Origin of the sequence: Allosphingosinicella sp., assembly GCF_046295735.1 — a bacterium.
Lineage (GTDB): Bacteria > Pseudomonadota > Alphaproteobacteria > Sphingomonadales > Sphingomonadaceae > Allosphingosinicella.
On record NZ_JBKBMQ010000009.1, the window covers coordinates 1 to 51,976 of the forward strand.

The 51,976-nt window shown below is 70.6% G+C and carries 64 protein-coding genes and 1 pseudogene (1 of these 65 cut by a window edge); 54 read left to right on the forward strand and 11 right to left on the reverse strand.

Going from position 1 to position 51,976, the window contains the following annotated elements:
• Positions 1-314 precede the first annotated feature (314 nt).
• On the reverse strand, positions 315-875 hold the full coding sequence (locus ACK4K7_RS09600) for a hypothetical protein (protein WP_431865538.1): 561 nt from the start codon (positions 873-875) through the stop codon (positions 315-317).
• A 187-nt stretch (positions 876-1,062) separates the two neighbouring features.
• Here ACK4K7_RS09600 and ACK4K7_RS09605 point away from each other — a divergent pair, with 187 nt between their 5' ends.
• Positions 1,063-1,632: a hypothetical protein gene (locus ACK4K7_RS09605; RefSeq protein ID WP_431865540.1), complete on the forward strand. Its 570-nt coding sequence runs from the start codon at positions 1,063-1,065 to the stop codon at positions 1,630-1,632.
• The gene (locus tag ACK4K7_RS09610; protein ID WP_431865541.1) at positions 1,629-2,951 is read left to right on the forward strand and encodes a DNA-packaging protein; all 1,323 of its coding nucleotides are present in this window, start codon (positions 1,629-1,631) and stop codon (positions 2,949-2,951) included. The genes ACK4K7_RS09605 and ACK4K7_RS09610 overlap by 4 nt, the downstream gene beginning before the upstream one ends.
• 431 nt (positions 2,952-3,382) lie before the next feature.
• Here the strand turns inward: ACK4K7_RS09610 and ACK4K7_RS09615 are convergent, their stop codons facing one another.
• On the reverse strand, positions 3,383-3,733 hold the full coding sequence (locus ACK4K7_RS09615; protein WP_431865543.1) for an endonuclease domain-containing protein: 351 nt from the start codon (positions 3,731-3,733) through the stop codon (positions 3,383-3,385).
• 380 nt (positions 3,734-4,113) lie between these two features.
• On the opposite strand from ACK4K7_RS09615, the gene ACK4K7_RS09620 reads away from it, so the two are divergent.
• The 4 genes from ACK4K7_RS09620 to ACK4K7_RS09635 all read left to right on the forward strand — a co-directional run bounded on the left by ACK4K7_RS09620 (position 4,114) and on the right by ACK4K7_RS09635 (position 6,976).
• The gene (locus ACK4K7_RS09620; protein ID WP_431865544.1) at positions 4,114-4,923 is read left to right on the forward strand and encodes a hypothetical protein; all 810 of its coding nucleotides are present in this window, start codon (positions 4,114-4,116) and stop codon (positions 4,921-4,923) included.
• Between the two features lie 202 nt (positions 4,924-5,125).
• Positions 5,126-6,244, forward strand: a complete 1,119-nt coding sequence (locus ACK4K7_RS09625) for a phage portal protein (protein WP_431865546.1) — start codon at positions 5,126-5,128, stop codon at positions 6,242-6,244.
• Positions 6,241-6,558, forward strand: a complete 318-nt coding sequence (locus ACK4K7_RS09630; RefSeq protein WP_431865548.1) for a DUF6127 family protein — start codon at positions 6,241-6,243, stop codon at positions 6,556-6,558. Before ACK4K7_RS09625 ends, ACK4K7_RS09630 begins: the two co-directional genes overlap by 4 nt.
• Complete coding sequence (locus tag ACK4K7_RS09635) at positions 6,551-6,976, forward strand: HK97 family phage prohead protease (RefSeq protein WP_431865549.1); 426 nt, start codon at positions 6,551-6,553, stop codon at positions 6,974-6,976. The genes ACK4K7_RS09630 and ACK4K7_RS09635 overlap by 8 nt, the downstream gene beginning before the upstream one ends.
• A gap of 213 nt (positions 6,977-7,189) precedes the next feature.
• On the opposite strand, the gene ACK4K7_RS09640 is transcribed toward ACK4K7_RS09635, so the two are convergent.
• Both ACK4K7_RS09640 and ACK4K7_RS09645 read right to left on the reverse strand, forming a co-directional pair.
• Positions 7,190-7,795: a hypothetical protein gene (locus ACK4K7_RS09640; RefSeq protein WP_431865551.1), complete on the reverse strand. Its 606-nt coding sequence runs from the start codon at positions 7,793-7,795 to the stop codon at positions 7,190-7,192.
• Positions 7,796-7,972: 177 nt separating this feature from the next.
• Positions 7,973-8,635 (reverse strand): phytanoyl-CoA dioxygenase family protein, encoded by a 663-nt coding sequence (locus ACK4K7_RS09645; protein WP_431865553.1) that lies wholly within the window; start codon positions 8,633-8,635, stop codon positions 7,973-7,975.
• Between the two features lie 339 nt (positions 8,636-8,974).
• On the opposite strand from ACK4K7_RS09645, the gene ACK4K7_RS09650 reads away from it, so the two are divergent.
• The 6 genes from ACK4K7_RS09650 to gp17 all read left to right on the forward strand — a co-directional run bounded on the left by ACK4K7_RS09650 (position 8,975) and on the right by gp17 (position 12,351).
• Positions 8,975-10,090, forward strand: coding sequence for a phage major capsid protein (locus ACK4K7_RS09650; RefSeq protein ID WP_431865555.1), 1,116 nt, complete (start codon positions 8,975-8,977; stop codon positions 10,088-10,090).
• Between the two features lie 76 nt (positions 10,091-10,166).
• Positions 10,167-10,433: a spike base protein, RCAP_Rcc01079 family gene (locus tag ACK4K7_RS09655; protein ID WP_431865557.1), complete on the forward strand. Its 267-nt coding sequence runs from the start codon at positions 10,167-10,169 to the stop codon at positions 10,431-10,433.
• Positions 10,433-11,176, forward strand: a complete 744-nt coding sequence (locus ACK4K7_RS09660; RefSeq protein WP_431865558.1) for a hypothetical protein — start codon at positions 10,433-10,435, stop codon at positions 11,174-11,176. Before ACK4K7_RS09655 ends, ACK4K7_RS09660 begins: the two co-directional genes overlap by 1 nt.
• 46 nt (positions 11,177-11,222) lie before the next feature.
• Positions 11,223-11,759 (forward strand): head-tail connector protein, encoded by a 537-nt coding sequence (locus ACK4K7_RS09665; protein ID WP_431865560.1) that lies wholly within the window; start codon positions 11,223-11,225, stop codon positions 11,757-11,759.
• A complete protein-coding gene (locus tag ACK4K7_RS09670) occupies positions 11,735-11,971 on the forward strand; it encodes a hypothetical protein (protein ID WP_431865561.1) in 237 nt (78 codons plus the stop codon). Before ACK4K7_RS09665 ends, ACK4K7_RS09670 begins: the two co-directional genes overlap by 25 nt.
• Positions 11,968-12,351, forward strand: coding sequence for a tail completion protein gp17 (gp17, locus tag ACK4K7_RS09675; protein WP_431865563.1), 384 nt, complete (start codon positions 11,968-11,970; stop codon positions 12,349-12,351). The genes ACK4K7_RS09670 and gp17 overlap by 4 nt, the downstream gene beginning before the upstream one ends.
• A 149-nt stretch (positions 12,352-12,500) precedes the next feature.
• On the opposite strand, the gene ACK4K7_RS09680 is transcribed toward gp17, so the two are convergent.
• On the reverse strand, positions 12,501-12,878 hold the full coding sequence (locus tag ACK4K7_RS09680) for a hypothetical protein (RefSeq protein WP_431865565.1): 378 nt from the start codon (positions 12,876-12,878) through the stop codon (positions 12,501-12,503).
• Here ACK4K7_RS09680 and ACK4K7_RS09685 point away from each other — a divergent pair, their 5' ends adjacent.
• The 13 genes and pseudogenes from ACK4K7_RS09685 to ACK4K7_RS09745 all read left to right on the forward strand — a co-directional run bounded on the left by ACK4K7_RS09685 (position 12,879) and on the right by ACK4K7_RS09745 (position 24,185).
• Positions 12,879-13,286 (forward strand): phage major tail protein, TP901-1 family, encoded by a 408-nt coding sequence (locus ACK4K7_RS09685; RefSeq protein WP_431865566.1) that lies wholly within the window; start codon positions 12,879-12,881, stop codon positions 13,284-13,286. It abuts the gene before it with no gap.
• The gene (locus ACK4K7_RS09690; protein ID WP_431865567.1) at positions 13,283-13,606 is read left to right on the forward strand and encodes a gene transfer agent family protein; all 324 of its coding nucleotides are present in this window, start codon (positions 13,283-13,285) and stop codon (positions 13,604-13,606) included. Before ACK4K7_RS09685 ends, ACK4K7_RS09690 begins: the two co-directional genes overlap by 4 nt.
• Positions 13,599-13,784, forward strand: coding sequence for a phage tail assembly chaperone (locus tag ACK4K7_RS09695; RefSeq protein ID WP_431865568.1), 186 nt, complete (start codon positions 13,599-13,601; stop codon positions 13,782-13,784). The genes ACK4K7_RS09690 and ACK4K7_RS09695 overlap by 8 nt, the downstream gene beginning before the upstream one ends.
• Before the next feature lie 12 nt (positions 13,785-13,796).
• Positions 13,797-14,366, forward strand: a complete 570-nt coding sequence (locus ACK4K7_RS09700; RefSeq protein WP_431865570.1) for a tail tape measure protein — start codon at positions 13,797-13,799, stop codon at positions 14,364-14,366.
• Between the two features lie 6 nt (positions 14,367-14,372).
• A pseudogene (locus ACK4K7_RS09705) lies at positions 14,373-16,660 on the forward strand (DUF2460 domain-containing protein).
• Entirely contained in the window at positions 16,657-17,481 is an 825-nt protein-coding gene (locus ACK4K7_RS09710; protein ID WP_431865572.1) for a DUF2163 domain-containing protein, read from the forward strand. Before ACK4K7_RS09705 ends, ACK4K7_RS09710 begins: the two are co-directional and overlap by 4 nt.
• Before the next feature lie 35 nt (positions 17,482-17,516).
• Entirely contained in the window at positions 17,517-17,666 is a 150-nt protein-coding gene (locus ACK4K7_RS09715) for a hypothetical protein (protein ID WP_431865574.1), read from the forward strand.
• Positions 17,653-18,048, forward strand: coding sequence for a peptidoglycan endopeptidase (locus ACK4K7_RS09720; protein ID WP_431865576.1), 396 nt, complete (start codon positions 17,653-17,655; stop codon positions 18,046-18,048). Before ACK4K7_RS09715 ends, ACK4K7_RS09720 begins: the two co-directional genes overlap by 14 nt.
• Positions 18,049-18,061: 13 nt before the next feature.
• Positions 18,062-20,206, forward strand: a complete 2,145-nt coding sequence (locus ACK4K7_RS09725; protein WP_431865577.1) for a phage tail protein — start codon at positions 18,062-18,064, stop codon at positions 20,204-20,206.
• 20 nt (positions 20,207-20,226) lie between these two features.
• Positions 20,227-20,724, forward strand: a complete 498-nt coding sequence (locus ACK4K7_RS09730; RefSeq protein ID WP_431865578.1) for a DUF2793 domain-containing protein — start codon at positions 20,227-20,229, stop codon at positions 20,722-20,724.
• 200 nt (positions 20,725-20,924) lie between these two features.
• Positions 20,925-22,046, forward strand: a complete 1,122-nt coding sequence (locus ACK4K7_RS09735) for an OmpA family protein (protein WP_431865580.1) — start codon at positions 20,925-20,927, stop codon at positions 22,044-22,046.
• A gap of 194 nt (positions 22,047-22,240) precedes the next feature.
• Positions 22,241-23,587 carry a UDP-glucose dehydrogenase family protein gene (locus ACK4K7_RS09740; RefSeq protein ID WP_431865582.1) on the forward strand — a complete coding sequence of 449 codons (1,347 nt, stop codon included), beginning with the start codon at positions 22,241-22,243 and terminating at the stop codon, positions 23,585-23,587.
• Positions 23,588-23,645: 58 nt separating this feature from the next.
• Positions 23,646-24,185, forward strand: coding sequence for a superoxide dismutase family protein (locus ACK4K7_RS09745; protein ID WP_431865584.1), 540 nt, complete (start codon positions 23,646-23,648; stop codon positions 24,183-24,185).
• A gap of 61 nt (positions 24,186-24,246) precedes the next feature.
• On the opposite strand, the gene ACK4K7_RS09750 is transcribed toward ACK4K7_RS09745, so the two are convergent.
• Positions 24,247-25,830, reverse strand: coding sequence for a spinster family MFS transporter (locus ACK4K7_RS09750; RefSeq protein WP_431865586.1), 1,584 nt, complete (start codon positions 25,828-25,830; stop codon positions 24,247-24,249).
• A 79-nt stretch (positions 25,831-25,909) separates the two neighbouring features.
• On the opposite strand from ACK4K7_RS09750, the gene ACK4K7_RS09755 reads away from it, so the two are divergent.
• From ACK4K7_RS09755 to ACK4K7_RS09770, 4 genes are read left to right on the forward strand one after another with little or no spacing between them, the layout of a single operon-like run.
• Positions 25,910-26,377 (forward strand): low molecular weight protein-tyrosine-phosphatase, encoded by a 468-nt coding sequence (locus ACK4K7_RS09755; protein WP_431865588.1) that lies wholly within the window; start codon positions 25,910-25,912, stop codon positions 26,375-26,377.
• Positions 26,374-27,183, forward strand: coding sequence for a fructosamine kinase family protein (locus tag ACK4K7_RS09760; protein WP_431865590.1), 810 nt, complete (start codon positions 26,374-26,376; stop codon positions 27,181-27,183). Before ACK4K7_RS09755 ends, ACK4K7_RS09760 begins: the two co-directional genes overlap by 4 nt.
• 56 nt (positions 27,184-27,239) lie before the next feature.
• A complete protein-coding gene (locus tag ACK4K7_RS09765; protein WP_431865592.1) occupies positions 27,240-27,524 on the forward strand; it encodes an autorepressor SdpR family transcription factor in 285 nt (94 codons plus the stop codon).
• Complete coding sequence (locus ACK4K7_RS09770; protein WP_431865593.1) at positions 27,521-28,192, forward strand: SdpI family protein; 672 nt, start codon at positions 27,521-27,523, stop codon at positions 28,190-28,192. The genes ACK4K7_RS09765 and ACK4K7_RS09770 overlap by 4 nt, the downstream gene beginning before the upstream one ends.
• Here the strand turns inward: ACK4K7_RS09770 and thpR are convergent.
• Positions 28,177-28,710, reverse strand: a complete 534-nt coding sequence (thpR, locus tag ACK4K7_RS09775; RefSeq protein ID WP_431865595.1) for an RNA 2',3'-cyclic phosphodiesterase — start codon at positions 28,708-28,710, stop codon at positions 28,177-28,179. The two genes, ACK4K7_RS09770 and thpR, sit on opposite strands and share 16 nt — an antisense overlap.
• Positions 28,711-28,832: 122 nt before the next feature.
• Between thpR and ACK4K7_RS09780 the strand changes: the two genes are divergently transcribed.
• Positions 28,833-29,564, forward strand: a complete 732-nt coding sequence (locus ACK4K7_RS09780) for a Bax inhibitor-1/YccA family protein (protein WP_431865597.1) — start codon at positions 28,833-28,835, stop codon at positions 29,562-29,564.
• A gap of 189 nt (positions 29,565-29,753) precedes the next feature.
• Entirely contained in the window at positions 29,754-31,169 is a 1,416-nt protein-coding gene (locus ACK4K7_RS09785) for an MBL fold metallo-hydrolase (RefSeq protein ID WP_431865599.1), read from the forward strand.
• Between the two features lie 282 nt (positions 31,170-31,451).
• Here ACK4K7_RS09785 and ctrA read toward each other — a convergent pair whose 3' ends face one another.
• Positions 31,452-32,153: a response regulator transcription factor CtrA gene (ctrA, locus tag ACK4K7_RS09790; RefSeq protein ID WP_431865601.1), complete on the reverse strand. Its 702-nt coding sequence runs from the start codon at positions 32,151-32,153 to the stop codon at positions 31,452-31,454.
• A gap of 169 nt (positions 32,154-32,322) precedes the next feature.
• On the opposite strand from ctrA, the gene ACK4K7_RS09795 reads away from it, so the two are divergent.
• The 4 genes from ACK4K7_RS09795 to ACK4K7_RS09810 all read left to right on the forward strand — a co-directional run bounded on the left by ACK4K7_RS09795 (position 32,323) and on the right by ACK4K7_RS09810 (position 35,041).
• The gene (locus ACK4K7_RS09795) at positions 32,323-32,979 is read left to right on the forward strand and encodes an RluA family pseudouridine synthase (RefSeq protein WP_431865603.1); all 657 of its coding nucleotides are present in this window, start codon (positions 32,323-32,325) and stop codon (positions 32,977-32,979) included.
• Positions 32,966-33,370 (forward strand): alternative ribosome rescue aminoacyl-tRNA hydrolase ArfB, encoded by a 405-nt coding sequence (gene arfB, locus ACK4K7_RS09800; protein ID WP_431865605.1) that lies wholly within the window; start codon positions 32,966-32,968, stop codon positions 33,368-33,370. The genes ACK4K7_RS09795 and arfB overlap by 14 nt, the downstream gene beginning before the upstream one ends.
• 245 nt (positions 33,371-33,615) lie before the next feature.
• Positions 33,616-34,125, forward strand: coding sequence for a GAF domain-containing protein (locus ACK4K7_RS09805; protein ID WP_431865607.1), 510 nt, complete (start codon positions 33,616-33,618; stop codon positions 34,123-34,125).
• 61 nt (positions 34,126-34,186) lie between these two features.
• A complete protein-coding gene (locus tag ACK4K7_RS09810; protein ID WP_431865608.1) occupies positions 34,187-35,041 on the forward strand; it encodes an RcnB family protein in 855 nt (284 codons plus the stop codon).
• A 24-nt stretch (positions 35,042-35,065) separates the two neighbouring features.
• Here the strand turns inward: ACK4K7_RS09810 and ACK4K7_RS09815 are convergent, their stop codons facing one another.
• On the reverse strand, positions 35,066-35,521 hold the full coding sequence (locus ACK4K7_RS09815; protein ID WP_431865611.1) for a universal stress protein: 456 nt from the start codon (positions 35,519-35,521) through the stop codon (positions 35,066-35,068).
• A 123-nt stretch (positions 35,522-35,644) separates the two neighbouring features.
• On the opposite strand from ACK4K7_RS09815, the gene ACK4K7_RS09820 reads away from it, so the two are divergent.
• The 16 genes from ACK4K7_RS09820 to lepA all read left to right on the forward strand — a co-directional run bounded on the left by ACK4K7_RS09820 (position 35,645) and on the right by lepA (position 50,130).
• Complete coding sequence (locus ACK4K7_RS09820) at positions 35,645-36,991, forward strand: pyruvate dehydrogenase complex dihydrolipoamide acetyltransferase (protein ID WP_431865612.1); 1,347 nt, start codon at positions 35,645-35,647, stop codon at positions 36,989-36,991.
• Between the two features lie 175 nt (positions 36,992-37,166).
• The gene (locus tag ACK4K7_RS09825; protein WP_431865614.1) at positions 37,167-37,535 is read left to right on the forward strand and encodes an endonuclease domain-containing protein; all 369 of its coding nucleotides are present in this window, start codon (positions 37,167-37,169) and stop codon (positions 37,533-37,535) included.
• 1 nt (position 37,536) lies between these two features.
• Entirely contained in the window at positions 37,537-38,907 is a 1,371-nt protein-coding gene (lpdA, locus tag ACK4K7_RS09830) for a dihydrolipoyl dehydrogenase (protein WP_431865616.1), read from the forward strand.
• Positions 38,908-38,929: 22 nt separating this feature from the next.
• Positions 38,930-39,583, forward strand: a complete 654-nt coding sequence (locus ACK4K7_RS09835; RefSeq protein WP_431865617.1) for a D-Ala-D-Ala carboxypeptidase family metallohydrolase — start codon at positions 38,930-38,932, stop codon at positions 39,581-39,583.
• 142 nt (positions 39,584-39,725) lie between these two features.
• A complete protein-coding gene (locus ACK4K7_RS09840) occupies positions 39,726-40,355 on the forward strand; it encodes a D-Ala-D-Ala carboxypeptidase family metallohydrolase (RefSeq protein WP_431865619.1) in 630 nt (209 codons plus the stop codon).
• A gap of 289 nt (positions 40,356-40,644) precedes the next feature.
• Positions 40,645-41,205 (forward strand): fasciclin domain-containing protein, encoded by a 561-nt coding sequence (locus ACK4K7_RS09845; RefSeq protein WP_431865804.1) that lies wholly within the window; start codon positions 40,645-40,647, stop codon positions 41,203-41,205.
• A gap of 155 nt (positions 41,206-41,360) precedes the next feature.
• A complete protein-coding gene (locus ACK4K7_RS09850; RefSeq protein WP_431865621.1) occupies positions 41,361-42,194 on the forward strand; it encodes an outer membrane protein in 834 nt (277 codons plus the stop codon).
• A gap of 12 nt (positions 42,195-42,206) precedes the next feature.
• Positions 42,207-42,695, forward strand: a complete 489-nt coding sequence (gene msrB, locus ACK4K7_RS09855; protein ID WP_431865623.1) for a peptide-methionine (R)-S-oxide reductase MsrB — start codon at positions 42,207-42,209, stop codon at positions 42,693-42,695.
• A 58-nt stretch (positions 42,696-42,753) separates the two neighbouring features.
• Positions 42,754-43,329 carry a sigma-70 family RNA polymerase sigma factor gene (locus ACK4K7_RS09860; protein ID WP_431865625.1) on the forward strand — a complete coding sequence of 192 codons (576 nt, stop codon included), beginning with the start codon at positions 42,754-42,756 and terminating at the stop codon, positions 43,327-43,329.
• Complete coding sequence (locus ACK4K7_RS09865; RefSeq protein WP_431865626.1) at positions 43,326-44,072, forward strand: anti-sigma factor; 747 nt, start codon at positions 43,326-43,328, stop codon at positions 44,070-44,072. The genes ACK4K7_RS09860 and ACK4K7_RS09865 overlap by 4 nt, the downstream gene beginning before the upstream one ends.
• A gap of 224 nt (positions 44,073-44,296) precedes the next feature.
• A complete protein-coding gene (locus tag ACK4K7_RS09870; protein WP_431865628.1) occupies positions 44,297-44,587 on the forward strand; it encodes a zf-TFIIB domain-containing protein in 291 nt (96 codons plus the stop codon).
• A 109-nt stretch (positions 44,588-44,696) separates the two neighbouring features.
• Complete coding sequence (locus ACK4K7_RS09875; protein WP_431865806.1) at positions 44,697-45,686, forward strand: TerC family protein; 990 nt, start codon at positions 44,697-44,699, stop codon at positions 45,684-45,686.
• A gap of 76 nt (positions 45,687-45,762) precedes the next feature.
• The gene (locus tag ACK4K7_RS09880) at positions 45,763-47,004 is read left to right on the forward strand and encodes a pilus assembly protein TadG-related protein (RefSeq protein WP_431865630.1); all 1,242 of its coding nucleotides are present in this window, start codon (positions 45,763-45,765) and stop codon (positions 47,002-47,004) included.
• Complete coding sequence (locus tag ACK4K7_RS09885; RefSeq protein WP_431865632.1) at positions 47,001-47,477, forward strand: TadE/TadG family type IV pilus assembly protein; 477 nt, start codon at positions 47,001-47,003, stop codon at positions 47,475-47,477. Before ACK4K7_RS09880 ends, ACK4K7_RS09885 begins: the two co-directional genes overlap by 4 nt.
• Positions 47,474-48,181 (forward strand): TadE/TadG family type IV pilus assembly protein, encoded by a 708-nt coding sequence (locus tag ACK4K7_RS09890; protein WP_431865633.1) that lies wholly within the window; start codon positions 47,474-47,476, stop codon positions 48,179-48,181. Before ACK4K7_RS09885 ends, ACK4K7_RS09890 begins: the two co-directional genes overlap by 4 nt.
• Before the next feature lie 128 nt (positions 48,182-48,309).
• Positions 48,310-50,130: a translation elongation factor 4 gene (lepA, locus tag ACK4K7_RS09895; RefSeq protein ID WP_431865635.1), complete on the forward strand. Its 1,821-nt coding sequence runs from the start codon at positions 48,310-48,312 to the stop codon at positions 50,128-50,130.
• 177 nt (positions 50,131-50,307) lie between these two features.
• Here the strand turns inward: lepA and ACK4K7_RS09900 are convergent, their stop codons facing one another.
• A complete protein-coding gene (locus ACK4K7_RS09900) occupies positions 50,308-50,490 on the reverse strand; it encodes a Flp family type IVb pilin (protein WP_431865637.1) in 183 nt (60 codons plus the stop codon).
• A gap of 127 nt (positions 50,491-50,617) precedes the next feature.
• Here ACK4K7_RS09900 and ACK4K7_RS09905 point away from each other — a divergent pair, with 127 nt between their 5' ends.
• Positions 50,618-50,809, forward strand: a complete 192-nt coding sequence (locus ACK4K7_RS09905) for a hypothetical protein (protein WP_431865639.1) — start codon at positions 50,618-50,620, stop codon at positions 50,807-50,809.
• 14 nt (positions 50,810-50,823) lie between these two features.
• On the forward strand, positions 50,824-50,991 hold the full coding sequence (locus ACK4K7_RS09910; protein ID WP_431865640.1) for a hypothetical protein: 168 nt from the start codon (positions 50,824-50,826) through the stop codon (positions 50,989-50,991).
• Between the two features lie 144 nt (positions 50,992-51,135).
• Here the strand turns inward: ACK4K7_RS09910 and ACK4K7_RS09915 are convergent, their stop codons facing one another.
• Positions 51,136-51,558 carry an SDR family NAD(P)-dependent oxidoreductase gene (locus ACK4K7_RS09915; protein ID WP_431865642.1) on the reverse strand — a complete coding sequence of 141 codons (423 nt, stop codon included), beginning with the start codon at positions 51,556-51,558 and terminating at the stop codon, positions 51,136-51,138.
• 46 nt (positions 51,559-51,604) lie between these two features.
• On the opposite strand from ACK4K7_RS09915, the gene ACK4K7_RS09920 reads away from it, so the two are divergent.
• Positions 51,605-51,976, forward strand: partial view of a TetR/AcrR family transcriptional regulator gene (locus ACK4K7_RS09920; RefSeq protein WP_431865643.1) — the 5' portion only. The gene runs 285 nt beyond the window's last position; the window shows 372 of its 657 coding nt (coding positions 1-372); the start codon lies at positions 51,605-51,607; its stop codon lies beyond the right edge, outside the window.

A 51,976-nucleotide genomic window follows, 5' to 3' on the forward strand; every position in this document is an offset into this window, starting at 1 on the left:
GGGCGGTGCAGTGGAGAGGCCCTCTCCCATTGGGAGAGGGTTGGGTGAGGGGTTCCGGCTTTGGCGGAGGTGTCGGGGCTTTTTCGCTGGCGGCGGGGACCCTCACCCCAACCCTCTCCTGGGGGGAGAGGGGGTTTTTGGGCGGTGGGGTGGGTGGGCCCTCTCCCGTTGGGAGAGGGTTGGGTGAGGGGTTCGGCTTTGGCGGAGATGTGGGGGCTTTTTCGCTGGCGGCGGTGACCCTCACCCCAGCCCTCTCCCGGGGGGAGAGGGGGTTTTTGGGCCTCTCCCGGGGGGAGAGGGGGTTTTTGGCGGGATCAGCGGGGGCGGGGGGCGCATTGGGTGTGGTCGCCGGCGAGGCAGGCGGCGACGCGGGCGCGGTGGTCGGCTTCGAGGCGCTCGACTTCGCGGCGGTGGCGGTCGAGGGCGGCCTGGTGCTCGGTCCGGACGCGGCGCGCCTCGGCTTCGGCGGCGGCGACGGCGCGGGCGTGGGCGGCCTCCGCCTCGGCGTTGCGGCGGCGGATCTCGGCGTGGCGGGCGGCGACCTCCTCGTTGAGGCGGGCGGTGAGCGGCGATTCCTCGGCATTGATCTCGGCGCGGCGGCGCTCGCGCTCCAGCTCCCAGGCGTTGGCGACCGCGGCTTCGGCCTCGGCGGGGAGGTCCGGCTCGGCGGGATCGGCGACAAGCGGATCGGCGGCGGAGGGGGGAAGGTCGGTGGTGGCGACGCCGCCGGGCGGCGGGGCGGGGCGGCGCGCGGGGGCGGGCGCCGCGTCCTCGGGCATCGGCAGCGCCTCGACGATCTCGCCGAGCGGCGCGTCCGGACGCTGGGCGAGGGCGGGCGCGGCGAGGATGAGAGCGGCGGCAAGGAACATGCGCATGGTCCAGATGTGCCGCCCGCCGGGTGAAGGCCGGATGAACGACGGAACCGCCTCGTGTAACCAAATAGGAGAAAATGCTTGACAGCGCGACGCTGATGTGGAATGTTGCGGGCAGAGTGGTGAACTGAATCGGGGCCGGGGCGGAGACGCTTTTTCCGGCCCTTTTGCTTGGGCGGGAGAGCGGAAGATGGGGGAGCGGGGCAGAAAGGGGACGGGCACGGCGCTGGTGCTGACGGGGACCAGGCGGCCGCAGCTGCGGCGGCAGACGAAGGTCCGCTGGACGGCGACGCGGGTGGCGCATTTCTTCGACGTGCTGGCGGCGAGCTGCAACGTCGCCGAGGCGTGCCGTCAAAGCGGGCTGGACGAGCGAGGCGCCTTCCGCCGCCGCCGCACCGACGCCGATTTCCGCGCGCGCTGGAAGATCGCGATCGACGAGGCACATGCGCGGCTGCAGTTGATGCTGCTCGAGCGGATGATGAACGGCACGGTGAAGCAGGTGCTGCGCGGCGACGTGGTGTTCGACCTCAAGGAATATTCGAACAGCGTCGCCTTCGCGCTGCTGAAGGCGCATGGCGACACCGCCGCCGAAGCCGCCGCCGAGGCCGAGATGCCCGAGGAGGAGATCGAGGCGGTGCGCCAGCGGATCCTGGGCAAGCTGAAGGCGGTGCGGCGGCGGATGGCGGCCGAGGCGCAGGCGCAGGCGGAAGTGGAAGCGGAGGGCGCCGGCGCGGCGGATCCGTCCGGGGCGGCGCGATGAGCTCGCCGCTGCGACCCGAGGCGTTCCGGCGGCTGGCGATGCTGGACGATGCGGAGCAGGCGCGGCTGATCGGCCTCGCCGACCCGGCCGACCTGCTGCGGATCGACGCCCATTACGAACATTGGGTCCACCAGGGGCAGGTGGAGCCCAAGGGCGAGGGCTGGCGCACCTGGCTGATGATGGCGGGGCGCGGCTACGGCAAGACCCGCGCCGGGGCGGAGTGGATCGGCCGGCTGGCGCGGCGGCTGCCGGGGCTGCGCATCGCCCTGGTCGGCGCCAATGCGGACGAAGTGCGCAAGGTGATGGTGGAAGGCGAGAGCGGCCTGCTCGCCTGCGCCGGGCGGCGGCCGCCGCGCTGGGAGCCGAGCCTGTCGCAGCTGAGCTGGCCCAACGGATCGCAGGCCTTCGTCTATTCGGCCGAGACGCCCGACGCGCTGCGCGGGCCGCAGCACCATTTCGCCTGGTGCGACGAGCTCGCCAAATGGAGCCGGGCGGAGGAGACCTGGGACAATCTCCAGCTCGGCCTCCGGCTCGGGCCGCGGGCGCGGGTGCTGGTGACGACGACGCCGCGGTCGATCCCGCTGCTGGCGAAGATCCGCGACCACCCCTGGACGGTGTGCAGCGGCGGGGCGACCGGCGACAATATCAGCCTGTCCGCCAATTTCGTGGCGGTGATGACCGCGACCTATGGCGGCACGAGGCTCGGCCGGCAGGAGCTGGAAGGCAAGATCATCGAGGATGTGCGCGGCGCGCTGTGGACGCGGGCGGGGCTCGAGGCGGCGCGGACGGCGGGGCCGCCGCCGGAGCTGCGGCGGATCGTGATCGGGGTCGATCCGCCGGCGGGCGCGGACGGGGCGTGCGGGATCGTGGTTTGCGGGCTGGCCGGCGACGGGGCGGGCACGGCCTATGTGCTCGGCGACCACAGCGTCGCGGGGCTGCAGCCCCAAGGCTGGGCGGCGGCGGTGGCGGCGGCGGCCGAGGCCTGGGGCGCGGACCGGGTGATCGCCGAGGTGAACCAGGGCGGGGCGATGGTCGAAAGCGTGCTGAAGGCGGCCGGGCTGCTTCTGCCGGTGAGCCCGGTCCATGCCAGCCGGGGCAAGGCGGCGCGGGCCGAGCCGATCGCGACCTTCTTCACCCGCGGCCGGGCGCGGCTGGCCGGGCGCTTTCCGGAGCTGGAGGACGAGCTGGCCGGGCTGGTGTGCGGCGGCGGCTATCAGGGCCCCGGCCGCTCCCCCGACCGCGCCGACGCGATGGTGTGGGCGATGACCGACCTGCTGCTCGGCCGGCGGGCCGAGCCCAGCGTGCGGGGGTTCTGGTAGGGTTTTGGGCGGTGCGGCCGATAGCCCTCTCCCAATGGGAGAGGGTTGGGTGAGGGGTTCCGGCTTTGGCGGAGATGTGGGGGCTTTTTCGCTGGCGGCGGTGACCCTCACCCCAGCCCTCTCCCGGAGGGAGAGGGGGTTTTTGGGCGGTGGGGCGGAGGGGCCCTCTCCCCTTGGGAGAGGGTTGGATGAGGGGTTCGGCGTTGGCGGAGATGTGGGGGCGTTTTCGCGTGCGGCGGGGACCCTCACCCCGGCCCTCTCCCGGGGGGAGAGGGGGTTTTTGGGCGGTGTGGCGGGGAGGCCCTCTCCCTTTGGGAGAGGGTTGGGTGAGGGGTTCGGCTTTGGCGAAGATGTTGGGGCGTTTTCGCTGGCGGCGGGGACCCTCACCCCAACCCTCTCCCGGGGGGAGAGGGGGTTTTTGGGTGGGTCGGTCAGTCGTTGAGGGCGAGGCGGAGGGTGCGGGCGATTTCCTCGAGGACGGCGTCGGTGTCGGCGAGGACGTCGTGGTTCCAGAAGCGCAGGACCTGATAGCCGGCGGCTTGGAGCGCGGTGGTGCGGGCGGCGTCGGCGGGGTTGTCGGCATGCTGGCCGCCGTCGACCTCGACGATCAGCCGCGCCTGATCGCACAGGAAATCGGCGACGTGGCGGCCGACCGGCACCTGGCGGCGGAACTTGGCGCCGGCGAGGCGGCGGCCGCGCAGATGATGCCACAGGCGCTGCTCGGCCTCGGTGGCGGAGCGCCTCAGCTTGCGGGCGATCGGGAGCATGGCGGGGTGGGACATTGCCGCTTCCTCCTCGGGGAAGGGTAACAGGGGTGGTGGAGCGGCGCGAGGGGGTTTTTGGCGCGCGGGGGTTGGGAGGGTGTCTGGGCGTTTTCGCTTGCGGCGGTGACCCTCACCCCAGCCCTCTCCCGGGGGGAGAGGGGGTTTTTGGGTGGTGGGGCGGTGAGGCTCTCTCTCTTTGGGAGAGGGTTGGGTGAGGGTGGCGGCTTTGGCGGAGATGTGGGGCTTGTTCGCTTGCGGCGGTGACCCTCACCCCAACCCTCTCCCGGGGGGAGAGGGGGTTTTTGGCTGGTGAGGCGGAGAGACTCTCTCCCTGTGGGAGAGGTGGTTTTCGAGTTGGCAATGGGGCGGCTGGGGTTAGGGTGGTGGCAGGGGGTGCCATGCTGATCGAGAGGACGCGGTGGGTTGGGGGGATGCTGCTGGGCGGGCTGATGACGGCCTGGGTGCTTCAGCTGATCGACGGGGAAGAGTGGGACGGCCGGGGGGTCGTGCTGGCGCTGGTGTACGGCTGCGTGTTCTGGAGCATGGCCTTTTTCGGGCCGGTGCTGAGGGCGCAGGCCTGGAAGCCGTCCAGCGGATTGTTCTGGAACTGGTTCGTGCCGGAAGGCGCCTTGTTCGCCTCGTTCCTCTTCGCGACCCATCGGGCGATGACGCTCTTCGGCTCGGGTGAGTTCTCGCTCGTGATGCTGGCGCCCCTGGCGTTCGCCGCGGCGATCGACGCGGCCGGGGCCCACCAGCCGGTGGAGAAAGCGGGCTGGCAATTGCTGCGGCCGTCGATCAGCCTGTTCGCGTTCGGGCTGCTCGGGGGCGTGATGCTGATCGGCGGCCTGGCGGCGCTGGCGGCTCTGGTCGCGGCCGGTATGGAGGAGGGGTTCGACTTTTCGGGCACGGCCGTTCCGATCGCCGCCGGCGTTATCGCCTTCGCCTTGGTCATGATGGAGGCGGGGGCGATCCTGGCCTGGCAGGTGTTCGCGATCCGCCTGGCCTATGGGCCGGAGGGCGTGCGCTACCACCGGTTGCGACGGGTGGAGATGTTCGAATGGGACCGGGTGGAGCGGCTGCGGCGGGGCTGGCTCGGCCTTTATCTCGAAGTCGACGGGGGGAGGCGCATCTATTTCTCGGACAATCTGCGCGGCTTCGAATGGTTCGTGGGGGAGTTGTACGAGCGCGGGGTAGAGGTGGAGATTTGAGGGGGCGGTTTCGCCGGCGTGGGGGACCCTCACCCCAACCCTCTCCCGGGGGGAGAGGGGGTTTGGGCGGTGTAAAAACTAACCAAAGAGGCTAAAACATCTTGACAGCGTGACGCTGTTGTGGCACATATCGCCATAGTGGGAAGGTGCGATTCGGCGGCGGGGCGGGGGCCTTGGCCGCCTTTTTTGTTGGGAGAGCGGGATGGGGTGGTTCGGGCGGAAGGCCGCGCGGGAGGCGCGGCCTTTTTTGTTGGGCGCGTGGGGCGGCGCGGTCGGGGAGCCGTGGCCGCGCAGCTACGAGGCGCAGGTGCGCGAAGCCTATCTGGGCAATCCGGTGGCGCAGCGGGCGGTGCGGCTGGTGGCGGAAAGCGTCGCGTCGGTGCCGGTCTATGACGGCGGGGGCGCGGACGCGGCGGAGCGGCTGGCGGCGCCGGCCTTGCTCGAGGCGGCGGCGTCGCACCTGCTGCTGCACGGCAATGCGTTCGTGCAGATCCTGCTCGATCCACAGGCGGCGCCGGCCGAGCTGTTCGCGCTGCGGCCCGAACGGGTGGCGGTGGAGGCGGGGGCGGACGGCTGGCCGGCGGCCTATCTCTATCGCGCCGGGGCGGCGCGGACGCGGCTGCCGGCGCGGGACGGGAGCGGGCGGCCGTCGCTGGTGCATCTGAAAGCCGTCCACCCGCTCGACGACCATTACGGGCTCGGCTGCCTGGGCGCGGCGGCGGGGGCGGTCGCGGTGCACAATGCGGCGGCGCGCTGGAACAAGGCGCTGCTCGACAATGCGGCGCGGCCGTCGGGAGCGCTGGTCCACGCGCCGGCGGACGGGGGCACCTTGTCGGCCGCACAGTTCGAGCGGCTGCGCGCCGAGATGACGGCGCAGTTCCAGGGGCCGGCCAATGCCGGGCTGCCGATGCTGCTCGACGGCGGGCTGCGATGGGAGGCGATGAGCCTGTCGCCGGCGGACATGGACTTCGCGGAGCTCAAGGCTGGGGCGGCGCGCGACATCGCGCTGGCGTTCGGGGTGCCGCCGATGCTGCTCGGCCTGCCCGGTGATTCGACCTACGCCAATTACCGCGAGGCGAACCGGGCGCTGTGGCGGCTGACCGTGCTGCCGCTCGCCGAGAAGATATTGCGCGGGATTTCGGACGGGCTGCGGGCGTGGTGGCCGGACTGCCGGCTGATGCTGGACGTCGACCAGGTGACGGCGCTCGCCGAGGACCGGGAGCGGCTGTGGGCGCAGGTGTCGGCGGCCGATTTCCTCAGCCGGGCGGAGAAGAGGGAGATGCTCGGCTTCGGGCCGGAGGCGGAAGGGGAGAGGCGATGATCGAGGAGCAAGCGGGGCTGCTCGCCGGGCTGACGCGGCAGGCGGAGGCGCAAGGGGCGGACATGGTGACGCTGCGCGCGCTGATCGAGGAGGCGAGCGAGAAAGGGGCGGAGCGGGCGCTGGGCGCGCTCGGCCTCACCGATGCGACGGCGCGGCGCGACATGGACGAGCTGCGCCAGCTGCTGCAGGCGTGGCGCGACGCGAAGAAATCGGCGGCGCAGGCGGTGGTCGCCTGGACGATGCGCATCCTGCTGGCGCTGCTGGTGGCGGGAATGGCGATCAAGACCGGGCTGCTGGAGACGGTCCGTGGCTGAGCGGCCGGGGGGCGGGGTGCGCTTCGCCGGCTATGCGGCGGTGTTCGACCGGCCCGACCGCGGCGGCGACGTGGTGCGGCCCGGCGCCTTCGCGCGCAGCCTCGCCGGCGACGCCAGCGTGCCGCTTCTGTGGCAGCACGAGCCGGGGCGGCCGATCGGGCGGATCGAATATCTGCGCGAGGACAGGCGCGGCCTGCGCGTGATCGGGCGATTGTCCGGCAGCGCGGCGGGGCGCGAGGCGGCGGCGCTGCTGACGGACGGCGCGGTCGGCGGGCTGAGCTTCGGCTATCGCGTGCGGGCGGCGCGCGACGGGGTGCCGCGGGAGCTGACCGAGCTCGATCTGGTGGAGGTGAGTTTGGTGACTTTGCCGATGCAGCCCCGCGCGCGGGTGCATGCGGTCGAGGCGGGGGGTGAATAGGTCGGGGCGTGTTCGCGTGCGGCGGGGACCCTCACCCCGGTCCTCTCCCGGGGGGAGAGGGGGTTTTGGGCGGTGCGGCGGATAGCCCTCTCCCCATGGGAGAGGGTTGGGTGAGGGTGACGGCTTTGGCGGAGATGTTGGGGCTTGTCCGCTTGCGGCGGTGACCCTCACCCCGGCCCTCTCCCGGGGGGAGAGGGGGGTTTTGGTCGCGGGCTAGACGAGCGGGGTGAAAGCGGGGGTTTCTTCCAAAGCGAGCTCGGCGCGGCGGCGGGTGCCTTCGCGGCAGATGATGTCGTAGACCCGCTCCGGCTGGTCGATGTCGACGAAGCAGAAGCCGCGCGACAAGCCGGACTCATGGGCGGTCGCGCGCTCGTACCAGGTGTCGGGCTGCTCGCCCGGCTCCATGAAGAGCGTGCCGCTGCCGCCCTGCTGCTCGAGCTCGAGCATCGGCAGCCAGGCGAGGTCGTGCGAGCGCAGCCGTCCCTTCGCCCCGCCGCGCAGGATGATCGCGCGCCGGTCGGTCACGGCATAAAGGAGGCGGCGGCGCAGCCACCAGCCGTGGACGAAACGTCCCAGGGCGATGAGCACGCCGATCAGGATGATCGCGGCGTCGATCAGCAGGTTGAGGCCGCTCCCCTGATCCTGCCCCGGCCGGGGCAGGATCCAGAAGTACATCAGGGTCCACGCCGCCCCGCTGACGGCGGCGACGAGGTCCCTGCGATCGAAGGGGATGCTCCGCGTCGGCCGGCCGCTCCACGCGACCCGCTCGCCGGGGAGGAGATGAGGGCGCAGCGCCGCCTGGTCTTCCGGTGAGGACATGAGGCGGGAAGCTAAAGCCAGGACGCGGCCGGCGCCACGCTTTTTGCCGGGCGGAGCGGCGGTTAGCCGGGTGAGGGGGGTGGCTCTGGCGGAGGTGTCGGGGTTTTTTCGCTGGCGGCGGTGAGCCTCACCCCGGCCCTCTCCCGGGGGGAGAGGGGGCTTTTGGGCGGTGCTCGTTCAGATGCCGTGCCATTCGAGGGCGCCGGGCAGGGTGTCGGCGCTGTAGTCGATCTGGAGGACGCGGCGGCGGGTGGGGGCGGCGGCCTTGTGCGAGGCGTGGAGGATCGGGGTCGCATAGGCCCAGACGTCGCCGCGCGCGGCCAGGCAGGCGACGCTGCCGAGCCGGTCGACCGCGGCGGGGATGTCCCGCTCCGCGATCCGGCCGAGGAGGTGCGAGCCCGGCGCGACGAGCAAAGGACCGTTGTCGGCGCCGACGGGATCGAGATGGACGCGCAGGGTCAGCATGCGCGCGAGCAGATCGGGCGGCGGCTCGACATGGAGGATGCCGGACTTGCGGGTCCAGTTGCCGAAGCCCGGCAGGTCGACCCGGCGGCGGACCGCGATCGTGCGGTCCTGATGCCAGGCCAGCGACCAATTGGCGCGGGGCGTCTTGTCGAGGAGCAAAGCGCGGACCGGCTTGGCGGCGGGGCCGAGCAGCGCCGCCGCCAGGCGGCCGATCGCGCCCTCGGCGGCGAGCAGCGCGGCGAGCGCGGGGCTGCCGGCGAGACGGTGGCCGGGACGCGCGGCGTCGGCGCCCGCGAGCAGGCGGTCGAGTTCGGCGAGGATCGGCGGGGCCGCCGCGGCCGGAAAGAGCCGGGCGCCGTCGCGGGAGAGCTGCATCGCATCGCAATAGCGCGGGGGGCGAGGGGGGTGAAGGGTTCCGGCTTCGGCGGAGATGTGGGGGCTTGTTCGCTGGCGGCGGTGACCCTCACCCCAGCCCTCTCCCGGGGGGAGAGGGGGCTTTTGGGCGGTGCGGCCAATAGCCCTCTCCCATTGGGAGAGGGTTGGGTGAGGGGTTCGGCTTTGGCGGAGGTGTCGGGGCTTTTTCGCTTGCGGCGGTGACCCTCACCCCAGCCCTCTCCCGGGGGGAGAGGGGGTTTTTGGGCGGTGCGGCGGATAGCCCTCTCCCGGGGGGAGAGGGGGTTTTTGGGTGATCAATTCTGAGCAGAGGAGATGGGGATGTTGGTGAAGGCGGATGCGTTGGAGGCGTCGTTCGAGGCGCTGGAGCGGGAGCATGAGGATGTGGCGGCGCTGAAGGCGGAGGTCGCGGCGCTGAAGGCCAGGATCGAGGCCGGGGCGGTGGCGCGGCCGGCGCTGAGCGGGGCGAAATCGGGCGCCTCGCCGTTCGTCGAGCGCTATCTGCGCAAGGGGTTGGAGGCCGGGGTCGAGCTGAAGGCGCTCGCCGGGACCAGCGACGCGGCCGGCGGCTATGCGGTGCCCGAGGAGATCGACGCCGAGATCGACCGGCTGCTGACCGCGGTGTCGCCGATCCGGGCGATCGCCAATGTGGTGAAGGTCGGATCGTCCGGATACCGCAAGCTGGTGACGGCGGGCGGGACGCCGTCGGGCTGGGTGTCGGAGACGGCCGGGCGGCCGGAGACGGGGACGCCCGAATTCATCGAGATCGCGCCGCCGTTCGGCGAGCTCTACGCCAATCCGGCGGCGAGCCAGGCGATGCTCGACGACGCGGCGTTCGACGTGGAGGGTTGGCTGGCGAGCGAGATCGCGACCGAATTCGCCCGGGCCGAAGGCGCGGCCTTCGTTGCGGGGAGCGGAGTGAACCAGCCGCGCGGCTTCCTGTCGGCGCCGACATCGGCGCAGGGGGACGCGACGCGGCCGTTCGGGACGATCCAGTTCGTCGCGTCCGGCATGGCGGGCGGCTTTCCCGCCGCCAATCCGCAGGACCGGCTGATCGACCTCGTCCAGGCGCTGCAGTCGCCCTACCGGCAGGGCGCGGTGTTCGTGATGAATTCGGCGACGGCGGCGCGGGTCAGGAAGTTCAAGACGGCCGACGGCGCCTTCCTGTGGCAGCCCGCGCTGGCGGCGGGGCAGCCGGACAGCCTGCTCGGCTATCCGGTGGTGGAGGCCGAGGACATGCCGGACGTCGCGGCCAACAGCCACGCCATCGCCTTCGGCAATTTCCGCGCCGGATACCTGATCGCCGAGCGGACCGAGACGCAGATCCTGCGCGATCCCTATTCGAACAAGCCGTTCGTCCATTTCTACGCGACCAAGCGCGTGGGCGGGCAGGTGATGAATTCGGAGGCGATCAAGCTGATGCGGTTCGCGGCGTAAGCGCGCCGTTCGAACCGGATTTCGCGCCGTCCGCGTGAGAGCGCGGGCGGCGTTTTTCTTTGAATTGGAGGTGAGGATGTCGGATCCTTTTGCATCGGCGGCGGACGCGGTTTCGGCGCCGGCGCGGCGGGCGGCGGCGGTGGTGCCGCACGACGCCAACGCGATCGGCGAGGTGCCCAAGGCGCTCTATGTCGGCACCGGCGGGCACATCATGATGCGCGGCATCGACGGCAGCCAGGACCAGCTGTGGCGCAACGTGCCCGACGGGACGGTGCTGCCGTTCCGGCCGCGCTTCGTGCGGGCGACCGGAACGACGGCGTCCGACATATTGGCGCTCTACTGATGCGTCCGATCGGCTACGGCTTCGGACTGTCGCCGCGGCAGCGGGGCGGGGGTTTCAGCCCCGCCGCCTTGTTCGCCGGCGGCGCGCAGGGCGCCTGGTACGATCCCGCCGACGCGGCCAGCATGTTCCAGGACAGCGGCGGCACGGTCGCGGCGGCGGTCGGAAGCCCGGTGGGCATGATCCGCGACAAATCGGGACGGGGCAACCATGCGGTGCAGGCGACCGCGTCGGCGCGGCCGATCCTGCGCCAGGACGGGGGCGGGCGGCTCTATCTGGAGTTCGACGGCGCGGACGACCGGCTGGTGGCGGCGTTCGCGCTGCCCCAGCCGTTCGACCGCGTCTCGGCCGTGCGGCAGGCGGCCTGGACGTCGGGCCGGGTGCTGTTCGGCAACAACGGATCGGACGCGGGCGTGCTCTACCAGACCAGCGCGGCGCCGCGGCTCTACCTGTTCTCCGGCGCGGCGACGCCGTTCAGCGCCGGCCTGCCGGTCGACGTGAACGGCGTCGTCACCGAACGGTTCGACGGGGCGGCGAGCCGGATCGCGGTGAACAAGGCGGCCTTTGCCGTAGGAAACAGCGGCAGCGCGGGGGTGGCGGGCGTGTCGCTGGGCGGCCGCAGCGCCGGCACCAGCGGCGCGCAGATGCGGCTGTACGGCATGCTGATGATCGGGCGGGCGCTGAGCGACGCGGAGACCGGGCGGCTGCGCGCCTTCATGGCGGCGCGGGCGGGCGTCGCGCTTTGACGGTCACGAAAACGGGGGAGCGGCAGATGGGCGAATGGAGGGGGCGATGCTGAACGCGGCGCCGATCGGACCGCAGCCGGAAGCGGTGGCGGAGATCAAGGCCTATCTGCGGATCGGCCATGACGAGGAGGATGGGCTGATCGGACGGCTGGCGCTGGCCGCGATCGAGCTGTGCGAGCAGTTCACCGGCCGGGCGGCGATCGCGCGGGTGCATGAGGAGGCGATGGCGGCGCGGCCGTCCTGGACGCGGCTGACGGCGGCGCCGGTGCGGTCGATCGAGGCGGTGGCGCATGCCCCGCTTGGCGGCGCGTTCGAGGCGCTGGCGCCGGGCAGCTATGCGATCGACATCGACGCCCATGCCGAGGGCTGGGTGCGGACGCCGGCGCATGCGGCGGGGCGGATCCGGGTCGCCTATACGGCCGGGCTGGCGGCGGACTACGGCGCGCTGCCCGACGGGCTGCGGCACGGTGTCGTGCGGCTGGCGGCGCATCTCTACACGCACCGCGACGGGGCGGAGCGGAGCTGCCCGCCGGCGGCGGTGGCGGCCTTGTGGCGGCCGTGGCGGCGGCTGCGGATCGGATGATGTTCGAGGCGCTGGCGGCGCGGGCGCGTCGCAAGGCCGAGGCGCGCGCGGCGGCGGCGGCGGAGCGGATCGCCGGGCGGCTGCGGGGCGAGTTGCCGCCCGGGCTGCGGGCGGACGTCGTCGACGGCGGGGTGCGGATTTCCGGGCGCCGGGCGCGGCGGCGGTTCGCGCTGGAGCCGGGGCTCAGATGGCTGATGGAGAGGATGCGATGAGCGGAGCGGGCGCGCGGCTGCAGCAGGCGGCGATGGCGGCGCTGGGCGCGGTGCCGGGGCTGAGCGGCGTGCATGAGGAGGCGCCGGTGCAGGCGGCCTTTCCCTATGCGGTGGTCGAGACCGGGAGCGAGGCGGACTGGGGGCACAAGAGCGGCGCGGGGCGCGAGGTGCGGCTGGCGGCGGTGCTGCGCGACGCGGGCGAGCGGGCGGCGCGGCTCAGGGAACTGGGCGCGGCGGCGGAGGCGGCGATCGCGGGCATCGGGCCGGAGCTGGCGGAGTGGCGGCTGGCGGGGCTGGTTTTCCTGCGCAGCCGGCTGGTGCGCGACGGGCGCGGCTGGGCGCTGACGGTGGAGTTCCGGGCGCGGATGCTGGGGGTTTAGGGGCGCGGGCCTTCTGCCCCCTCTCTCCCCGGGAGAGGGTTGGGGTGAGGGTGGCGGCGGTGGCGGAGGAGCCGGGGCCTATTCGCTTTGGCCGGGGACCCTCACCCAACCCTCTCCCGGGGGGAGAGGGCTTTTTGGGTGGTGGGGCTCTACTCGGGGAGGGTGTTGTTTTCCTTGTGCTCGCGGAAGAGTTCGCGGGCGTTGGCCTGGTAGTCGTCGATTTCGGCGGCGGCGTCGCGTTCGGCGACGGGGCGGCGGTCGCCCATGTTCATCGCGCGCTGAATGATCGCTTCGCGGAGCGAACTTTCCTGATCGCGGCAGGCGGTTTCGATCGCGGTGTCGAAGGCGGCTTCGTCGACGCCGTCGCGCAATTGCGCCCGCATGAAATTGGACAGGCACAGATTGTAGGCGCGGCGGGGCACGACCACCGGGTCGGAGGCCTGCGCGGCGGTCGAGAGCATGAGAGCAAGCACAGTTGAAATCATGGCGAATTCCAATCCCAAAGCTTGACGAAGAGAGAGGATCATATGAGCGCGCAAAAGGGAAGTGCCTTTCTGTTGAAGGTCGGCGACGGCGCGAGCCCGCCAGCCTTCGCGACCGTGGCCGGAATGCGCACCACGATGATGTCGGTGAACGGCGAGGCGGTGAACGTCACCAGCAAGGATTCGGGCGGCTGGCGCGAGCTGCTGTCGGGCGCGGGCGTGCGATCGGTGTCGGTGGCGGCGAGCGGCATCTTCACCGGATCGGCGGCGGAGACGCGGGTGAAGGGCAACGCGCTGAGCGGCAGCCTGGAAGATTACGAACTGAGCTTCGAAGGCGGCGAGCGGCTGCAGGGCCGGTTCCTGGTCACCCGGCTCGATTATGCGGGCGATTATAATGGCGAGCGGACCTATGCGCTGAGCCTGGAGAGTTCCGGGCCGGTGGCGGCGCTGTGAGCGCGGGGCGGGGCGCCAATCCGGCGCGCGGCGAGGCGGAGATCGTGGTGGGCGGCGCGCGGCTGGTGCTGCGGCCGAGCTTCGAGGCGCTGGTCGCCGCCGAGGAGGAATTGGGGCCGCTCTTCGCGCTGGTGGAGCGGGCGGCCGGCGGCGGGCTGCGCATCGGCGAGATGGCGAGCCTGTTTTGGCATTGCGCGGCCGACTGGCCGGAGGGGCTGACGCGGGCGCGGGTCGGCGCGGCCATCGCCGAGGGCGGGCTGGCGCGGGCGACGCCGGTGCTCAAGCTGCTGCTCGGGCAGATCCTGCAGGGCCGTGTTTAGCGAGGCGGCGGCGCGGCTGGCGGGGCTGGTCGGCGCGGCGCTCGGCTGGCGGCCGGACGAATTCTGGCGCGCCACCCCGGCCGAGGTGGCGGCGGTCCTGAACGCGATCGCCGGAGAGGAGACGCCGGCCGACGGCGCGGACCTGGGGCGGCTGATGGCGATGTTTCCGGACGGGTGAGCGGAGAGGGCGATGGACGAGGAGATCGAGCGGCTGTTGGTGAGCGTGCGCGCCGACACCGGCGCCTTCGCGCGCGACGTGGCGGAGATGCGGGGGCAGCTGGACGGGCCGCTGGCGGAAGGCGCCGAGCGGGCGGGGCGGGTGCTGGAACATGCGCTGCTGCGCGCGGTCAGGACCGGCAAGTTCGGCTTCGAGGATCTGAAGCGCACCGCGCTGGCGGCGATGGCGGAGATCGCGGCCAATGCGATGCGGAGCGGGCTGCAGGCGCTGGGCGGCGGCGGCGGCGCGGCGGGGCTGGCCGGAGCGGCGGGGCGGCTGGTCGCCGGGCTTGCCGGCGCGCCGGGGCGGGCGACCGGCGGGCCGGTGGCGCCGGGGCGCGCCTATCTGGTCGGCGAGCGCGGACCCGAATTGTTCGTGCCCACGGCGAGCGGACGGGTGGAGCCGGGCGGGCCGGGCGGCGCGCGCGAGGTGCGGGTGACGATCGCGATCAACGCGCCCCAGGCGCGGGAGCCGGAGGCGCTGCGCGCATCGGGCCGGCAGGTCGCGCGCGCGGTGCGCCAGGCGCTGATGCGGGGGGAGTGAGGCGGCATGGGACATTGGCTGGCGCCGCCCGGCGCGGCGCGCGTCCTGACGACGATCAAGCGCTTCGACGCGCGCTACTGGACGCTGAACTTCCCGCGGCCGATGATGGCGAGCGCGACGACGACCGGGCCGAACAGCCTGCGGGTCGACGCCGTCTTCTACCGCGGACGATCTGGCGGGGCTGATCTGGGAAGCGGAGGACCGGCACGACCATCCGCTGCTCGCTTACGAGACCGACCGCGACTTCCGGCGGTGCCGGCTGTCCTTCCGCTGGCGCAGCGGCGGGCTGCGCGGGCTCGACGCGGTCGACGGGCCGACGCTGACGATCGAGGGGCGGGACCAAGCGGGCGACGCGCGGACATGGTATGTGCGGCTGTGGAACCATGCCGCGGGCACGGCCGAGGACGCCGAGATCGCGATCGATTTCGGCGCCCTTGCCGGCGGCTGGGACGGCGACGACCCCGTCTGGGCGGGCGACGTCGACCGGATGTTCATATCGCTGGTGCCGGCGGCCTATGCGCCGGGCGGCGGGAGCCTGGCGGCGCCGGCGGAGGGCTGGGCCGAGCTGAGCCAGATCGCCTGCGCGGGCGCGGGATCGGTGCTGTCGATGGGCGACGCGATCGTGCCCGCGCACGCGCTGCGCATGGCGAGCGGCTATGACGACAGCTACCATCTGACGCCGGAGCGGCTGCTGCGCAACGTCGCCTGGCTCGGCTATGCCGGGGTGATCAACCATTATGTCGGCATGAGCCACCTATTTCCGGCTCGAGCCGCTGGGCGCGGACTTCTATGTGAGCCTCGCCGGCGGCGCGCTGAACGGGCCGTGCGCGGCCTGGCACAGGGACTTCCTGCGGCGGGCGAAAGGCCATGGCTTCGAAATCATCCTGTCGCTGTCCTACGAATTGTTCGACGCGCATTGCTGGAACGACTGGAAGCAGCGGGCGGCGGACGGATCGCCGGCGCTGACCGGATGGGAGCCGCCGTCGGCGCTGCTGTCGCCGGCGCATGGCGGGGCGATGGCCTATCTGCAGGCGGTGGCGCGGGCGTTCGCGCTGCTGGCGGTCGAGACCGGCCAGCCGGTCCGCTTCCAGGTGGGCGAGCCCTGGTGGTGGGTGACGGCGGACGGGCGCATCTGCATCTACGACGCGGCGGCGGTGGCGGCGTTCGACCCGCCGCCGATCGCGAGCGTCGCGGGCGCGCTGGACGCGGAGCAGGTGGCGGCGCTCGACGCGGCTGGGGCTGCGCTCGCCGCTTCGACCGCGGCCTTGTGCGCGGCGGTGCGCGAGGTGGCGGCGGAGGCGGAGACGCTGCTGCTCGTCTATCTGCCGACCGTGATGGACGCGGAGGCGCCGGAGGTGCGGCGGGCGAACGTGCCGGTCGGCTGGGCGGCGCCGGCCTTCGACGTGCTGCAGCTCGAGGATTATGACTGGGTGACCGAGGGGCGGCGCGGCGCGACCGCGCGCGGGATCGCCGAGGCGACGGCGCGGCTCGGCTATCCGATCGGGGAGCAGCATTATTTCTCCGGCTTCGTGCTGCGGCCGGAGGACAAGGCGCAGTGGCGGGAGATCGCGGCGGCGGCGGACGCGGCGCGGCGGCGGGGCACCGGCGAGGTGTTCGTGTGGGCGCTGCCGCAGGTGCTGCGCGACGGCTTCGTCCATTTCGGCGAGGGGGAGGATGAGGTGGAGGCTTTCGACGACGTGCGCTTCCCGCTGGCGCTGGGCCGCGAGGCAAGCGTGGAGCCGGCCTTTTCGACCGCGATCGTGACGACCGCGGCGGGGGCGGAGCAGCGCAACGCGGAATGGGCGGACGCGCGGCTGCGGTTCGACGCCGGGCCGGGCGTGCGCGGCGAGGCGGAGATGCACGCGCTGATCGCCTTCTTCCGCGCCCGGCGGGGCGCGGCGGTGGGCTTCCGCTTCGAGGATCCGTTCGACCACAGCTCCAGCGGCATGACCGGGGAGCCGGGAGCGGACGACCAGTTGCTGGGCGTCGGCGACGGCGAGCGCGGCGACTTCCCGCTGGTCAAGAGCTATGGCGCGCAGCTGCGGCGCATCACCCGGCCGGTGGCGGGGAGCGTGCGGGTCTCCGTCGGCGGCGTGGAGCTGGCGGGCGGGTGGACGCTGGGCGACAAGGGCGTGGTGACGTTCGAGACGCCGCCGGCGCCGGGCGCGGAGGTGCGGGCGGGTTACCGCTTCGACGTGCCGGTGCGCTTCGCCGAGGACCGGCTGGCGATCGCCGGGGCCGGCCATGCGGCGGGCGAGGCGCCGCACGTGCCGCTGGTGGAGATACGGGAATGACGGCGGCGGTGCTCGGGAGCGAACTCGCCACCGTCGCGCTGTGCTGGCGGATCGAGCGGCGCGACGGGGTGACGATCGGCTTCACCTCGCACGACCGCGACCTCGAGATCGGCCGGCTGCGCTACCGCGCGGCGCCCGGCATGCTGCCGTCCGCGGTGGCGCTGTCGGACGGGCTCGATGCCGACATGCTGAACGTGGAGGGCGCGCTGACCAGCGACGCGATCCGGGCGGACGACCTGGCCGCGGGCCGCTGGGACGGGGCGGCGGTGCGCCTGTTCCTGGTCGATTGGGAGCGGCCGGAGGGGCCGGTGGTGAGCGTGGCCGAGGGCGAGATCGGCGACGTGACGGTGCGCGGCGCCGGCTTCGAGGCGGCGCTGAGGAGCCGGGCGGCCCGGCTGGTGCGGCCGCCGGTCGAGCAGACCTCGCCCGAATGCCGCGCCGAGCTGGGCGACAAGAGGTGCCGGGTCGACATGGCGGCGCGGGTGCGGATCGCGCGGGTGGGCGCGGCGATCGACGCGCGCAGCTTCGACATCGAGCTGGACGGGCCGGCGGCGGACGGCGCCTTCGCTTATGGCCGGGTCCGCTGGATCGGCGGACCGAACGGCGGGACGAGCGGCGCGGTGCTGAGTTCGGCCGGGGCGCGGCTGGTGCTGCGCGAGGCGCCGCCTTTCGCGATCGCCGCCGGCGACCTAGCCGAGCTTCGCGAGGGCTGCGACCGGAGCTTCGCGACCTGCGTCCAGCGCTTCGGCAACGGCGTCAATTTCCGGGGAGAGCCGCACCTGCCGGGCATCGATCTCCTCACCCGCTATCCGGGCGCCTGAGCGGCGAGACATCCACGAGGAGAAGGAGAAAGGCGATGAGGCTGAGGGCTTGCATGTGCGGGTTTGCGCTCGCGATCGGCGGGTGCGCGCACCTGCCGCAGAAGGTGCGGGTGGAGGTGGACGAGCGGTCGATCGAGTTCGAGGACCGGTCCGGCGGCAAAGAGCGCGAGCTTGCGCCCCGCTGAGGCGGCGGCGCGGGAGCTGGTCGGCGCGCGCTTCCGGCCGCAGGGGCGGGTGCCGGCGCATGGGCTCGACTGCATCGGCGTGGCGATGATCGCCGCGGGCGTGGCCGAGGATAGCGTGCGGCGGGACTATCCGCTGCACGCTTTCGAGCCGGAGGAACTCCATGCCGGGCTGGCGCGGGCCGGGCTGGTCAGGGTTGACCCGGACCGGACGCGGCCGGGCGACGTCGTGGTGGCGCGGCCGGGGGCGGAGCGGCTGCATCTGGCGGTGCTGGTGGACGGCGGGTTCGTCCATGCCGACGCCGGGCTGCGGCGGGTGGTGGAAGTGCCGGGCGCGCTGCCCTGGCCCCTTCTGTCCGCCTGGCGGCGGCCGGACGCGGACTGATCGGAGGAGAGATATGGCGACGCTCGTTCTGACCGCGGTCGGGAGCGCGATCGGCGGACCTTTGGGCGGGGCGATCGGCGGGATGATCGGCCAGGCGGCCGATGCGGCGATCTTCGCGCCGAAGACGCGGGAAAGCGCGCGGATGGCGACGCTGGCGGTCCAGACATCGTCCTACGGCAATGCGATCCCGAAGATCTTCGGGCGGATGCGGGTGGCGGGGACGGTGATCTGGGCCACCGACCTCGTCGAGCGGCGGACCACCAGCGGCGGCGGCAAGGGGCGGCCGAAGACGGCGAGCTACAGCTATTCCGCCAATTTCGCGGTCGCCCTGTCGGGACGGCCGATCCTGGGCGTGGGGCGGATCTGGGCGGAGGGCAAGCTGCTGCGCGGGGCGGCCGGCGACTTCAAGAGCGAGACGGGTTTCCGCCTCTATCATGGCGACGAGGCGCAGCTGCCCGATCCGCTGATCGCCGCCGTCGAGGGCGCGGGCGGCGCGCCGGCCTATCGCGGCATCGCTTATGCGGTGTTCGAGGATTTCCAGCTGGAGGATTATGGCAACCGCATCCCGTCGCTGACTTTCGAGGTGGAGGCCGATCCGGGGCCGGTGACGGTCGGCGCCGTGGCGGAGGAGCTGAGCGGCGGCGCGGTGGCGAGCGGCGGCGGGCCGGCGCTGATCGGCTATGCCGCCGGCGGGGAGAGCGTGCGCGGCGCGATCGAGCAACTGGCCGCGGCGGCGTCCCTGTCGTTCGTCGAGACGGACGGCGGGCTGCGCCTGGGCGAGGCGGGCGGCGCGGAGGCGACGCTCGGCGAGCGGGTGGGCGCGGTCGAGATCGTGCGCGGCGCGGCCGATGCCGTGCCGGGCGAGGTCGCGATCTCCTATCACGACCCCGCGCGCGACTATCAGGCGGGCCTGCAGCGCGCGTCGCTCGGCGGGCCGTCCGTTCGCAGCGAGCGGATCGCCTTTCCGGCGGTGCTGCATGCGGCGGAGGCGAAAGGCCTGGCGGAGCGGCGGCTCGCCGCGCTGTCGGCGGCGCGGGCGCGGGCGAAGCTGGACGTGCCCTGGCGGGAGGAGCCGCCGCGGCCCGGCGCGCGAGTCCGCATCGCGGGGCAGGCGGGCCTGTGGAAGGTCGAGCGATGGACGCTGGGGCGGCTGATCTGCACGCTGGAGCTGGCGCGGGTGTCGGAGGGACTTGGGCCGAACCCGGCCGGTGCCGACGCGGGGCGGCCGATCGGCCATCGCGACGCCGAGCACGGGCCGACGATGCTGAGGCTCTACGACCTGCCGCTGCCGTTCGAGAGCGAGCGGCCCGTGCTGGCGGCGATGGCGGCGGGGCCGGGCGCGGGCTGGCGCAGGGCCGCGCTCAGCGCCAGTTTCGACGGGGGGCTGAGTTGGACGAGCCTTGGCGCGAGCGCGGGGCCGGCGACGATCGGCGTCGCGGCGACGGGGCTGGGGGCGGCGGGTTCGGCGCTGTTCGACGACCGCCATGCGGTCGAGGTCGCGCTGCTGAACGAGGACATGTGGCTCGAAAGCCGGAGCGACGCGGCTCTGGTCGCGGGCGCGAACCTCGCGCTGCTCGGCGACGAGCTGATCCAGTTCGGCCGGGCGGAGCCGCTGGGCGATGGCCGCTTCCTTCTGTCGCGGCTGCTGCGCGGGCGGCGAGGCACCGAATGGGCGGCGCACGATCATCAGGCGGGCGAGGATTTCGCGCTGATCGACGCGCGCGACATCGTCCTGGTGGAAGCGCCGGCCGAGAGCCTGGGCGCGGAGGCGTGGGTGCGCGCCGCCGGCCGCGGCGATCCCGCACCGGTGAGTGCGGTGCGGCGGATCGGCGGCGCGGCCTTGATGCCGCCGGCGCCGGTGCATCTCACGGCCGTGAAGCGGGACGGCGACATCCGGCTCGATTGGGTGCGGCGCAGCCGGCAGGGCTATGGCTGGGCCAGCGGGAGCGGCACGCCGCTGGGCGAGGAGAGCGAACGCTACGAGGTGACCATCGCAGGCCCAGGCTTCGAGCGGCGGGCGAGCGTCGGCGCGGCTTCGTATATCTATAGTGCCGCGCAGCGGCTGGAGGATGGCGGCGGTGGGCCGCTGTGGATCGAGGTCCGGCAGGCGGGGACCCACGGCCTGTCGCGGGCGGCGCGGGCGGTCTGGCCGGGCTGAGTGAGCGAGGAGAGCCGAATATGAGCGAGGAGACGACGCGTTTCCGCTTCCCCTTCATCCTGCCGGGGCAGGCGCAGAAGGAGGCGTTCCACAACGAGGCGCTGGAGGCGGTGGACGGCGCGCTCCACCCGTCGGTCGCCGGGCCGCCGATGGCCGAGCCGCCTGCCGCGCCAGTGTCGGGGCAGGGCTGGATCGTCGGCGGGCAGGCGACCGGCGCCTGGAGCGGCAAGGAGGGCATGATCGCGCGCTGGACCGCGGGCGGCTGGCGATTCACCGCGCCGGTGCCGGGCATGCGGGCGTGGCTGGAGACGGGAGGGTTGTGGCTCCACTGGACCGGAACCGGCTGGAGCGGAGGGGAGGTGCCGGCGGCGCGGATCGTCATCGAAGGGCAGCAGATCGTGGGTCCGCGGCTTCCGGAGGTGCCAAGTCCTTCAGGCGGAACGACAATCGATCAGGAGGCGCGCGCCGCGATCGACACGCTCATTGCGACATTAAAGTCACACGGCCTGACCGATTGATCTTTTCTCCCGCGGCCGTGCAACCCGACGACACGGTCGGAGTTTCAGCGCGGTCTGCCGGGGAGGGGGTACGCGTTCATCGCGCACTGCGGCTTTTCGGCAACAAAAGCGGGGATAAGCGCGCTTGCGCGCAAACTCCGCTTACCGTAATGAGTTCGAGGTCGTTCCCATCAGGGACGCAGTAGAAAGGGGAAAGATTTATGCGGAAGCTCGCCATAGTTGTGGCGCTGTCATCCACCGTGCTCGCGACTCCGGCGCTTGCGCGGACCGGCGCGTGGTACGTCGGCGCCGAATTCGGCGCCATGATCGTCGAAGACATGCAGATTGGCATCGGCGCTCAGGACAATGCGGTCACGGTCAAGCACCGTCCCGGCTTCGACGGGGCCGGCACCGTCGGCTACGACATGGGCGGTTTCCGCCTCGAGGCCGAAGTCGCCTACAAGCGCGCCCAGGTGCGTCAGCTCGCCAACGTCGTCCGGCTTCCGGGCGAAGGCGCTCCGGGCCAGGCGGGCCTGTTCCGTGACGCCGGCGGTGGCAACACCACCGCCCTGAGCTTCATGGTCAACGGCATGGTCGATTTCGGCGACGATGACGGCCTCAGCGGCTTCGTCGGCGGCGGCGTCGGTGTTGCTCGCGTCCAGATGAACAACTACCGCCGGTTCGCCAACCAGGGCGCGTTCCTGGACGACAGCGACACCCGGTTCGCGTGGCAGCTCATCGCCGGCGTGCGTCAGCCGATCACCGACACGATCGACATCGGCGTGAAGTATCGCTTCTTCAACGTGAACAACATCCGCGCCATCGCCTTCAACGGCCAGGATGCGGATGCGCGGTTCCGGTCGCACAGCCTGCTCGGCGGCATCACCTTCAACTTCGGCGGAGCCGCTCCGCCCCCGCCGCCGCCGCCCCCGCCGCCGCCGCCTCCGCCGCCTCCGCCTCCGCCTCCGCCGCCGCCTCCGCCGCAGCCGCCGGCTCCGGTCGGTCCGTTCATCGTGTTCTTCGATTGGGACCGTTCGGACATCACGCCGCAGGCGGCCGCCATTCTGGACAACGCCTCTGCCGCCTTCCGGCAGTCCGGCGCGGCCCAGATCGTGCTCGCCGGTCACGCCGACCGTTCGGGCCCGGCGACCTACAACGTCGGCCTGTCGCAGCGTCGTGCGGATGCGGTTCGCCGCTATCTCGCCGGCCGCGGCGTGCCGGAAGGCGCGATGACCACGGAAGCTTACGGCGAAAGCCGTCCGCTGGTCGAAACCGCCGACGGTGTCCGCGAGCCGCAGAACCGGCGCGTGGAAATCACCTTCGGTCCGGGTTCGGGCTGGTAAGGTCGAGGCCCGCCGCTCCGGCGGCGGGACTTGGAGTGAAAGAGAGGCCGGTCCTTCGGGGCCGGCCTCTTGTTTTTTTGCGCGGGGCGCGAGCGGAAGGGTCCAAGCTCGGGCCGCCGCTCCGCTGAAGGCCCTAGAAGCGGGCGGGGTCCTTTGATAGGCGGGCGCCACGCCCAAGCCATACGGGAGTTGTCATGCGGATTGCGATCATCGGAACCGGCTATGTCGGCCTGGTTTCAGGCGCCTGTTTCTCGGATTTCGGCCACGACGTGGTCTGCGTCGACAAGGACGAGAGGAAGATCGCGGCGCTCGAAAAGGGCGTGATGCCGATCTTCGAGCCCGGGCTCGACCAGCTCGTCGCGCGCAACGTCGCCGGCGGCCGCCTGTCCTTCACCACCGATCTCAAGACCGGCGTGGACGGCGCGGAGGCGATCTTCATCGCGGTCGGCACGCCGTCGCGGCGCGGGGACGGCCATGCGGATTTGAGCTACGTCTATGGCGCCGCGCGCGAGATCGCCGAGGCGCTGACCGGACCGGCGGTGATCGTGACCAAATCGACCGTGCCCGTCGGCACCGGCGACGAGGTCGAGCGGATCCTGCGCGAAGTCGCGCCCGAGGCCGAGGCCTGGGTGGTGTCCAACCCCGAATTCCTGCGCGAAGGCGCCGCGATCGAGGACTTCAAGCGCCCCGACCGCATCGTCGTCGGCGCGGAGGACGAGCGCGCGGCCGAGATCATGCGCGAGGTCTATCGCCCGCTCTATCTCAACAAGGCGCCGATCCTGTTCACCTCGCGGCGCACGTCCGAGCTGATCAAATATGCGGCGAACGCCTTCCTCGCCACCAAGATCACCTTCATCAACGAAATCGCCGATTTGTGCGAGGCCACTGGCGCCGACGTGCAGGACGTGTCGCGCGGGATCGGCCTCGACAACCGGATCGGGCCGAAATTCCTCCATGCCGGGCCCGGCTATGGCGGCTCCTGCTTTCCGAAGGACACTTTGGCCTTGCTGAAGACGTCGGAGGATTATCAGACGCCGCTCAGGATCATCGAGGCGGTGGTCCAGGTGAACGACAGCCGCAAGCGCGCGATGGGGCGCAAGGTGCTCAAGGCGCTCGGCGGCGATCCGCGCGGCCGGACGGTCGCCTTGCTCGGCCTCACCTTCAAGCCGAACACCGACGACATGCGCGACGCGCCCTCGCTCAGCATCGTCCAGGCGCTGGAGGATGCGAGCGTCAAGGTGCACGCCTTCGATCCGGAAGGCGTCGAGCAGGCGCGACCGATGATGCCGAACGTCGAATTCTTCGATTCTCCCTACAAGGCGGCCGAGGGCAGCGACGCGGCGGTGATCGTCACCGAATGGGACGTGCTGCGCGCGCTCGACCTTAAGCGGCTCGCCAGGCTGATGGCGCGGCCGGTGCTGGTGGACCTGCGCAACGTCTACCCGCCCGAGGATGTCGAGGCGGCGGGTCTCGCCTGGCACGGCATCGGCAAGCCGCCGCGGGACGGCGGTGCGGACGAGGATGTGAGCGCCGCGGCCTGAGCGGCAACCGTTTCGCCGCCGGTTCGTTCGTGGAGGGCAGAACAGGAGAATGGGCGAGATGAAAGCGATGATCATGAGCGCGGGCGCCGCGCTGGCGCTGGCGGGTTGCGCGGCGGTCGGCGATCCGCTGCCGCCTCCGCAGGGGCCGATGCCGGGCAGCGCCTCGGCCGAGCTTCGGGAGCCGGGCGGGCGGCTGGTCGCGCGGACGACGGCGACGCAGGTCGGCGACAGCATCCGCCTGCGCGTCGACGCGGCGGGCCTCGCGCCCGGCACCTATGCCGCGCACATCCACGCGGTCGGCCGCTGCGACCCGCCGAGCTTCGACAGCGCCGGCCCGCACTGGAACCCGCTCGACCGCGAGCATGGCATGCAGAATCCGCGCGGATCGCATATGGGCGACCTGCCGAACCTGATGGTCGGCACCAGCGGCGAGGGCTTCTTCGAATATACGATACCGGCCGCGCAGCTGACCGGCGGGCCGATGCCGATGCTGGACGGGGACGGCGCCTCGCTGGTGGTCCACGCCCGGCCGGACGACCACCGCACCGACCCCAGCGGCAACAGCGGCGCGCGGATCGCCTGTGGGGTGTTTCGCTAAAGGCGTCGAAGCGTTCCCTTTCCTCCCCATGGAGCTTCGCTCCGCAGGGAGGATGGGGCTTCTAGACCACCTCGCCGGCGGCGCGGGCGCGGTCGAGGACGGTGGCTTCGGCGCGGGGCAGCGCCTTGTAGAGATAGATGAGCGCGGCGAGCGAGATCGGCACCACCGCCAGCAGCGACAGCACGCCGAGGCCGAGATCGCCGATCGCGAGCGAGACGCGCCCGGCGATATAGGGGCCCATGGCGAGGCCGATCAGCGTCGTGCCGAGGAAGAAGGTCGCCGTCGCCGCCCCGCGCATGCGCGGCAGGACGAGGTCCTGCGTGGTGGCCGCGGCGGCGCCGAGCGCCATGCTGGACAAGGCCTGGGCCGGGAGCTGCATCGCGTAGAACAGCATGAGGTCGCGCGTGGTGAAGGCGACCGCCAGCGGCAGGATCGGGAGGAGAAGGCCGAGGCCGATCACGATCACGCGGCCCGACGGATTGGTGCGCCTCCAGCGATCGGCCAGCCGCCCGCCCAGCACGACGCCGAGGAAGCCCCCGGCCGCGCCCGACCCGCCGATGATGAAGCCGGCGATCGCCGGATCGGCGCCGAGCACGCGCAGCGCGTAAGGCGCCGACCAGAAGCTCCCCGAATAAGCGAGGAAGGCGACGAGGCCGTAGCCGAGCACCGTGCACAGGAAAGCGGGCGTCCCCCAGATCAGCTGAAAGGTCGGCGGGTCGCGCTCGCGCAGCGCGGTCGCCCAGGAGTAAACGGCGTAGAAGCCGATGCCGACCGCGATCCATTGCGGATAATCGCCGGTCAGCGCGATGAGCCCGGCCGAGATGGCGGCGATCACCGCCGCCACGGCGAGGTTGATCGCGAAGGCCGAGGGACCGCGCTTCATCGCCCCGATCAGGGTGAGCGGCGGAATGACCGTCATCAGTTCGTTGAAGAAGCCGCGGAAGGGCTGCGCGGGCGGCGGGGTGACGATCCCTTCCGATTGGCCGCGTAGCGGCTCGCGGATGCTCGCAACCCAGAGCGCGACGAGGAGGCCGGGGAGGCCGACCGCGAGGAACGCCGCCTGCCAGCCGACCAGGCCGAGCGGGCCGCCGCCCGGAAAGGCCGCGTTCCAGTTCTGGACGATGGCGCCGCCGATGAACAGCGACAGGCCGCCGCCGATATAGAGGCCGGACGAATAGATGGCGAGCGCGGTCGCCCGCTTCTCCTTCGGGAAATAGTCCGAGATGAGCGAATAGGCGCACGGGCTTGCCGTCGCCTCGCCGATGCCGACGCCGACCCGCGCCGCCGTCAGCATGCCGCCGGTCTTGGCGAAGCCCGACACGGCGGTCGCGGCCGACCACAAGGCAAGGCCGCCAGCCATCAGCTTCACCCGGTTCCAGCTGTCGGCGAGCCGCCCGAGCGGGATCCCGAACAAGGCGTAGAAGACGCCGAAGGCCGTGCCGTAGAGGAAGCCGATATCGGCGTCGGTGAGGCCGAGGTCGGCCTTGATGTCCTCCGCCAGGATCGACAGGATCTGCCGGTCGATGAAGTTCAGCATGTAGACGAGGACGAGGATCCCCAGAACGTAGCGGGCATAGCCCTCGCTTGGCCGCGGCACCTCCTGCGCGGGAGTGCCGGTGGGACCGTCGGCCGGCGTGGACGCCATGGGCTGCTCTCCGTTGTTCTGCTTTCCGCCAAGGGCTAGCAGAGCAGGGGCCTTTGGCAAGCCGGCACGGGGAGAGGTTGTGGCAAAACGGGTCTTGTTCGTCTGCCTCGGCAATATCTGCCGTTCGCCGCTCGCGGAGGCGGCGCTGCGGCGCGAGGCGGAGCGGCTCGGCATCGCGGTCGAGGTCGATTCGGCGGGCACCGGCGACTGGCATGTCGGCCGCCCGCCCGACCGGAGGGCGATCGCGGTCGCGCGGGACAATGGCGTCGACATCTCAGGGCTGCGGGCGCGCCAGGTGCGGCGGGAGGATTTCCGCCGCTTCGACCTCATCGTCGCGCTCGACGCGCAGAACCTGGCCGATCTCGAGGATCTGCGGCCCGCGGACGCCACGGCCGATCTGTCGCTGCTGCTCGATCATGTCGAGGGGCGCCGCGGCGAGACGGTGGCCGATCCCTATCATGGCGATCACAGTCATTTCGCCGAGACCTGGGCCGACGTGGTCGCCGGCGCGCGCGGGCTGGCGCGGCGGATCGGAGCGGAAAAATGATCGGCTTCGCCCGCCGGGTCGCCGAGCTGACCGGCGTTCCGCCGGACCGGCTCGAGCGGCTGGCGGGCGGCGAATTGTCGGAAGTGCTGTTGATGCGGCGGCCCGACGGGCGGCTGAGCGTCGCCAAGAGCAGCCCCGCGGCCGGGGCCGAGGCGGCGATGCTGCGCGCGCTGGCGGGAGCGGGCATCCCGACCCCGGCGGTGGAGGGCGAGCATCCGCCCGTTCTGATTCTGGAGCATGTCGCCAATGACGGCGTGCTGAGCCCCAAGGCGTGGCGCGAGATCGGGGCGGCGCTGGCGCGGCTCCACGCGGTGCGGGGCGAGGGCTATGGCTGGCCGGTCGATTATGCGATCGGCACGGTCGAGCTCGACAATCGCGTGTCGGGCGACTGGCCGCGTTTCTGGGCGGAGCAGCGGCTCGTGTCCGCCGCGCGCCTGCTCGACCGTCCCTGGCGGGAGCGGGTCGACCGCGCCGCGGCGCGGATGGCCGACCTCCTCCCCGCCGCGCCGCCGCCGGCGCTGCTCCACGGCGATCTGTGGACCGGCAACATCCTGGTGCGGGACGGGCGGCTGGCCGCGCTGATCGATCCGGCCTGCTATCATGGCGATCCCGAGTTCGATCTTGCGATGCTGACCCTGTTCGCCGAGCCGCCCGCCGAATTTCACGAGGCCTATGGCGCGCCGCGGCAGGGCGCGGAGGAGCGGCGCCCTGCCTACCAGCTTTTCCCAGCGCTGGTGCATCTGCGACTGTTCGGCCAGCCCTACGCCGCGATGGCGGACCGCCTGCTGGGCGCCCTCGGCGCCTGAGCCTTGACCCGTGCCCGCAAGTTCGTTATTTAGCTAAATAACAAAAGGCAGGGACGATGAACAAGGTGTTCGAGGCGCTCGCCCATCCGACGCGCCGGGCGATCCTGGAGATGCTGAAGAGTGGGTCCCGCACGGCCGGCGAGCTGGCGGAGGCGTTCGACGTGTCGAAGCCGACCATGTCGGGCCATTTCGCCAAGCTGAAGGAGGCCGGCCTCATCCAGGCGGACCAGCGCGGCACGACCATCTTCTATTCGCTGAACCTGTCGGTGCTGGAGGAAGTGGTGCTGGGCTTCATGGGGACGATAAGCGTGGGTAGAAGGGGAAAGGAGAAGCCGGAATGACCCAGGGCAAGATGATCGCGCTTTCGGCGGCGGTGCTGGCGGCGATGCTGGCGTCGGCCCTGTGGGTCGCGAGCCGCCTCCCCGCCGACGCGCTGCTGCCGATCCATTGGGACGCCTATGGCCGGGCGGACGGCTTCGCGGGCAAATGGACGGCGCTGCTGATGATGCCGGCCATCACGGCTTTCTCCGTGCTGCTCTTCTGGGCGATCCCGAAGCTGGAGCCGAAGCGGGAGGGGCTGGAACGCAGCCAGGGCCTCTATCTGTGGGGCTGGGCGGCGGTGCTGCTGACGCTCGGCACGGTGCATCTCGCCGTGCTCGGCACCGCGCTCGGCCTCGCCGTTCCGGTCGCGCGGCTGGTCGCCGGCTCGGTCGGCCTGATGCTGGTGCTGATCGGCAACCAGCTCGGCAAGTCGCGGCGCATGTACATGGTCGGCTTCCGCACGCCCTGGACGCTGGCGAGCGAGGAGGTGTGGATCAAGACCCACCGGCTGGCCGGGAAACTGATGGTGGCGGGCGGCGCGGCGGTGCTGGCCGCCGCTCTGATCGGCGCGGGCGAGCCGCTGCTGATTGGACTGTTGCTGCTGGCCGTGCTGATCGGGGTCGCGGTGCCGCTGGTCTATTCCTACCTGCTGTGGCGGCGCGAGCAGGCCGATCAGCCGAGGGGGTAGCGCTCGACGATCGAATAAACCGCGCCGTCGGGCGTCAGCCGGCTTTCGTAGAGGCAGAAGGCGTCGACTTCGAAAGCCGGTCCGCTGACGCCGCCGCGGGTTCCGATCAGCTCGTGCACCGGGCCGGACGTGCGCTTCAGCCGCGCCAGCGTGATGTGCGGCAGATAGGCGCGGCGGTCCGGCGCCACCCCGACGCGCTGCACCGCCTGGTCGATCTTCTTGTGCAGCGCCTTCAGCGGCTCGTGCGGCGCGACGCCGGCCCAGACCGTTTCCGGCTGGCCCCGCCGGTCGAAGGTGCCGAGGCCCGCCAGCGCGATCTCGAAGCGGGGGTGGTGGACGGTGCCGAGCGCGGCATGGACGTCGCCGGCGAGGTGGCGGTCGACCTCGCCGATGAAGCGCAGCGTCAGATGCAACTGGTCTTCGTCCTGCCAGCGCGCGCCGCTCACGCCGCCCATCAGCGACAGCAGCGTTTCGCGCACGGAGCGGGGCAGGGCGACGGCGGCGAACAGGCGGTGCATGGCCCTTTTCCCGTAGCCCGAAATCGGACCGGTCGCGAACCGGTTTTCCTTGAAAATCGCCGCTTATCGCCCGATATTGCGCGGCAACGGCAGGCTTCTTGCCGGCATAAGGAGATGAAAAGATGGCAAATTGGTCTGACCCGCGGGTAACCGCCAGGCCGCAGCCGACCGCGACCACGGGCCGCGAAGCCGTGGCCTTCGACGCGGGCCTGCGGTCCTACATGCTTTCGATCTACAACTATATGGCGTCGGGCATTTTGCTGACGGGCATCGTCGCGATGCTGTTCGCCCGTTCGGGCCTCGCCGCCGAAGTGCTGGCGACGCCGCTGCGCTGGCTGATCATCCTCGCGCCGCTCGCCTTCGTCATGGTGATGAGCTTCGGCATGAACCGCCTGTCGCAGGGCACGCTCCAGGTGCTGTTCTGGAGCTTCGCGACCGTGATGGGCCTGTCGCTGTCGTCCATCTTCCTCGTCTACACCGGCGAATCGATCGCGCTCACCTTCTTCTCCGTCGCCGCCGCCTTCGCCGGCCTCAGCCTCTGGGGCTATACGACGAAGCGCGACCTGTCGGGCATGGGCACCTTCCTGATCATGGGCGTGATTGGTCTCATCGTCGCGATGGTGATCAACCTCTTCCTGCAGTCGAGCGCGCTGCAGATGGCGGTGAGCTTCATCGGCGTGCTGCTGTTCGCGGGCCTCACCGCCTACGACACGCAGCGGATCAAGAGCCTCTATTTCCAGGTCGCGGGGTCCGACATCATGGGCAAAACCGTGATCATGGGCGCGCTCACCCTCTATCTCGACTTCATCAACATGTTCATGTTCCTCCTCCAGTTCCTGGGGAACCGCGAATAAGCGGCCGGAACATCCGGACAAGGAAGGGGCCCGGCGGCAACGCCGGGCCCTTTTTCTATGGGGGTTCGACCGCAAGCCCCCTCTCCCTCCGGGAGAGGGCTTTTTCTCCCGTACGGCGTGGACCTCCCTTGCTTTGCGGGTAGGCGCGGGGGGCGGGGGTGCTATCCTGCGGACGGAGGGGGAAGGCCGATGCGCTTCATTCTGGGATTGGCGGCGGCGGCGGCGGTCGCCGCGCCGCTCGCGGCGCAGGGGGCGGCGCCCGACCGGCTGCTCGCCCGGGCCGAGACGGCGATCGGACCCGCCGACGCGCGCGTCCGCGCCGAAGCCTTCCGCGCCCGCCAGTCGGGCACCGGCCAGGCGGCCGAACAGGCCGCGGATCCCGCCGATCCGGTCGCCCTGGTCCGCCGCTCCTATGCCTGGTCGTTCGATGCCGCGGCCGGGCGGATGATCCGCGAGGCGGAGCAGGTCTTCCCCGGCGAGGTCCGCTTTCTCACCCGCGCGGCGCTGACGCCGGAGGGCGGGTGGAGCGTCGATCTCCTCCGCTGGCGCACCGGCACCGATCTGGCCGCGTTCGGCGCGGAGGATGCGGCCCGCAGCCGCGCCCAGTTCGAGCGCTTCTTCCCCCACCTGCTGCTCCGCCAGGCGCGCGCGGCCGGGCGGCTGGAGCCGGCGGGACCGGACGGCTTCGCCTTCACCGACCCGGCCGGCGACCGGATCGAGGTGAGCGTCGATCCCGCGACCGGCCTGCCGCTGAACGCCCGGCGGATGGTCGAGGGACGCGCCCAGACCGAGATCGGCTATGACCTCTATGCCCGCCGCGCCGGCATCATGCTGCCCAGTCGCACCGAGATCCGACAGGCCGGCGGGGGGCGCGAGACGGTCTGGCTCGGCCGCTTCGATGCGGGCGCCGCGCCGCTCGAGGCGCATGCGCCGCCGCCCGGCTATGCGCCGCCGCCGCCGCCCGGCGAGCCCCGCCTCGCCGCGCGCGGCGACGGCGTCCATCTGTTCGAGAACATGCCGGCCGGCTACCGCTCGGCGGCGATCGCGCATGCGGGCGGCCTCATCCTGGTCGAAGCGCCGCTCAATCCCGCTTACGCCGCCCTGCAGAAACGGCTGCTGGACGCGGCGCTGCCCGGCCGTCCCGTCACCCATGTGCTGGTCACCCATCCGCACTCGGACCATGTCGGCGGGCTCAAGGCCTGGCACGACGCCGGCGCGACCATCGTCGCGGCGCGGGGCGCCCGGGTGGCGCTGGAGCGCCAGCTGCGCGCCGCCGGAGCCGAAGGGGAGCTCAGGATCGAGGAGGTGGCCGACCGGCGCAGCCTGGACGGCGGCCCGGTCCGCATCGACCTCCATGCCTTTGCCGGCCGGCACAGCGCCGCCAACCTGCTGGTCCATTTGCCCGAACGGAAGATCCTGTTTCAGGGCGACCTGTTCTTCGTGCCGGAGCGGGGCGAGGTGCCGCCGCAATTCCCGATCGCCGGCGAGCTCCACCATGAGATCGTGACGCGCGGCCTGGCGGTGGAGGAGATCGTCGGCATCCACGGCCGTCCGGCCGGGCTTGCCGATCTGCGCCTTGCGGTGGAGCGCGGCCCGGCATTCTGAAGCGGCCCCAAGCTCCCTCTCCCGATGGGAGAGGGTTGGGGGAAGGGTGACGGAAGTTGGCGAAGGTGTTCGGGCTTGTTCGCGACCGGCGGTGACCCTCACCCAACCCTCTCCCGGGGGAGAGGGCTTTTTGGCCCGCGCGGCCGCAGGCCCCCTCTCCCCATGGGAGAGGGTTGGGGTGAGGGTGACGGAGTTGGCGAAGGTGCCCGGGCTTTTTCGCGACCGGCGGTGACCCTCACCCAACCCTCTCCCGGGGGGAGAGGGGTTTTTCGCCCGCGCGGCTCAGGCGACCTGGGCGGTGGTCACATCCTCCGGGTCGCGCAGGACGTAGCCGCGGCCCCAGACGGTCTCGATATAATTGTCGCCGCTGCAGGCGAGGGAGAGCTTCTTGCGCAGCTTGCAGATGAAGACGTCGATGATCTTCAGCTCCGGCTCGTCCATGCCGCCATAGAGATGGTTGAGGAACATCTCCTTGGTGAGCGTCGTGCCCTTGCGGAGCGACAGCAGCTCCAGCATCGCATATTCCTTGCCGGTGAGATGCACGCGGGCGCCGTCGACCTCCACCGTCTTGGCGTCGAGATTGACGGACAGCTTGCCGGTGCGGATCACGCTCTGGCTGTGGCCCTTGGACCGGCGCACCACCGCGTGGATGCGCGCCACCAGCTCGTCCCGGTGAAAGGGCTTGGTCACATAATCGTCGGCGCCGAAGCCCAGCGCGCGAACCTTGGAATCCATCTCGTTGACGCCGGACAGGATCAGCACCGGGGTGCCGACCTTGGCGACGCGCAGCTTCTTCAGCACGTCGTAGCCGTGCATGTCGGGCAGGTTCAGATCGAGGAGGATGATGTCATAGTCGTACAGCTTGCCGAGATCGAGGCCTTCCTCGCCCAGATCGGTCGTGTAGACGTTGAAGCCCTCGGTGGTGAGCATAAGCTCGATGGCCTTGGCCGTGGTCGGCTCGTCTTCGATCAGCAGCACGCGCATAACGGTCTTGCCCCTTGTTTGCGTGGCGCCCGGAACGTCCGGAACCCCCTTGCACGGTCATTAACCATTCAAGGTCTGAACTGAAAAGGTTAATTTCGGATTAAGCCGCTGAAGCGCCGATGAAAGCCGCATCGTTGCGCCGGCGCCACAAGACTGGCAGGGCGGCAGCATGTGGGATGAGCGCGTTCTTTTCATCGACGGCGAGGCGATCGTGATCGACAAGCCGGCCGGACTGGCCGTCCATCCGGGCACGCGCACGCCGCGCAGCCTGGAGGATCATCTCGCCGATCTGCGCTTCGGTTTCCAGCGCCCCCCGCTCCCCGTCCATCGACTGGACCGCGACACGTCCGGCTGCCTGCTGCTCGCCCGCAATCCCAAGGCGCACAAACATTTCCAGCGCGCGTTCGAGGAGCGGCGGGTGGAGAAATCCTATCTCGCCGTGCTGGACGGCGTGCCGGACGCGGCGGAGGGGCGGGTGGACCTCGCTCTGGCCAAGGTGTCGAGCGCGGCCGAAGGGTGGCGGATGGTGCCCGATCCCAAAGGCAAGCCGGCCGCGACCGGCTGGCGGGTGGTGGCGGCGCGGGACGGCAAGGCGCTCGTCCTGATGACGCCGGAGACCGGCCGCACCCACCAGCTGCGCGCCCATGCGCTTCACGGCATCGGCCTGCCGATCGCCGGGGATCCGGTCTATGGCGCCGGGCGCGGGCCGATGCTGCTCCACGCGCTGTCGCTGCGGCTGGACCGCGGCGCCAAGCCGCCGGTGGAGGCGCGGGCGCCGCTGCCGCCTTCCTTCCGCCATGTCGGGTTCGGCGATGACGTCCTTTGACCTTCCCGAAGAGGCGCTGAGCGAAAGCTTCCTCGCGGCGTCCGGGCCGGGCGGGCAGAACGTCAACAAGGTGGCGACCGCCTGCCAGCTGCGCTGCGACGTGTTCAGGCTCGGCCTGGCGCCGGACGTCTACGAACGGCTCAAGAGCCTCGCCGGCAGCCGCATGACCGCCGGCGGCGAGATCGTCATCACCGCCCGCAGCTACCGCACCCAGGAAGCCAATCGCGAGGATGCGCGCGTCAGGCTGGCGGAATTGATCGCCAAGGCCCATCTGAGGCCCCGCAAGCGCAAGAAGACCAGGCCGAGCAAGGCCGCCAAGGCGAAGCGGATGGACGAGAAGAAAGGCCGCGGCGCGGTGAAGGCGACCCGGGCGAAGGTGCGGGTGGAGTAGTTTCCCCCTCCCTGCTGGAGAGAGGGGGGCAGTGGCAGCCCCTCTCCCGTGGGGAGAGGATACGAAGCCTTGGCGAGGCGAAGCCGAGCCTAGGCGCAGTTGGTGAGGGGTTCGGGCGGTGGAGGACAACCTCTAACGCCGTACCCCTCACCCCAACCCTCTCCCCCTGGGAGAGGGGGCGGAGAGGCGAGGCGGCGCGGCAGCCCCTCTCCCCCTGGGAGAGGGGGTTAAAACGAGGAACGGGAATGTACGATTTCAGGATCGAGGCGGGGGACAAGGCGGAGCTGTGGCGTCAGGTGGTCGGCGCGGCGGACGCGCTGACGGCGGGCGAGCCGGACGCCGTCGCCAATATGGCGAACGTCGCCGCCTTGCTGTGGGAGGCGCTGCCGGATCTCAATTGGTCGGGCTTCTACCGCAATGTCGGCGGCGAGCTGGTGCTGGGGCCGTTCCAGGGCCGCGCCGCCTGCATCCGCATCCCGTTCGGCAAGGGCGTATGCGGGGCGGCCGCGCAAAGCCTGGAGCCGCAGCGGGTGGACGACGTCCACGCCTTTCCCGGCCATATCGCCTGCGACGCGGCTTCGGCTTCGGAACTGGTGGTGCCGGTGGTGCACGAAGGCGCGCTGATTGCCGTCATCGATCTCGACAGCCCGCGCACCGCCCGCTTCGACGAGCAGGACGTGGCCGGCTGTGTCGAATTGGCACGTCTGCTCGCCCCGCGTCTCACTTTGGTAGAAAAAGCGTCGGCGGCGCGTTAATCATCCTCGACAAGGCGGCCGAGGCGCGCCCGTACGCCGCGGCCTCCCGAACAGGGGATGCATGATGAGGAAGATCGCCTTCGTTCCGCTGGCCGCCGCCGCCGCGGCTCTGCTGCCGCTCGCCCCCGCCGCCGCGCAGCAGGCGCCGGCCGGCCACACCTGGCGCCACGGCGGTCCCGGCCAGCACATGCCGCCGCACCAAGGCGGGCCCGTCCACCACGTGCCGCCGCGCCATGTCGGCTCGGGCCAGCACATGCCGCCCCACCATGCCTTCCCGCCGCACGGCGCCCCGCCCCATGCCGGCGCGCCGCAGCACGGCTGGGTCTATCCGCCTCATTATCGCGGGCCGCGTTATTCGCACGTGCCCCGGCTGCAGCGCGGCCACCGCATGGCGCATTTCTGGTGGGGGCCGCAATTCCACGTCCAGAACTGGCGCCTCTACGGGCTGCACCAGCCGCGGGACGGGCATCGCTGGGTGCGCTATTATGACGACGCCTATCTGATCGATCGCGACGGCATGGTGATGGACGGCCGGCATGGGCTCGACTGGGATCAATATGGCGAGCCGTGGGATCATCGCGGCGGCATCCCGCAATATGTCGGCACCGGCGACTGGCGCCCGGGCGCCGAGGACCATGCCTGGGTCGAACAGCACGGCCAGCTCGGCTATGCCGAAGGGCCGCCGGGCTATGTCCATCCCGGCTACGACCATGTCACTTATGGCGGCATGCCCCAGGGCTGCGCCTGCGGCGGCGTGGTGACCGTCACCACCACCACCGTCACCACCCATCCGGTCGTCACCCGCACCTATGTGACGGAGGAAGTGGTGGAAACGGTCCGCCAGCGCCGCGCCGCGCCGGTCCGCCGCGCGCCGCCGCCGCGCCGCATCGCGCCGGTGAAGGGCGAGCGCGGCTGAGCGGCCCGCCCGCCGCCGCCCGCTTCAGCTGAGGGCGTCGAGCGCCTCGTCCGACAGCCGCCCCGGCACGACCACCAGCGGGCAGGGCAGGCTCCCCGCCACGGTGCCGGCGAAATGGCTGACCAGCGGGCCCGGCCCGCCGTCGGCGGCGGCGCCGAGCACCAGCGCCGCGATCCGGTCGCCTTCCTTCAGCATCTCGGTGATCACCTTCACCGGCTCGCCCTCGCGCACCAGGATCGACGGGCGCACGCCCGCTTCCTCGGTGATCGCGGACGAGGCCTGCAGCACCATCGCCTCGGCGCGCAGCCGCGCCTCCTCCTCGATCGCCGCCTGGACGCCGCTCCACTGGACGAACTCCTGCGGCTCGATCATCGCCAGGATTTCCACCGCGCCGCCGGTCCGCGCCGCCCGGCGCGCCGCCCAGCGCAGCGCGACCAGCGCCTCCTGGGTGTCGTCGATCACCACCAGATATGTGCGCACCGGCCCCTCCTGTTCGCCGGAACGGTGCCCCGGATCGCCCCCTCTTGCAAGCGCGAGGCTTGACCCGCCCCCCGGCTTTGCTGTTGAGACGAAGCGACTGCCGAACAGGGACTTCCGACGCTCATGCCGATCGAACTCAAGATGCCCGCCCTTTCGCCCACCATGGAGGAAGGGACGCTCGCCAAATGGCTGGTGAAGGAGGGCGACACGGTTGCCGCCGGCGACCTCCTCGCCGAGATCGAGACCGACAAGGCGACGATGGAGTTCGAAGCGGTCGACGAGGGCACGATCGCGAAGATCCTGGTTGCGGAAGGCACGGACGAGGTGAAGGTCGGCACCGTCATCGCGCTGATCGCGGCCGAAGGCGAGGACGTCTCCGCCGGCGCCGGATCGGCCGGGGAGCCGGTGGCGAAGGACGGCGGCGAGACCGGCGCCGGACAACCCGCGACCGATACGAAGGCCCCCACGCCCGAGCCGGCCGAGAAAGGCTATGGCGCCAGCCCCGCTAAGGACAAGCCGCGGGACCGGCCGGCGCCCGCGCCCGCTTCCTCCGGCGGCGACCGCGTCAAGGCGAGCCCGCTCGCCCGCCGCCTCGCCGAGCAGAAGGGGATCGATCTCGGCGGCCTGCAGGGCTCCGGCCCCGGCGGCCGCATCGTCAAGGCGGACATCGAAGGGGCCGGCGGCCGCGCTGCCCCCGCCGCGGCGCAGCCCCAGGCCGCCGCGCCCGCTCCGGCCCCCGCCGCCGCCGCGCCCGCGCCGACCGCTTATTCGGTGCCCGACGTGCCGCACGAGAGCGCCAAGCTGTCCAACATGCGCAAGACGATCGCGCGGCGCCTCACCGAATCGAAGCAGCAGGTGCCGCACATCTACCTCACCGTCGACATCCGCCTCGACGCGCTGCTGAAGCTGCGCACCGAACTCAACGCCTCGCTCGAGGCGCGCGGGGTGAAGCTCTCGGTCAACGACTTCATGATCAAGGCGCTCGCCGCCGCGCTCATCGAAGTGCCGGAGTGCAACGTCCAGTTCACCGGCTCCGAACTCGTCACCTTCCAGCGCGCCGACATCTCGGTCGCCGTGTCGATCCCGGCGGGCCTCATCACCCCGGTGGTCAAGGATGCCGGCGGCCGCAGCCTGTCCGCCATCTCCGCCGAGATGAAGGACCTCGCCGCCCGTGCCAAGGACGGCAAGCTGAAGCCCGAGGAATATCAGGGCGGCACCGCCAGCCTGTCCAACATGGGCATGTACGGCATCAAGCAGTTCGAAGCCGTCATCAACCCGCCCCAGGGGATGATCATGGCGGTCGGCGCCGGCGAAAAGCGCCCCTATGTGGTGGACGATTCGCTCCAGATCGCGACGGTTATGAGCGCCACCGGCAGCTTCGACCACCGCGCCATCGACGGCGCCGACGGGGCGCGCCTGATGCAGGCGTTCAAGCGGCTGGTGGAGAACCCCCTGGGGATGATCGCGTAAGATGAAGGGCGGCGCTCTTAGCCCCTCTCCCCTTGCGGGAGAGGGGTTGGGGAGAGGGGGGCGGGTCGAGCCTCCTTTCCCCTCTCCCCTTGCGGGAGAGGGAGGGGCCCGCCCGCGCAGCGGGTGGGAGGGTGAGGGGCCGACCCGAAAGGAGCTCCTCGCCCGCGCAAAATGGATGCGCGCTCATCCCACCGAGGCGGAGAAACATCTGTGGTCGCTCTTGCGCGACCGCCGGCTCGCCGCCTTCAAGTTCCGCCGCCAGCAGGTGATCGAACCCTATATCGTTGATTTCATCTGCCTGGAGCAGCGGCTGATCGTCGAAGCCGACGGATCGCACCATGCCGACAGCGAGGACGATGCCCGCCGGGATGCTTTCCTGCGAATCCAAGGCTTCCGCGTCCTGCGCTTCTGGAACAACGACATCTCCCTGCAGCGCTCTGCAGTGGCGGACGCCATATTCGCTGAATTGACTTCCCCTCACCCTCCCGTCGCTTCGCGCCGGGCCCCTCCCTCTCCCGCAAGGGGAGAGGGGTATGGAGACTGACATGTCCGACACTTTCGACCTCATCGTCCTCGGCTCCGGCCCGGGCGGCTATGTCTCCGCGATCCGGGCGAGCCAGCTCGGCATGAAGGTGGCGATCGTCGAGCGCGAGCGGCTGGGGGGCATCTGCCTCAACTGGGGCTGCATCCCGACCAAGGCGCTGCTGCGCACCTCCGAGATCTACCATTACATGACCCATGCCGGCGCCTACGGCCTTTCCGCCGAGAAGCCGGGCTTCGACCTCGCCAAGATCGTCGAGCGCAGCCGCAAGGTCGCCGGCCAGCTCAACGGCGGCGTCAAGGGGCTGATGAAGAAGAACAAGGTCACCGTCGTCGAAGGCGAGGGCCGCCTCGCCGGCAAGGGCACCCTGAAGGTGGGCGAGCGCACGCTCCAGGCGAAGCACATCCTCATCGCCACCGGCGCCCGCGCCCGCGACCTTCCCTTCGCCAAGGCGGACGGCGAGCGCATCTGGACCTACCGCCACGCCATGGTGCCGGGCGAGATGCCCTCCAAGCTGCTCGTCATCGGATCGGGCGCGATCGGCGTCGAGTTCGCCAGCTTCTATTCGGACATGGGCGCCGAGGTCACCATCGTCGAGATGCTCGACCGCGTCCTCCCCGTCGAGGACGAGGAGGTTTCCGCCTTCATGCACAAGGCGCTGACCAAGCAGGGCATGAAGATCCACGTCTCCTCCGGCGTCGAGAAGCTCGAGACCGGCAAGACCGGCGTCAAGGCGACGCTGAAGGGCGGCGACGTGCAGGAGTTCAGCCACGCCATCGTCGCGATCGGCATCGTCCCCAACACCGAGAATATCGGCCTCGAGGAACTCGGCGTGAAGACCGAGCGCGGCCATATCGTGGTCGACGGCTATGGCCGCACCAATGTCGAGGGCGTCTATGCGATCGGCGACGTCACCGGCCCGCCCTGGCTCGCCCACAAGGCGAGTCACGAAGGCGTGGTTTGCGTCGAGGCGATCGCGGGCAAGAAGCCCCACCCGTTCGAGACCTGGAACATCCCCGGCTGCACCTATTCGCGCCCCCAGGTGGCGAGCGTCGGCCTGACCGAAGCCAAGGCCAAGGAGCAGGGCCGCAAGGTCAAGGTCGGCAAATTCCCCTTCATCGGCAACGGCAAGGCGATCGCGCTCGGTGAGGCCGAGGGCTTCGTGAAGACCGTGTTCGACGCGGAGACGGGCGAGCTGCTCGGCGCCCACATGGTCGGCGCCGAAGTCACCGAACTCATCCAGGGCTATGCCGTCGCCCGCCAGCTCGAGACCACCGAGGAAGACCTGATGCACACCGTCTTCCCCCACCCGACGCTCAGCGAGATGATGCACGAAAGCGTCCTCGACGCCTACGGCCGGGCGCTGCATTACTGAGGCGGCCCTGATCAACCGATCGATGCCCCGCTTCCTCCCGCTCGCTTTCGCCGCCCTGGCCGTCGCCGCGCCGGCGGGGGCGCAGCAATTGCCGGTGGGGCAGGGGGAGGCGGAATATCGCGCCTGGCTGGAGGGCGATCCGGCGGCGCGGGGGGCGGTGCTGTCGTTCGAGGCGTGGCAGGAGGCGGCGGGCGTCGCCGGGATCCTGCCCACCTATCAGATCACCCGCACGGCCAGCATGTGGGCCGAATGCGGCGGCCCGCCCTTCGAGGTGGCGCCGCCCGCTTTGTGGCCGAACGTCGCCCGCACTTTGCGCTTCGTGCGCGACCATGTCGTGCCGGTGATCGGCCCGGTGGAGGCGGTGTCGGGTTATCGCAACCCGCCGCTCAACGCCTGCGCGCGCGGAGCGGCGACCAGCGCCCATGTCGATTATGCCGCGCTCGACCTGGTGCCGGTCGCGGCGCTGGAGCGCGACGCGATGATCCGGGCGATCTGCGCGATCCACGCGTTTCGCGGGCGCGAGGCGGGCATCGGGCTCGGCTTCTACGCCTTCCGCCGCTTCCACGTCGACAGCCGCTCCTTCCGCCGCTGGGGCCCGGACGGCCGCGCCGAAAGCACGCCCTGCACAGCGGCGAACCGTGACCTGCCCGCGCCCGATTTCGGCCAGTCAGGTTGAGTTCAGGCGCTTTTCCCTATAGAAACAGGCAGATGGCCGGAGGGGGGACCTCCCGCTGAGTATCGACATCGCCGCGTCGCATCCGCTTATCCGATCCGCGGTCTCACGCGGGCGCTCGCGCCCCCAAACATGAAGGATGAGGATGCTGAGGAAAATCGGTCTTGCCGCTGTCGCCGCCGCCGTCGCCATGACGGCCGCTCCCGCCGCCGCGCAGAGCGTCGCCCCGGGCCAGTCCAAGGCCGATTATCACGCATGGCTCGCCCAGTCCCCGGAGAACAGGGAGGCCGTGCTCGCCTTCCGCACCTTCCTCGCCGAGCGCGAACTGGCCGACGTGGTCCCGACCTGGCAGCTCGTCCGCACCTCCTCCGCCTGGAAGCAGTGCAATGCCGGCCGCTTCGAAGTCGCGCCGGTCGATCAGTGGAGCAACATCGTCCAGACCCTGCGCTTCGTGAAGGAAGAGGTGCGCCCGGCGATCGGCGACGTCGAGGCTCTCTCCGTCTTCCGCAACGAAAAGCTCAACGGCTGCTCGCGCGGCGCGCGCCAGTCCGCCCACCGCATGTTCTTCGCCATGGACCTCGTCCCCGCCAGCGACATCAGCCGTTCCGAGCTGATCCGCAGCCTGTGCGCCGCCCATGCGCGCAGCGGCCGCGCCTTCAACGCCGGCCTCGGCTTCTACAGCGCCAGCCGCTTCCATGTGGACACCAGCGGCTACCGCAAATGGGGCACCGACGGCCGGGGCGCCAGCAGCCCCTGCAACGGCCGCACCGCCTGATCCGCCGAACCGCACGTTGAGCGCGCGGGGGCTGTCCCCGCGCCGGCAGGCTTGAAGCCGTTACCCTGGCCGCAGCCTCGTCCAGCCGCTCCGTACGTTGCGACCACCGGGAGATCCTGCTCCGCCGACCGAGTACCTTTTCGCGAAGTTTATTTCATCCTCGCTGCATCCGCGGCCGGGAACGCTCCGTACCTCCGCTCGCAGTCCGGCTCGGGCTGCGCCGAAAAGGAGGAACTCGATGATGAAATCTTATGGAGCGACGATCGCACTCGCGCTGATGGCGGCGCCGATGGCGGGCTGCGCGATGGACGCCGGCCTGGGCGCGAATGCGGGCGCCGGCGGGACGCGCGCCTCGGCCGCGGCAGGCGGCACGGTGATGGTCGGCGGCGCGCCGATGTACCCCAATCGTAACATCGTCCAGAACGCCGTCAACTCGCGCGACCACACCACTTTGGTCGCTGCCGTCCAGGCGGCGGGCCTCGCCGACACGCTGTCGGGCGCCGGCCCCTTCACCGTCTTCGCGCCGACCAACGCGGCGTTCCAGAAGCTTCCCGCCGGCACGGTCGACACTTTGCTGCGCCCCGAAAACCGTTCGGCGCTACAGTCGGTGCTGACCTATCATGTCGTCCCGGGCCGGGTGACCGCGTCCGATCTGATGCAGCGCATCCGCGCGGGCGGCGGCAGCGCGCGGCTCACCACCGTCCAGGGCGGCACCCTTACCGCGCGGATGATGGGCAACCGGGTGGTGCTGGTCGATGCCGCCGGCGGCACCGCGACCGTGGTCCAGGCGGACGTGATGCAGTCGAACGGCGTCATCCACGTCACCGACACCGTGTCGCTGCCGGGCTGATCCGTGCCGCGCCCGTCCGCTCACGCCCCTTCGCGCGCGCTGCTCGTGCCGCTGATGTGGGCGTTGCTCGTGAAATGCGGGCTGTGGACGGGCGCGGCCCTCGGCGTCGCCTTGCGCCTCATCCATCCAGGAATGTTTTGAAGGACCGTTCAATCATGCGCACGTTCATCATGGGCACCGCCCTGCTCGCCGCCGCCGGCCTCGGCGCCCCCCTTCATGCCCAGCCAGTCGCCGGCGACTGGACCGGCTTTCACGCCGGCGGGCGCATCGGCGTCTCGCAGGCGACCGGCAATGGCAGCGAATCGATCCTGTTCGACACCGATCTCGACGGCCGGTTCGGCGACACGGTTCGCACCGGCACCGGCGCCGACGCCTTCTCGCCCGGCTTCTGCGACCGCCGCGCCGTCGGGCGGAGCGCGGCGGAAGGCTGCCGGCGCGACCGGCGCGGTACCGACTTCGCGGTCCATGCCGGCTACGACCAGCAATATGGATCCTTCGTGCTCGGCGTCGTCGCAGAGATCGGTCGATCGGGTGCGGAAGACAGCGTCACCGCCTTCAGCACCACGCCGGCCAATTATGTGATGACCCGGGAGCTGCGCGAGAATGCCGCTCTGCGCGCGCGTGCCGGCGTCGCGATGGGCGACACTCTGGTCTACGGCACCGGCGGCGTCGCCTGGGGCCGCATCCGCAACAGCTTCTCGACCAGCAACACGGCCAACAGCTTCACCGCCCGCTCCGAACGCGGCGACGGCTGGGGCTATCGCCTCGGCGGCGGGGTCGAGCAGCGGCTCGGGCGCAATCTCTCGATCGGGCTGCAATATCTCTATACCAGCCTCGATGACGACAGCGACTTTCGCGTCCGGGCCGGCGGCCCGGCCCCGGCGGGCAATCCCTTCCTGCGCACCAACGCCGCCGGGACGGATTTCGCGCGCAGCTCCAGCCGGTTCAACACCCATGGCGTCCATCTGACGACCAGCTACCGCTTCTGAGGAGGAACGACGATGGACAGGCAGGCGGTGACAAGGCGGTTCTTCATCGGTTCGGCGGCCGCGGCGCTGGCTGGCGGGCTCGTTCCGCGCGCCGGCGCCGCTTCCCGCCGGTTCGAGGTCGAACGCAGCGACGCCGAGTGGCGCCGCCTCCTGTCGCCGCAGGCCTATGCCGTGCTCCGCCAGTCGAAGACGGAACGCGCCGGCTCGAGCCCGCTCGACCGGGAGCGGCGGCGCGGCGTCTACCATTGCGGCGGCTGCCGCCTTCCCCTGTTCAGTTCCGCCGCCAAATATGACAGCGGCACCGGCTGGCCGAGCTTCCATTCGCCGCTCGCGAATGCGGTCGGTACCCGTCCCGACCGCAGCCTCTTCTTCACCCGCACCGAAGTCCATTGCCGCCGCTGCGGCGGGCATCTGGGGCATGTGTTCGACGACGGGCCGCCGCCGACCGGCAAGCGTTATTGCATGAACGGCGCCGCCTTGATCTTCGTCCCGCGCGCCTGAGCGCGCCGTGCTCCCGAGCGCCATTGTCGGCGGCGTGGCGCTGTGTCACAGAGCCGGGGTGGATCAGCTCAGCCCCAGCACCGCCGCCGCCGACCGGAAGAGCCTGGCGGAGGCGATCGGCCGGGTGGCCGAAGGCAGCCAGGCCGCGCTCGAAGAGGTTTATGCCCGCACCCGCGCCAAGCTGTTCGGCGTGTGTCTGCGCATCCTGCGGGATCGCGGCGAGGCGGAAGACGCGCTGCAGGACGTCTATGTCAGCCTCTGGCGCCGCGCCGGCAGTTTCGATCCCGACCGCGCGAGCCCGATCAGCTGGCTCGCCGCGCTGGCGCGCAACCGCGCGATCGATCGCTTCCGCGCCTCCGGCCGGGTGCGCGCCGCCGCCCCGATCGAAGCGGCGCTCGAGCGGCCGGACGGATCGCCCGACGCGCTGACCCGGCTCGAAAGCCGCGAGGAAGGCACCCGCCTTTTCGGCTGCGTCGAGGAACTCGAGGAACGTCAGGCCAGCGCCATCCGCGCCGCCTTCTTCGACGGCTACAGCTATAGCGAGCTTGCCGAGCGGATCGGCGTCCCGCTCGGCACGATGAAGAGCTGGGTACGGCGCGGCCTGTTGCGCCTGCGCGAGTGTCTGGAACGATGAGCGCCGCCGCCGATCCGTCCGACCGCGACCTGCTCGCCGCCGAACATGCGCTCGGCCTGCTGGAGGGAGAGGATCTGCGCGCCGCCCGCCGGCTCGCGGCCGAGGATCCGGCGTTCGCCGCTACGGTGGCGGAATGGGAGCTGCGCCTCGCCCCGCTCGCCGCCGACGTCGAGGAGGCCGAACCCGGCCCGGAGGTCTGGCGCCGCATCGCCGCCGCCATCGCCGAACCCGGCGCCGGGAATCCGGCATTTCCCGGCGAGAACAAGGTGGTGGCGCTTCGCCGCAGCCGCACGCTGTGGCGGGCCTATGCCGCGGGGATCACCGCGATCGCCGCGTCGCTGGCGCTGGTGCTGGTGACGCGGGGATCGCCCGATGCGCCCCCGGTCCTTACCCGTCCCGCGCCCGCGCCGACGATGGTGGCGATGCTCGCCTCCGACGACAGCGATGCGGCCCTCAGCATCGCCTTCGATCCGGCGGCGTCGATCTTGCTCGTCACACCCGCCCGCCTGGAAGGCGCGGCCGGACACGATCACGAGCTCTGGATCATCCCGCGGGGCGGGGCGCCGGTCTCGCTCGGACTGGTGGCGGCTGGCCGGGCGCAGCGGATCGGCGTCGCGCCGGAGCTTCGCCCGCACTTCCAGCTTCGCGCCACCCTCGCCGTTTCGGTGGAGCCGGAGGGCGGCTCGCCCACCGGCCAGCCCACGGGCGCCGTCATCGCCGCCGGCGAGCTGCTTTCAGTCTGACCGTCGCTGTTTGCCGGCGGCGGCAAGTATTCGAGCGGCGGCATCTTGTAAGCGGAAGTCGGCTCGTCTATTTAGAGGATGCGGGACCGGGCCCCTCTGGCGATTTCGATCGCGATGTCGGACCGCATCGAGTGCGCTCGGTGCCGGCTCGGGCTCTTGCCCCCCTTGGTCCCGGTTACGGCCCGGCGCACTCGATCGTCTTACGCGATCGAGGGATTTCACATATGTCTCATCATCAGCCGATGTCGTGCCCGGTCGACGGCGCGACGCTCGTCATGTCCGAACGCCAGGGCATCGAGATCGATTATTGCCCCACCTGCCGCGGCGTGTGGCTGGACCGGGGCGAGCTCGACAAGATCATCGAGCGCAGCGCCGCCCCGGCGCCCGCCATGCCGCCGCGATCCGCCCCCCCCTATGGCGGCGAGCGCGCCCATCACCCCCATTATGACGACCATCGCCACGACCGTTCCTACAAGAAACGGCGCAAATCCTTCCTGGAGGAGCTGTTCGATTAAAGCCTGACCGGACGGGTCCCTCGGCCCGAACCACCCACCGATCCGGGCCCCTCTGGCGTTCGCCCCGGCGGACGCGATGTCGGATCTCTTTTGCGAAAGAGTGACCGACATGGACATCTTCTTCACCGATCTGCTCGGCAAGCCCCTGTGGATGTGGGCCGGCTTCCTCGGCATCGTCGCCGCCTTGCTCGCGCTGGATCTCGGCGTGCTCCACCGCCGCCGGCGTGAGATCGGCGTGCGCGAAAGCCTCGCCCTCTCCGCTTTCTACATCCTCCTCGGCCTCTCCTTCGGGGCGTTCGTCTGGTGGTGGATGGGCGCGGCCTCGGGCATCGCCTATGTAACCGGCTTCGTCGTCGAAAAGAGCCTCGCGATCGACAACGTCTTCGTCATCGCGATGATCTTCGCTCATTTCGGCGTGCCCCGCATCTACCAGCACCGGGTGCTGTTCTGGGGCATATTGGGCGTCATAGTGCTGCGCGGCATCATGATCGCGGCCGGCGCCGCTCTGGTGGCGCGGTTCGACTGGGTGCTCTACATCTTCGCCGCGTTCCTGATCCTCACCGGGATCAAGATGTGGATGTTCGCCGACAAGGAATATGATGTCGGCGCCTCGCCGCTGCTGCGCTTCATCCGCCGCCGCTTCCGCGTCACCGACGAACTGCACGGCGACCGCTTCTGGGTGAAGGTGCCGGACGGAAGAGGCGGGCTGGCCTGGGCGATGACGCCGCTCTTCCTCGCGCTGGTGATGGTGGAGATCGCCGACGTGATCTTCGCGGTCGACTCCGTGCCCGCCATCTTTGCCATCACCACCGATCCGTTCATCGTCTATACGTCGAACATCTTCGCGATCCTGGGCCTCAGGGCCCTGTATTTCGCGCTGGCGGCGATGATAGAGCGCTTCCATTACCTGAAATATGCACTTGCGGTGCTGCTGATCTTCATCGGTTCCAAGATCTTCCTTGCCGATGCGCTCGGACTCGCCAAGATACCGCCGGCGGCTTCGCTGGGCGCCACCTTCACAATCCTGGCGGCGGGAATCGGCTGGTCCTTGTGGCGGACGCGCTCCGCCATGGATATTCGTACTTACCCCGGTCGTTAACCACTTCCGATCAGTCCCGATCAACACATTCTGCCGTAATCCGCAGGCGGGGAGTGTATCGAAGGGACGTGATCCGATGCGGAACTTGCGCCTGATCAAGGCTTTGCGGCGGGACGAAAAGGGCAATGTCGCCCTGATCGTCGCCGCCGCCTTGCCGATGCTGCTCGGATCGGCGGGTTTGGCGGTCGACACGCTCCAGCTCAGCATCGCCAAGCGCCAGCTGCAGCGCGCCGCCGATAGCGGCGCGCTCGCCGCCGCTTACGCGATGTCGCAGGACGCCGACGCGGAAACCGCGGTGGTGCGCGACCTCACCCATCACGCCACTCTCGAAATCACGGGCGATCCGGCGGTGGACGAAAACCCGGCCGCTGGGCGCTATGCCGGCGATCCGAGCGTGGTGGTGGTGCGCCTCGAAACGGTGCGGGCCGCGCCGTTTATGAGCTTCTTCACCCGCACCGATCCGCTGCTGGTCGCCGAGGCGGCGGCGCGGGTCGACGGCACCGGCACCTTCTGCGTTGTCTCGCTCTACGGAGGCACCGAGACCGGGATCGACATCAACGGCAATGCCAATGTGACGCTGGGCTGCGGCATGGCGACCAATTCACGCGGCGCCGAGGCCGTGACGGCGGGCGGCAGCTCGCAGGTGACTGCCAACCCGGTGATGGCAATGGGCACCATCCCGGCCAGCTCGCGCTACACGGCCGGAACCCAGATCATCTCTCACTCGGTGCAGCAGACCGATCCGCTGGAGCGGATCCCGGATCCGCCACCCAACTTCTGTTCGACCCCGCTGGGAGCGATGACCCAGAAGTCGAACGACCCCGAAATTACCTACTCGCCCGGCTGCTATTCCGGGATCGACATCAAGGGCGCGGTCAAGCTCCAGCCCGGCATTTATTATGTGAACGGGGGCGACGTCGATTTCGGCTCCCAGGCCGAAGTCTCCGGCACCGGCGTCACGATCGTGATGACCGGTCCGAACGGCCAGGCCGGTGACATCAAGCTGAACGGGGGTGCCAAGGTCAGCCTGACCGCCCCTGAAACCGGCTCCCATCATGGAGTGGTCTTGTACCGGGACCGTCGCGCCTCGAACATCAATGTGAAGTTCAACGGCGGGGGTACCTTCAACATGCGCGGCGCACTCTATCTACCGACCACCGATCTCGAACTCCTCGGCAATTTCGATCTCAACGCCGCGTGTCTGCAGATCGTCGGCAATAAGCTCTCCTTCAAGGGCACGGCCAACCTCCAGAACAATTGCCCGGCGAACAGCGGCTCGTCCGCCTTCCGCGGCACCCGCATCAGGCTGCTGCGATGAGGATCGGGGCGGCCCGGCTGCGCGCGCTCGGCGGGGACGAGCGCGGCGTCTCGGTGGTGGAGCTGGGGCTCTGCCTGCCGGTGCTCGCCATCATCCTCACCGGCATGCTCGATCTGTCGATGTTCCTTTCGTCCAAGATGCGGGCCGAACAGGCCGCCTTCCGCGCCATCGAGATCTTCCAGGTCGCCGCCACCCCGCCGGACGACGCGGTGATGAAGGACCAGGCGGCGAAGGCCGCCGGCGTCGAGCCGAGCGCGATCACCATCACGCGCGCGCTCCATTGCGACGGCAAGGCGAAGGCCGCCTCGGTAACGGTCTGCCCGGCGAACGAGACGATGGAGCGCTATCTCACCGTCCAGGTCACCGCGACCCACAGCCCCGCCTTTCCCGCCCGCTTCGCCAAGCTTTTCGCCAATGTGAAGCCGGACGGCACGATCGCCGTCACCGGCGAAGCCACCGTGAGGACGCAATGATGCGCCGCTGCCCTTCGATCCTGCGCGACGCGCGGGGCGCCACCGTCGTCGAATTCGCGCTCGCCTTCCCGGTGCTGATCGCGATGATCCTGGGCATCTGGCAGGTCGGCCAGCTCTTCTACGCCAATGCGGGCCTGCAGAGCGCGCTGGCCGACGGCGCCCGCTTCGCCACCACCTTCCCGCAGCCGAGCGAGCAGGAGATCAGCGACCGCATCCTCGAGCCGCGCTGGGGGATCGATCCGGACCGGGTGGTGTCGCTGGACGTCGATTTCGGACGCGACAGCGACATTCCCTTCGCCCAGATCGACCTCGAATATCAGCAGCCGCTCAACTTCCTGTTCTTCGAGGCGCCGCCGGTGACGCTGACCCACAGCCGCCGCGCCTTCATGTACGACGTCGAGGCCGCGCCGTCCGGATCGAGCGGCGGCACCTCCGCGGGCGGCACCAGCTCGGCGAGCGGCGGCACGACCAGCAGCACCGGCGGCAGCACGAGCACCAGCAGCACGAGCACGAGCACGAGCAGCACCAGCACCAGCACCAGCACCGGCAGCACGAGCAGCGGGAACGGCAACGGGAACGGCAACGGGAATGGTAACGGGAACGGCAGCAGTTCCACGTCCAGCACCAGCTCGACGTCCAGCACCAGCTCCACTTCCAGCTCCAGCGGCGGCAAGGGCAAGGGCAAGAAAGCCGCGCACGACTGAGCCGGCCCCTCCATTCCCCTCCCTGCGCGCAGGGAGGGGAGAGGAAGGGGAGGGCGCCGCGCGGCCCGCTTGGCGCTTGGGGCACCCTCTGCTAGTGCGCCCCCGCACGCCCTCACAAAAAGCCCGAAATGACCGACCTTTCCCGCATCCGCAATTTCTCCATCATCGCCCATATCGATCACGGCAAGTCGACGCTCGCCGACCGCCTGATCCAGCGCACCGGCGGCCTCACCGAGCGGGAGATGACCCACGGCCAGGTGCTCGACAATATGGAGATCGAGCAGGAGCGCGGCATCACCATCAAGGCGCAGACCGTCCGGCTCGACTATACCGCCAGCGACGGCAAGCCGTACGTCCTCAACCTGATGGACACGCCGGGCCATGTCGACTTCGCCTATGAGGTCTCGCGCAGCCTCGCCGCCTGCGAGGGCGCGCTGCTGGTCGTCGACGCGGCGCAGGGCGTGGAGGCGCAGACGCTCGCCAACGTCTACCAGTCGATCGAGCACGACCATGAGATCGTGCCCGTCATCAACAAGATCGACCTGCCCGCCGCCGAGCCGGAAAAGGTGAAGGCGGAGATCGAGGACATTATCGGCCTGCCCGCCGAGGACGCCGTGCTCGCGTCCGCCAAGTCCGGCATCGGCATCGACGAGGTGCTCGAGGCGATCGTCGCCCGCATCCCCCCGCCCAAGGGCGACCGCGACGCGCCGCTCAAGGCCATGCTGGTCGATTCATGGTACGACCCCTATCTCGGCGTCGTCATCCTGGTGCGCGTCATCGACGGCGTCATCAGGAAGGGCCAGCAGGTGAAGTTCATGCAGGCCGGCACCGTCCACCTGGTCGACCGGGTCGGCTGCATGCGCCCCAAGATCGAGCAATTGCCGGAGCTCGGCCCCGGCGAGATCGGCTTCATCACCGCCCAGATCAAGGAAGTGGCGCAGACCCGCGTCGGCGACACCATCACCGACGCGAAGAGGCCCGCCGCCGCGCCGCTCCCCGGCTTCAAGGAAGTGCAGCCGGTCGTCTTCTGCGGCCTGTTCCCGACCGACGCCGCCGAGTTCGAGAAGCTGCGCGAAAGCCTCGCCAAGCTGCGCCTCAACGACGCGAGCTTCAGCTTCGAGATGGAGACCAGCGCGGCGCTCGGCTTCGGCTTCCGCTGCGGCTTCCTGGGCCTCCTCCACCTCGAGATCATCCAGGAGCGGCTGACCCGCGAATATGATCTCGATCTCATCACCACCGCGCCGAGCGTCGTCTACAAGATCCACCTCTCCCATTCGAAGAACGAGGAGGCGCACACGATCGAGCTTCACAACCCGGCCGACATGCCCGATCCCAACCAGATCGACAGCATCGAGGAGCCGTGGATCGAGGCAACCATCTACGTGCCCGACGAATATCTGGGCCCGATCCTGAAGCTGTGCCAGGACCGGCGCGGCATCCAGAAGAACCTCACTTATGTCGGCGGCCGCGCCCAGGTGGTCTACGAGCTGCCCCTGAACGAGGTGGTGTTCGATTTCTACGACCGGCTGAAGAGCATCTCGCGCGGCTATGCGAGCTTCGACTATCACCAGATCGGCCACCGCGAGGGCGACCTCGTCAAGATGAACATCCTCGTCAACAACGAGCCGGTCGACGCCTTGTCGATGATCGTCCACCGCGCCGCCGCCGAGGCGCGCGGCCGCCACATGTGCGAACGCCTCAAGGACCTCATCCCGCGGCACCTGTTCAAGATCCCGATCCAGGCCGCGATCGGCGGCAAGGTGATCGCCCGCGAGACGATCGCGGCCTTGAGGAAGGACGTGACCGCCAAATGCTATGGCGGCGACATCTCGCGCAAAAGGAAGCTGCTGGAGAAGCAGAAAGAGGGCAAGAAGAGGATGCGGGAGTACGGGTCGGTGAGCATCCCGCAGGAGGCCTTCATCGCGGCGCTGAGGATGGGGGAAGAGTAGCCGCCCGGCGCCAGCGCCGCCGGCCTGAAAGGCCGCCGAAGCAGGCGCCGGAGACGGCGCACGCCGGCCGGCGGGGCGGCTGGCCTCAGCCAGCCGAACCCGTCCGACTTGCGACGCGGCTTTGCCGCGGCGCACGGGATCGTCACCCCGGACGGGCGGCACTCCCCCGCCGCGCGCCTAGCGCCGCATCGCCCGCTCGATGGTCTCGAACACGGTCGCGAGGTTGAGCCCCAGCATCTGGAAGGCGATGATGCAGGCGATCGCGATCAGCGCGGCGATCAGCCCATATTCGATCGCGGTCGCCCCGGCCTGGTCGCGAAGCACCGCGCGCGCGCGGCGCGGCAAAGTGAAAGCGTTCATGATGTCCCCCTCGGGAGGCAGCCTAGGTCCCGCGCCTTGCCCATCGGTTAAGAAGGCGCGCGGGCTCCCCCCATGCTTGAGGGTTGCCGCCGCACCCGCCGCTGTTAGCCTTTCCGCCGGCCGCGACATGGCCGAAGAGGGGGAGGCAGTGATGACGGACGGCAAGCCGATCGAACTCACCGAAAAGGAAATCCGCCAGGTCAGCGGCGGCGACGGCGACGGCACCGGCTTCATCGGCACCGGCACCCGCCAGGACGACAGCGGCGGCGCCATGGGCAGCGGCGCGCGGAGCGGCGGAACCATGGGCAGCGGAAACTAGCAGGGGGCGCGGCGATGGCACGGACGGACAGCAAGCCGATCGAACTCACCGAAAAGGAAATCCGCCACGTGACCGGCGGCGACGGCACCGGCATGATGGGCGGCGGCACCCGCCAGGACGACGGCACCGGCTTCGGCGGCGGCGGCACCCGCACCGGCGGCGGAATGGGGAGCGGGAATTAGGGGCTGGTTAGTCGCGCCTCGCGTTCCGGTCGTACAAGGTGATTACCCTCAATCGGGCGGGCCTTTGGACCTAACTCTCAGAGGCCAGTGATGGTTCAGAGCAAACGCCTGAGAATAGCTAGGCGGAACTAGAGGTTCGGAGAACTAGACCACCTTTTCGGTTTCGATGAAATGCCTGAGAATGGGTAGAAGCTCATTCCGCACTGCATATGCCTCGGTTCTGTCAACCACTTGATAGGGGTTGTGCGCCACCCCATTCATCAATGGCTTCCTCTTCTTGGCGTCGGCAAGACTGCCCGCGTTGACGAGCAGGATGTCGACCTGTCCCAATCGATCGCGCGCCGCTTCGAAGAGCTGCTCCAGACCGGCCATCGATGTTGAGTCGGCAGACACTCCCGTTGCCCGTTCTCCAAGTCGGCCGACCGCAACATCTACGTTCTCGGCACTACGGCCCGAAATGAGCACTTGTGCTCCCTCGGCCAGATACCGCTCGGCGGCGGCCAGGCCCAGACCGGTAGTTCCGCCTGTGATGACGGCGCGCTTTCCTTCAAGGCGGTGATGTGACATCTGAGGATCCTTTCTTGACTGATCGGTAAAGGTGAGTTACCGACGCTTGACCGATCAGTCAACTACCGGAAAGCAAACCTCGTCGATGCCTCGACCCACCAGCTTTGACCGCGACCCCGTGCTGGACACTGTGATGCACACATTCTGGACATATGGGTTCGAGGCGACCTCGCTCGATCGGCTGGAGCGAGCGACCGGTCTGAGGCGACAGAGCTTGTACAACGCATTCGGCGACAAGGAGGCGATGTTCACCGCCGCACTCGACCGCTACCGCGCGCAGGTCGGTGGGCCGCTGCGCATGCTGCTCGACAGCGACGATCCCCAAGCAGCCGTTCGCGCCTACCTCGATGGGCATCTGAGGATGCTCAACGATCCCTGCACGCCCGCCGGGTGTCTGATCGCCGGGTGCTCGAGCGAG

Excerpts from the sequence above, each read along its gene's own strand:
- ACK4K7_RS09715 (WP_431865574.1), top strand. The coding sequence starts at position 17,517 with ATGAGGCTGAGGGCTTGCATGTGCGGGTTTGCGCTCGCGATCGGCGGG.
- ACK4K7_RS09680 (WP_431865565.1), bottom strand. The coding sequence starts at position 12,878 with ATGATCCTCTCTCTTCGTCAAGCTTTGGGATTGGAATTCGCCATGATT.
- ACK4K7_RS09760 (WP_431865590.1), top strand. The coding sequence starts at position 26,374 with ATGATCGGCTTCGCCCGCCGGGTCGCCGAGCTGACCGGCGTTCCGCCG.
- msrB (WP_431865623.1), top strand. The coding sequence starts at position 42,207 with ATGGACAGGCAGGCGGTGACAAGGCGGTTCTTCATCGGTTCGGCGGCC.
- ACK4K7_RS09885 (WP_431865632.1), top strand. The coding sequence starts at position 47,001 with ATGAGGATCGGGGCGGCCCGGCTGCGCGCGCTCGGCGGGGACGAGCGC.
- ACK4K7_RS09735 (WP_431865580.1), top strand. The coding sequence starts at position 20,925 with ATGCGGAAGCTCGCCATAGTTGTGGCGCTGTCATCCACCGTGCTCGCG.
- ACK4K7_RS09820 (WP_431865612.1), top strand. The coding sequence starts at position 35,645 with ATGCCGATCGAACTCAAGATGCCCGCCCTTTCGCCCACCATGGAGGAA.
- ACK4K7_RS09915 (WP_431865642.1), bottom strand. The coding sequence starts at position 51,558 with ATGTCACATCACCGCCTTGAAGGAAAGCGCGCCGTCATCACAGGCGGA.
- ACK4K7_RS09785 (WP_431865599.1), top strand. The coding sequence starts at position 29,754 with ATGCGCTTCATTCTGGGATTGGCGGCGGCGGCGGCGGTCGCCGCGCCG.
- ACK4K7_RS09655 (WP_431865557.1), top strand. The coding sequence starts at position 10,167 with ATGTCGGATCCTTTTGCATCGGCGGCGGACGCGGTTTCGGCGCCGGCG.
- ACK4K7_RS09725 (WP_431865577.1), top strand. The coding sequence starts at position 18,062 with ATGGCGACGCTCGTTCTGACCGCGGTCGGGAGCGCGATCGGCGGACCT.
- ACK4K7_RS09660 (WP_431865558.1), top strand. The coding sequence starts at position 10,433 with ATGCGTCCGATCGGCTACGGCTTCGGACTGTCGCCGCGGCAGCGGGGC.
- ACK4K7_RS09625 (WP_431865546.1), top strand. The coding sequence starts at position 5,126 with ATGGGGTGGTTCGGGCGGAAGGCCGCGCGGGAGGCGCGGCCTTTTTTG.
- ACK4K7_RS09845 (WP_431865804.1), top strand. The coding sequence starts at position 40,645 with ATGGCGGGCTGCGCGATGGACGCCGGCCTGGGCGCGAATGCGGGCGCC.
- ACK4K7_RS09645 (WP_431865553.1), bottom strand. The coding sequence starts at position 8,635 with ATGCAGCTCTCCCGCGACGGCGCCCGGCTCTTTCCGGCCGCGGCGGCC.
- ACK4K7_RS09780 (WP_431865597.1), top strand. The coding sequence starts at position 28,833 with ATGGCAAATTGGTCTGACCCGCGGGTAACCGCCAGGCCGCAGCCGACC.
- ACK4K7_RS09620 (WP_431865544.1), top strand. The coding sequence starts at position 4,114 with ATGCTGATCGAGAGGACGCGGTGGGTTGGGGGGATGCTGCTGGGCGGG.
- ACK4K7_RS09605 (WP_431865540.1), top strand. The coding sequence starts at position 1,063 with ATGGGGGAGCGGGGCAGAAAGGGGACGGGCACGGCGCTGGTGCTGACG.
- ACK4K7_RS09870 (WP_431865628.1), top strand. The coding sequence starts at position 44,297 with ATGTCTCATCATCAGCCGATGTCGTGCCCGGTCGACGGCGCGACGCTC.
- ACK4K7_RS09880 (WP_431865630.1), top strand. The coding sequence starts at position 45,763 with ATGCGGAACTTGCGCCTGATCAAGGCTTTGCGGCGGGACGAAAAGGGC.
- ACK4K7_RS09910 (WP_431865640.1), top strand. The coding sequence starts at position 50,824 with ATGGCACGGACGGACAGCAAGCCGATCGAACTCACCGAAAAGGAAATC.
- ACK4K7_RS09730 (WP_431865578.1), top strand. The coding sequence starts at position 20,227 with ATGAGCGAGGAGACGACGCGTTTCCGCTTCCCCTTCATCCTGCCGGGG.
- ACK4K7_RS09740 (WP_431865582.1), top strand. The coding sequence starts at position 22,241 with ATGCGGATTGCGATCATCGGAACCGGCTATGTCGGCCTGGTTTCAGGC.
- ACK4K7_RS09900 (WP_431865637.1), bottom strand. The coding sequence starts at position 50,490 with ATGAACGCTTTCACTTTGCCGCGCCGCGCGCGCGCGGTGCTTCGCGAC.
- thpR (WP_431865595.1), bottom strand. The coding sequence starts at position 28,710 with ATGCACCGCCTGTTCGCCGCCGTCGCCCTGCCCCGCTCCGTGCGCGAA.
- ACK4K7_RS09770 (WP_431865593.1), top strand. The coding sequence starts at position 27,521 with ATGACCCAGGGCAAGATGATCGCGCTTTCGGCGGCGGTGCTGGCGGCG.
- lepA (WP_431865635.1), top strand. The coding sequence starts at position 48,310 with ATGACCGACCTTTCCCGCATCCGCAATTTCTCCATCATCGCCCATATC.
- ACK4K7_RS09850 (WP_431865621.1), top strand. The coding sequence starts at position 41,361 with ATGCGCACGTTCATCATGGGCACCGCCCTGCTCGCCGCCGCCGGCCTC.
- lpdA (WP_431865616.1), top strand. The coding sequence starts at position 37,537 with ATGTCCGACACTTTCGACCTCATCGTCCTCGGCTCCGGCCCGGGCGGC.
- ACK4K7_RS09685 (WP_431865566.1), top strand. The coding sequence starts at position 12,879 with ATGAGCGCGCAAAAGGGAAGTGCCTTTCTGTTGAAGGTCGGCGACGGC.
- ACK4K7_RS09840 (WP_431865619.1), top strand. The coding sequence starts at position 39,726 with ATGCTGAGGAAAATCGGTCTTGCCGCTGTCGCCGCCGCCGTCGCCATG.
- ACK4K7_RS09905 (WP_431865639.1), top strand. The coding sequence starts at position 50,618 with ATGGCCGAAGAGGGGGAGGCAGTGATGACGGACGGCAAGCCGATCGAA.
- ACK4K7_RS09795 (WP_431865603.1), top strand. The coding sequence starts at position 32,323 with ATGTGGGATGAGCGCGTTCTTTTCATCGACGGCGAGGCGATCGTGATC.
- ACK4K7_RS09615 (WP_431865543.1), bottom strand. The coding sequence starts at position 3,733 with ATGTCCCACCCCGCCATGCTCCCGATCGCCCGCAAGCTGAGGCGCTCC.
- ACK4K7_RS09640 (WP_431865551.1), bottom strand. The coding sequence starts at position 7,795 with ATGTCCTCACCGGAAGACCAGGCGGCGCTGCGCCCTCATCTCCTCCCC.
- ACK4K7_RS09750 (WP_431865586.1), bottom strand. The coding sequence starts at position 25,830 with ATGGCGTCCACGCCGGCCGACGGTCCCACCGGCACTCCCGCGCAGGAG.
- ACK4K7_RS09765 (WP_431865592.1), top strand. The coding sequence starts at position 27,240 with ATGAACAAGGTGTTCGAGGCGCTCGCCCATCCGACGCGCCGGGCGATC.
- ACK4K7_RS09805 (WP_431865607.1), top strand. The coding sequence starts at position 33,616 with ATGTACGATTTCAGGATCGAGGCGGGGGACAAGGCGGAGCTGTGGCGT.
- ACK4K7_RS09650 (WP_431865555.1), top strand. The coding sequence starts at position 8,975 with ATGTTGGTGAAGGCGGATGCGTTGGAGGCGTCGTTCGAGGCGCTGGAG.
- ACK4K7_RS09710 (WP_431865572.1), top strand. The coding sequence starts at position 16,657 with ATGACGGCGGCGGTGCTCGGGAGCGAACTCGCCACCGTCGCGCTGTGC.
- ACK4K7_RS09865 (WP_431865626.1), top strand. The coding sequence starts at position 43,326 with ATGAGCGCCGCCGCCGATCCGTCCGACCGCGACCTGCTCGCCGCCGAA.
- ACK4K7_RS09610 (WP_431865541.1), top strand. The coding sequence starts at position 1,629 with ATGAGCTCGCCGCTGCGACCCGAGGCGTTCCGGCGGCTGGCGATGCTG.
- ACK4K7_RS09890 (WP_431865633.1), top strand. The coding sequence starts at position 47,474 with ATGATGCGCCGCTGCCCTTCGATCCTGCGCGACGCGCGGGGCGCCACC.
- gp17 (WP_431865563.1), top strand. The coding sequence starts at position 11,968 with ATGAGCGGAGCGGGCGCGCGGCTGCAGCAGGCGGCGATGGCGGCGCTG.
- ACK4K7_RS09810 (WP_431865608.1), top strand. The coding sequence starts at position 34,187 with ATGATGAGGAAGATCGCCTTCGTTCCGCTGGCCGCCGCCGCCGCGGCT.
- ACK4K7_RS09665 (WP_431865560.1), top strand. The coding sequence starts at position 11,223 with ATGCTGAACGCGGCGCCGATCGGACCGCAGCCGGAAGCGGTGGCGGAG.
- arfB (WP_431865605.1), top strand. The coding sequence starts at position 32,966 with ATGACGTCCTTTGACCTTCCCGAAGAGGCGCTGAGCGAAAGCTTCCTC.
- ACK4K7_RS09630 (WP_431865548.1), top strand. The coding sequence starts at position 6,241 with ATGATCGAGGAGCAAGCGGGGCTGCTCGCCGGGCTGACGCGGCAGGCG.
- ACK4K7_RS09835 (WP_431865617.1), top strand. The coding sequence starts at position 38,930 with ATGCCCCGCTTCCTCCCGCTCGCTTTCGCCGCCCTGGCCGTCGCCGCG.
- ACK4K7_RS09600 (WP_431865538.1), bottom strand. The coding sequence starts at position 875 with ATGCGCATGTTCCTTGCCGCCGCTCTCATCCTCGCCGCGCCCGCCCTC.
- ACK4K7_RS09875 (WP_431865806.1), top strand. The coding sequence starts at position 44,697 with ATGGACATCTTCTTCACCGATCTGCTCGGCAAGCCCCTGTGGATGTGG.
- ACK4K7_RS09825 (WP_431865614.1), top strand. The coding sequence starts at position 37,167 with ATGCGCGCTCATCCCACCGAGGCGGAGAAACATCTGTGGTCGCTCTTG.
- ACK4K7_RS09745 (WP_431865584.1), top strand. The coding sequence starts at position 23,646 with ATGAAAGCGATGATCATGAGCGCGGGCGCCGCGCTGGCGCTGGCGGGT.
- ctrA (WP_431865601.1), bottom strand. The coding sequence starts at position 32,153 with ATGCGCGTGCTGCTGATCGAAGACGAGCCGACCACGGCCAAGGCCATC.
- ACK4K7_RS09700 (WP_431865570.1), top strand. The coding sequence starts at position 13,797 with ATGGACGAGGAGATCGAGCGGCTGTTGGTGAGCGTGCGCGCCGACACC.